General features: G+C 60.2%; 54 protein-coding genes (1 of these 54 cut by a window edge). 20 read left to right on the top strand and 34 right to left on the bottom strand.

The window, feature by feature from the left end; all coding sequences use genetic code 11:
* The 6 genes from BHMPCIPO_RS19180 to BHMPCIPO_RS19205 all read right to left on the bottom strand — a co-directional run.
* Positions 1-570: the 5' portion of a tetratricopeptide repeat protein gene (locus BHMPCIPO_RS19180; protein ID WP_173518434.1), read on the bottom strand. It extends 1,773 nt beyond the left edge of the window; the window shows 570 of its 2,343 coding nt (coding positions 1-570); it begins with the start codon at positions 568-570; its stop codon lies beyond the left edge, outside the window.
* Between the two features lie 23 nt (positions 571-593).
* A complete protein-coding gene (locus tag BHMPCIPO_RS19185) occupies positions 594-2,762 on the bottom strand; it encodes a tetratricopeptide repeat protein (protein WP_173518435.1) in 2,169 nt (722 codons plus the stop codon).
* Positions 2,763-2,917: 155 nt separating this feature from the next.
* Complete coding sequence (locus BHMPCIPO_RS19190; RefSeq protein WP_173518436.1) at positions 2,918-4,870, bottom strand: hypothetical protein; 1,953 nt, start codon at positions 4,868-4,870, stop codon at positions 2,918-2,920.
* A complete protein-coding gene (locus BHMPCIPO_RS19195) occupies positions 4,807-7,170 on the bottom strand; it encodes a phosphotransferase (protein ID WP_173518437.1) in 2,364 nt (787 codons plus the stop codon). The genes BHMPCIPO_RS19190 and BHMPCIPO_RS19195 overlap by 64 nt, the downstream gene beginning before the upstream one ends.
* Before the next feature lie 95 nt (positions 7,171-7,265).
* Positions 7,266-8,108: a glycoside hydrolase family 16 protein gene (locus tag BHMPCIPO_RS19200; RefSeq protein ID WP_173518438.1), complete on the bottom strand. Its 843-nt coding sequence runs from the start codon at positions 8,106-8,108 to the stop codon at positions 7,266-7,268.
* Positions 8,109-8,695: 587 nt separating this feature from the next.
* Entirely contained in the window at positions 8,696-9,745 is a 1,050-nt protein-coding gene (locus BHMPCIPO_RS19205; RefSeq protein ID WP_173518439.1) for a POTRA domain-containing protein, read from the bottom strand.
* Positions 9,746-10,148: 403 nt separating this feature from the next.
* Here BHMPCIPO_RS19205 and BHMPCIPO_RS19210 point away from each other — a divergent pair, with 403 nt between their 5' ends.
* Positions 10,149-10,376: a CopG family transcriptional regulator gene (locus BHMPCIPO_RS19210; protein ID WP_210266674.1), complete on the top strand. Its 228-nt coding sequence runs from the start codon at positions 10,149-10,151 to the stop codon at positions 10,374-10,376.
* Positions 10,373-10,816, top strand: a complete 444-nt coding sequence (locus tag BHMPCIPO_RS19215; RefSeq protein ID WP_173518441.1) for a TA system VapC family ribonuclease toxin — start codon at positions 10,373-10,375, stop codon at positions 10,814-10,816. The genes BHMPCIPO_RS19210 and BHMPCIPO_RS19215 overlap by 4 nt, the downstream gene beginning before the upstream one ends.
* A 70-nt stretch (positions 10,817-10,886) precedes the next feature.
* Here the strand turns inward: BHMPCIPO_RS19215 and BHMPCIPO_RS19220 are convergent, their stop codons facing one another.
* A complete protein-coding gene (locus tag BHMPCIPO_RS19220; RefSeq protein ID WP_173518442.1) occupies positions 10,887-11,363 on the bottom strand; it encodes an Lrp/AsnC family transcriptional regulator in 477 nt (158 codons plus the stop codon).
* Between the two features lie 124 nt (positions 11,364-11,487).
* Here BHMPCIPO_RS19220 and alr point away from each other — a divergent pair, with 124 nt between their 5' ends.
* From alr to BHMPCIPO_RS19235, 3 genes are read left to right on the top strand one after another with little or no spacing between them, the layout of a single operon-like run.
* Positions 11,488-12,621: an alanine racemase gene (alr, locus tag BHMPCIPO_RS19225; protein WP_173518443.1), complete on the top strand. Its 1,134-nt coding sequence runs from the start codon at positions 11,488-11,490 to the stop codon at positions 12,619-12,621.
* A gap of 28 nt (positions 12,622-12,649) precedes the next feature.
* On the top strand, positions 12,650-13,900 hold the full coding sequence (locus BHMPCIPO_RS19230) for a D-amino acid dehydrogenase (protein ID WP_173518444.1): 1,251 nt from the start codon (positions 12,650-12,652) through the stop codon (positions 13,898-13,900).
* Between the two features lie 35 nt (positions 13,901-13,935).
* On the top strand, positions 13,936-14,313 hold the full coding sequence (locus BHMPCIPO_RS19235; protein WP_173518445.1) for a RidA family protein: 378 nt from the start codon (positions 13,936-13,938) through the stop codon (positions 14,311-14,313).
* Between the two features lie 96 nt (positions 14,314-14,409).
* On the opposite strand, the gene BHMPCIPO_RS19240 is transcribed toward BHMPCIPO_RS19235, so the two are convergent.
* The 5 genes from BHMPCIPO_RS19240 to BHMPCIPO_RS19260 all read right to left on the bottom strand — a co-directional run bounded on the left by BHMPCIPO_RS19240 (position 14,410) and on the right by BHMPCIPO_RS19260 (position 18,858).
* Positions 14,410-15,105 carry an alpha/beta fold hydrolase gene (locus BHMPCIPO_RS19240; protein ID WP_173518446.1) on the bottom strand — a complete coding sequence of 232 codons (696 nt, stop codon included), beginning with the start codon at positions 15,103-15,105 and terminating at the stop codon, positions 14,410-14,412.
* Between the two features lie 250 nt (positions 15,106-15,355).
* Positions 15,356-16,429, bottom strand: coding sequence for a phosphatase PAP2 family protein (locus BHMPCIPO_RS19245; RefSeq protein ID WP_173518447.1), 1,074 nt, complete (start codon positions 16,427-16,429; stop codon positions 15,356-15,358).
* Between the two features lie 2 nt (positions 16,430-16,431).
* Positions 16,432-17,496 (bottom strand): phosphatase PAP2 family protein, encoded by a 1,065-nt coding sequence (locus tag BHMPCIPO_RS19250; protein ID WP_173518448.1) that lies wholly within the window; start codon positions 17,494-17,496, stop codon positions 16,432-16,434.
* Between the two features lie 166 nt (positions 17,497-17,662).
* A complete protein-coding gene (locus BHMPCIPO_RS19255) occupies positions 17,663-18,115 on the bottom strand; it encodes a DUF2721 domain-containing protein (RefSeq protein ID WP_173518449.1) in 453 nt (150 codons plus the stop codon).
* Between the two features lie 230 nt (positions 18,116-18,345).
* Entirely contained in the window at positions 18,346-18,858 is a 513-nt protein-coding gene (locus BHMPCIPO_RS19260; RefSeq protein WP_210266608.1) for a hypothetical protein, read from the bottom strand.
* Between the two features lie 333 nt (positions 18,859-19,191).
* On the opposite strand from BHMPCIPO_RS19260, the gene BHMPCIPO_RS19265 reads away from it, so the two are divergent.
* Positions 19,192-19,704 carry a tetratricopeptide repeat protein gene (locus BHMPCIPO_RS19265; RefSeq protein WP_246304480.1) on the top strand — a complete coding sequence of 171 codons (513 nt, stop codon included), beginning with the start codon at positions 19,192-19,194 and terminating at the stop codon, positions 19,702-19,704.
* 187 nt (positions 19,705-19,891) lie between these two features.
* Here the strand turns inward: BHMPCIPO_RS19265 and BHMPCIPO_RS19270 are convergent, their stop codons facing one another.
* From BHMPCIPO_RS19270 to BHMPCIPO_RS19335, 14 genes are all read right to left on the bottom strand, one after another.
* Positions 19,892-20,470 carry a hypothetical protein gene (locus BHMPCIPO_RS19270; protein WP_173518452.1) on the bottom strand — a complete coding sequence of 193 codons (579 nt, stop codon included), beginning with the start codon at positions 20,468-20,470 and terminating at the stop codon, positions 19,892-19,894.
* A 187-nt stretch (positions 20,471-20,657) separates the two neighbouring features.
* On the bottom strand, positions 20,658-21,962 hold the full coding sequence (locus tag BHMPCIPO_RS19275; RefSeq protein ID WP_173518453.1) for a DUF8689 domain-containing protein: 1,305 nt from the start codon (positions 21,960-21,962) through the stop codon (positions 20,658-20,660).
* A 16-nt stretch (positions 21,963-21,978) separates the two neighbouring features.
* Positions 21,979-22,923, bottom strand: a complete 945-nt coding sequence (locus tag BHMPCIPO_RS19280; protein ID WP_173518454.1) for a type II secretion system F family protein — start codon at positions 22,921-22,923, stop codon at positions 21,979-21,981.
* Positions 22,924-22,930: 7 nt separating this feature from the next.
* Entirely contained in the window at positions 22,931-23,884 is a 954-nt protein-coding gene (locus BHMPCIPO_RS19285) for a type II secretion system F family protein (protein WP_173518455.1), read from the bottom strand.
* Complete coding sequence (locus BHMPCIPO_RS19290; protein ID WP_173518456.1) at positions 23,881-25,329, bottom strand: TadA family conjugal transfer-associated ATPase; 1,449 nt, start codon at positions 25,327-25,329, stop codon at positions 23,881-23,883. The genes BHMPCIPO_RS19285 and BHMPCIPO_RS19290 overlap by 4 nt, the downstream gene beginning before the upstream one ends.
* Positions 25,330-25,348: 19 nt before the next feature.
* Positions 25,349-25,960 carry a L,D-transpeptidase gene (locus BHMPCIPO_RS19295; RefSeq protein ID WP_173518457.1) on the bottom strand — a complete coding sequence of 204 codons (612 nt, stop codon included), beginning with the start codon at positions 25,958-25,960 and terminating at the stop codon, positions 25,349-25,351.
* A complete protein-coding gene (locus tag BHMPCIPO_RS19300) occupies positions 25,957-27,099 on the bottom strand; it encodes a pilus assembly protein (RefSeq protein WP_173518458.1) in 1,143 nt (380 codons plus the stop codon). Before BHMPCIPO_RS19300 ends, BHMPCIPO_RS19295 begins: the two co-directional genes overlap by 4 nt.
* A gap of 28 nt (positions 27,100-27,127) precedes the next feature.
* On the bottom strand, positions 27,128-27,751 hold the full coding sequence (locus BHMPCIPO_RS19305) for a TadE/TadG family type IV pilus assembly protein (protein WP_173518459.1): 624 nt from the start codon (positions 27,749-27,751) through the stop codon (positions 27,128-27,130).
* Positions 27,745-28,221 (bottom strand): TadE/TadG family type IV pilus assembly protein, encoded by a 477-nt coding sequence (locus BHMPCIPO_RS19310; protein WP_376741710.1) that lies wholly within the window; start codon positions 28,219-28,221, stop codon positions 27,745-27,747. Before BHMPCIPO_RS19310 ends, BHMPCIPO_RS19305 begins: the two co-directional genes overlap by 7 nt.
* Positions 28,221-29,831 (bottom strand): TadE/TadG family type IV pilus assembly protein, encoded by a 1,611-nt coding sequence (locus tag BHMPCIPO_RS19315; RefSeq protein WP_173518461.1) that lies wholly within the window; start codon positions 29,829-29,831, stop codon positions 28,221-28,223. Before BHMPCIPO_RS19315 ends, BHMPCIPO_RS19310 begins: the two co-directional genes overlap by 1 nt.
* 101 nt (positions 29,832-29,932) lie before the next feature.
* Positions 29,933-30,262, bottom strand: coding sequence for a pilus assembly protein (locus BHMPCIPO_RS19320; RefSeq protein ID WP_173518462.1), 330 nt, complete (start codon positions 30,260-30,262; stop codon positions 29,933-29,935).
* A complete protein-coding gene (locus BHMPCIPO_RS19325; RefSeq protein ID WP_173520098.1) occupies positions 30,243-31,727 on the bottom strand; it encodes a type II and III secretion system protein family protein in 1,485 nt (494 codons plus the stop codon). Before BHMPCIPO_RS19325 ends, BHMPCIPO_RS19320 begins: the two co-directional genes overlap by 20 nt.
* A gap of 64 nt (positions 31,728-31,791) precedes the next feature.
* The gene (gene cpaB, locus BHMPCIPO_RS19330) at positions 31,792-32,793 is read right to left on the bottom strand and encodes a Flp pilus assembly protein CpaB (protein WP_173518463.1); all 1,002 of its coding nucleotides are present in this window, start codon (positions 32,791-32,793) and stop codon (positions 31,792-31,794) included.
* A 104-nt stretch (positions 32,794-32,897) separates the two neighbouring features.
* Entirely contained in the window at positions 32,898-33,092 is a 195-nt protein-coding gene (locus BHMPCIPO_RS19335; protein WP_173518464.1) for a Flp family type IVb pilin, read from the bottom strand.
* A gap of 322 nt (positions 33,093-33,414) precedes the next feature.
* On the opposite strand from BHMPCIPO_RS19335, the gene BHMPCIPO_RS19340 reads away from it, so the two are divergent.
* The gene (locus BHMPCIPO_RS19340) at positions 33,415-33,936 is read left to right on the top strand and encodes a prepilin peptidase (RefSeq protein ID WP_173518465.1); all 522 of its coding nucleotides are present in this window, start codon (positions 33,415-33,417) and stop codon (positions 33,934-33,936) included.
* Between the two features lie 45 nt (positions 33,937-33,981).
* Here BHMPCIPO_RS19340 and BHMPCIPO_RS19345 read toward each other — a convergent pair whose 3' ends face one another.
* Positions 33,982-34,806, bottom strand: coding sequence for a ferritin-like domain-containing protein (locus tag BHMPCIPO_RS19345; protein ID WP_173518466.1), 825 nt, complete (start codon positions 34,804-34,806; stop codon positions 33,982-33,984).
* A gap of 214 nt (positions 34,807-35,020) precedes the next feature.
* On the opposite strand from BHMPCIPO_RS19345, the gene BHMPCIPO_RS19350 reads away from it, so the two are divergent.
* The 11 genes from BHMPCIPO_RS19350 to BHMPCIPO_RS19400 all read left to right on the top strand — a co-directional run bounded on the left by BHMPCIPO_RS19350 (position 35,021) and on the right by BHMPCIPO_RS19400 (position 48,328).
* Positions 35,021-37,297, top strand: a complete 2,277-nt coding sequence (locus tag BHMPCIPO_RS19350; RefSeq protein WP_173518467.1) for a NosR/NirI family protein — start codon at positions 35,021-35,023, stop codon at positions 37,295-37,297.
* A gap of 24 nt (positions 37,298-37,321) precedes the next feature.
* Positions 37,322-39,235: a TAT-dependent nitrous-oxide reductase gene (gene nosZ / locus BHMPCIPO_RS19355; protein WP_173518468.1), complete on the top strand. Its 1,914-nt coding sequence runs from the start codon at positions 37,322-37,324 to the stop codon at positions 39,233-39,235.
* Positions 39,235-40,602 carry a nitrous oxide reductase family maturation protein NosD gene (locus BHMPCIPO_RS19360; RefSeq protein WP_246304608.1) on the top strand — a complete coding sequence of 456 codons (1,368 nt, stop codon included), beginning with the start codon at positions 39,235-39,237 and terminating at the stop codon, positions 40,600-40,602. The genes nosZ and BHMPCIPO_RS19360 overlap by 1 nt, the downstream gene beginning before the upstream one ends.
* 2 nt (positions 40,603-40,604) lie before the next feature.
* Positions 40,605-41,522, top strand: coding sequence for an ABC transporter ATP-binding protein (locus tag BHMPCIPO_RS19365; RefSeq protein WP_173518469.1), 918 nt, complete (start codon positions 40,605-40,607; stop codon positions 41,520-41,522).
* Positions 41,522-42,349: an ABC transporter permease subunit gene (locus BHMPCIPO_RS19370; RefSeq protein ID WP_173518470.1), complete on the top strand. Its 828-nt coding sequence runs from the start codon at positions 41,522-41,524 to the stop codon at positions 42,347-42,349. The genes BHMPCIPO_RS19365 and BHMPCIPO_RS19370 overlap by 1 nt, the downstream gene beginning before the upstream one ends.
* Positions 42,346-42,894: a nitrous oxide reductase accessory protein NosL gene (locus tag BHMPCIPO_RS19375; protein WP_246304481.1), complete on the top strand. Its 549-nt coding sequence runs from the start codon at positions 42,346-42,348 to the stop codon at positions 42,892-42,894. The genes BHMPCIPO_RS19370 and BHMPCIPO_RS19375 overlap by 4 nt, the downstream gene beginning before the upstream one ends.
* Positions 42,895-42,925: 31 nt before the next feature.
* Complete coding sequence (locus tag BHMPCIPO_RS19380; RefSeq protein ID WP_246304482.1) at positions 42,926-43,885, top strand: FAD:protein FMN transferase; 960 nt, start codon at positions 42,926-42,928, stop codon at positions 43,883-43,885.
* A 248-nt stretch (positions 43,886-44,133) separates the two neighbouring features.
* Positions 44,134-44,508 (top strand): VOC family protein, encoded by a 375-nt coding sequence (locus BHMPCIPO_RS19385; protein WP_173518471.1) that lies wholly within the window; start codon positions 44,134-44,136, stop codon positions 44,506-44,508.
* 221 nt (positions 44,509-44,729) lie between these two features.
* The gene (locus tag BHMPCIPO_RS19390; protein ID WP_173518472.1) at positions 44,730-45,758 is read left to right on the top strand and encodes a glycosyltransferase family 2 protein; all 1,029 of its coding nucleotides are present in this window, start codon (positions 44,730-44,732) and stop codon (positions 45,756-45,758) included.
* A complete protein-coding gene (locus BHMPCIPO_RS19395) occupies positions 45,751-46,452 on the top strand; it encodes a class I SAM-dependent methyltransferase (protein ID WP_173518473.1) in 702 nt (233 codons plus the stop codon). Before BHMPCIPO_RS19390 ends, BHMPCIPO_RS19395 begins: the two co-directional genes overlap by 8 nt.
* The gene (locus tag BHMPCIPO_RS19400; RefSeq protein WP_312033072.1) at positions 46,412-48,328 is read left to right on the top strand and encodes a GtrA family protein; all 1,917 of its coding nucleotides are present in this window, start codon (positions 46,412-46,414) and stop codon (positions 48,326-48,328) included. Before BHMPCIPO_RS19395 ends, BHMPCIPO_RS19400 begins: the two co-directional genes overlap by 41 nt.
* Before the next feature lie 141 nt (positions 48,329-48,469).
* Here the strand turns inward: BHMPCIPO_RS19400 and BHMPCIPO_RS19405 are convergent, their stop codons facing one another.
* The 3 genes from BHMPCIPO_RS19405 to BHMPCIPO_RS19415 are packed head-to-tail and all read right to left on the bottom strand — an operon-like array spanning position 48,470 to position 51,374.
* Entirely contained in the window at positions 48,470-49,747 is a 1,278-nt protein-coding gene (locus tag BHMPCIPO_RS19405) for an L-fuconate dehydratase (RefSeq protein WP_173518474.1), read from the bottom strand.
* Positions 49,748-49,768: 21 nt separating this feature from the next.
* Positions 49,769-50,614 (bottom strand): fumarylacetoacetate hydrolase family protein, encoded by an 846-nt coding sequence (locus tag BHMPCIPO_RS19410; RefSeq protein ID WP_173518475.1) that lies wholly within the window; start codon positions 50,612-50,614, stop codon positions 49,769-49,771.
* 25 nt (positions 50,615-50,639) lie between these two features.
* Positions 50,640-51,374, bottom strand: a complete 735-nt coding sequence (locus BHMPCIPO_RS19415; RefSeq protein ID WP_173520103.1) for an SDR family oxidoreductase — start codon at positions 51,372-51,374, stop codon at positions 50,640-50,642.
* 428 nt (positions 51,375-51,802) lie between these two features.
* On the opposite strand from BHMPCIPO_RS19415, the gene BHMPCIPO_RS19425 reads away from it, so the two are divergent.
* Both BHMPCIPO_RS19425 and BHMPCIPO_RS19430 read left to right on the top strand, forming a co-directional pair.
* Positions 51,803-52,591, top strand: a complete 789-nt coding sequence (locus tag BHMPCIPO_RS19425; RefSeq protein WP_173518476.1) for an IclR family transcriptional regulator — start codon at positions 51,803-51,805, stop codon at positions 52,589-52,591.
* Between the two features lie 77 nt (positions 52,592-52,668).
* Positions 52,669-53,526, top strand: coding sequence for an amidohydrolase family protein (locus BHMPCIPO_RS19430; protein WP_173518477.1), 858 nt, complete (start codon positions 52,669-52,671; stop codon positions 53,524-53,526).
* A gap of 394 nt (positions 53,527-53,920) precedes the next feature.
* Here BHMPCIPO_RS19430 and BHMPCIPO_RS19435 read toward each other — a convergent pair whose 3' ends face one another.
* From BHMPCIPO_RS19435 to BHMPCIPO_RS19450, 4 genes are all read right to left on the bottom strand, one after another.
* Positions 53,921-54,232, bottom strand: coding sequence for a type II toxin-antitoxin system RelE/ParE family toxin (locus BHMPCIPO_RS19435; protein ID WP_173518478.1), 312 nt, complete (start codon positions 54,230-54,232; stop codon positions 53,921-53,923).
* A 3-nt stretch (positions 54,233-54,235) separates the two neighbouring features.
* A complete protein-coding gene (locus tag BHMPCIPO_RS19440; protein ID WP_173518479.1) occupies positions 54,236-54,502 on the bottom strand; it encodes a type II toxin-antitoxin system ParD family antitoxin in 267 nt (88 codons plus the stop codon).
* Between the two features lie 168 nt (positions 54,503-54,670).
* Complete coding sequence (locus tag BHMPCIPO_RS19445) at positions 54,671-55,462, bottom strand: GNAT family N-acetyltransferase (RefSeq protein WP_210266609.1); 792 nt, start codon at positions 55,460-55,462, stop codon at positions 54,671-54,673.
* A gap of 350 nt (positions 55,463-55,812) precedes the next feature.
* A complete protein-coding gene (locus BHMPCIPO_RS19450; protein WP_173518481.1) occupies positions 55,813-56,451 on the bottom strand; it encodes a hypothetical protein in 639 nt (212 codons plus the stop codon).
* Positions 56,452-56,495 lie beyond the last annotated feature (44 nt).

Raw genomic sequence — 56,495 nt, forward strand, 5'->3', positions numbered from 1 at the left:
TTGGTCGGCGAGGGAGCGCACCAGTGCGCGTCCAGCCGACACGTCCTTCGCAGTTCCTTCGCCACGCGCCAGCATTTCGCCACTGCGCAAGATGCCGGTTGCGCTGCCCGCCGCCGCGGCGCGCCGGTAATATGCGTAGGCGCGCGGCAGATCGATCGGCAGGGCCGTTGCGTTCGCATGGCTGTAGAACCCTCCCAGCAGAGCAAGCGCCGTGCCGTCGCCTCCGGCAGCAACTTCCTCGATGAGCGAGAGCCCCCCTGTGACATCGGACTGCGTACCTTGGCCAAGAATGCGCATCTCACCCACACGGAGCTTAGCCGCCAGGCTGCCGGCATCGGCCGCCCGCTGGTAATATTCCAAAGCCTTGGCAGGGTCGCGGTCGGCATTATCCTCATCGCTGTAAAGATCGCCTAGCCTCAACAGCGCTTCGGCATTGCCGACGCGTTCGGCGATGCCGGGATTACCGGACGCTGGAGGACTATCCCCATCAGCAGCCGTTTCCGCCGACCAGGCAGCACCCGCCAGGGTCAGAACGACCACCGACAACACGAGATGAGATGTCCGCCACAACGCCAAACTCCCTTACGAGTTACTCAATGCTGAGCGCCGTCATCCAGCGCCACAGCTGAAAGGCCCCCAGCCTCGACCGCCCTCAGATAATATTCAGCCGCCTTCTTACCATCCGCGGGAACGCCCCTGCCGTCGCGATAGAGATCTCCAAGCCGGAGCAAGGCGTCGGCCCTTCCCAGCTTGGCCGCACTCTCATAAGCCGCTACCGCGGCCCGACCATCGACCGGCCCAACGGCGCCCGACAGATGAAGATCGCCAAGCACCACATAGGCATAGGGGTCACCCCCAACGCCAACTTGCGTGACCATGGCAAGGCCTGCCGCAATGTCTTGTGCCGTGCCTTCGCCGCGGGCAGTCATCTCACCCTGCCGCAACCTGCCGGTCGCGTCACCGGCAAGCCCGGCCCTGCGGTAATAGTCGAATGCCTTGCCGGGATCGGCGGGAACCGGTCCACCTTGGCGATAGATATCGCCAATACGCACCAAGGCGTCGTAACGCCCATGCTCGGCCGCTTTCTCATAGACACGCACGGCTTCCGGCACATTGGCGACCCCCACTGAGCCATCGGCCATCAGATCTCCCAGCGAGACGAGTGCATTGCTGTCGCTGGCATCGGCCGCCGCACGCACCAGCGCCAAGCCAGCGGCGACATCCCTGGCGGTGCCCTGGCCACGCACCATCATCATGCCAGCCATCACCTTGCCATTCAGGCTTCCGGCGTCAGCCGCCTTCCTAAAATAGCCGTAGGCGCGGGCAGGATCGGCCGGCAATATCCCGTCGATGCCACGCTGGTAGGTCGCGCCGAGCAGGTTGAGCGCATTGGTGTCCCCGAGATCGGCAAGCGCGTTCATCTGTGCGAGACCCCTGGCGACATCGCGATCGGTACCCCGCCCGAGCAAGGTCATTTCACCGACACGGAGTTTGCCAGCCGGATTTCCCGCCGTCGAAGCCCTGCCGTAGTAGGCGAACGCCTTGGGCAGATCCTGCTTCACCGCACCGCTGCGGCTGTAGAGATCACCGAGCCGGATCAGCGCATCGGAATGGCCGAAGGTCGCGGCCTTTTCGTATGCGGCGACTGCGCCCGGCACGTCCACCGAAGCCACGGTCGCATCGCTCAAGAGGTCACCCAGCGCAATCAGCGCGAAGGCGTCGCCATGATCGGCGAGACCCGCCAGCATTGCGCGCCCGGCCTCATAGGATTGGTCCACACCGCGGCCGCGCGCCAGCATCTCGCCGGCGCGCAAGATGCCGGTCTCATCCCCGCTGTCGGCTGCTCGGCGGAAATAGCCGTAGGCTCTGGCAAAATCGACCGAGATAACGCCACCGTCCGAGCGACTGTAGAGAGAGCCGAGCAAGACGAGCCCAGCGGGATTTCGCGTGCGCGAAACCACGTCTTCGATCATCGCCAGCCCGCCATCGACATCCTGTGTGACGCCTTGGCCCAAGGCGGTCATTTCGCCAATGCGCAGTTTCGCCGGCTCATAGTCCAAGCTCGCGGCCTTTCGGTAAAGGGCCATCGCACGCGCCGGATCCAGGGCCACCATACCTTGGCCGGCCGGACGATAAAGGTCGCCCAACAGCACCAGCGCTTCGGGATTGCCGGCGTTGGCAAGTGCCTCAATCATTGCGAGCCCCCTGCCGACGTCACGGGCAACACCTTGACCGCGCACCAGCATTTCGCCCACGCGCAGCTTGCCATCGTCACTTCCGGCCTTGGCCGCCTGATCATAGAAGCGAAATGCCCGGCGCGGATCGGCTGCAACCACCCTGCCCTGGCTGTAGAGATCCCCCAGCCGCAACAGCGCATCAGCGCTCCCCATCACCGCCGCTTCCATGTAGAGTTTGGTGGCGGCGAAGGGGTCGGCCGTGGCGTCTTTGACAGGGCCGACCAGATCAGAGGGTGGAATGATTGCGTAGAGAGCACCCGGCCGATCCGGGTTGCCGAGCCTGCGATAAAAGGCGAGGGCCGCATCCGCTGCTGCAGCGGTTGTCTTGCCGTCACGGTAGAGATCGCCGAGCGCCACGTAGGATCCGGCCAAGGCCCTGACGAAGCCATCCGGCTGTTTCGGTTGCCCGGTATTCTCGCTCTCAAAGACCAGTGGCGGTACCGTCGGGAGGTTCTCCCCGATGCTGGCTTGCGCCGACATTGCCGACAACACGGCGCTGGCCAACCAAAACCATCCGATACGCATGCGCCCAAGCTCCCGACACGCGCGCTGCATCAAAAACGCAGCACAGCCAAAAACGGCAACATAAAAAACACGCACTGCATTTCCCGGCAGGAACAACTTGATGTGCTCCGCTCTTCAGCCGCTTTAGCCTGTCGCCGAGCCTCTGAACTGCCGATCTATTTGACCCATTCTCCCATTTTGATCCCCGCGCCATCCGGCGCGAAGACCTTGGCGTCCGACGTCGCCTTCACCAGCCGGAACCGCGCCGAAGTGAGCAACGCACTCTCGATCGAATCGAGCGAACCTTTCGGCATGACACGAAGATCGTCGACGTAGGCCTTCTGGCTTCGCGTGATGTAAATGAACGCCGTCCCCGGCGGTCGGCCTTGCAACCAGCGTGACAGTTCTCCGGCCGGATCAGCAAGCACGGCGGCAATGGACTGCTTGCTCTCCATCGAAATAGGCACATAGGCGAAGTGCTCATAGTTCATGAACTGCTCGGGGTAGTTGGGAGCCCCTTCGATCAGCATCGACCCCACCGGCGCATTTGCGTAGAGCCATTGCGAAACCTCTACTTCATCATGCGTGAAGGTGTACTGCCGGTCCTTGCCGTTGTTGGCGAGCACGAACGCCACCGAAAGCAGCGCGCCCAGCGTGCCCAAGAGATAGCGGGCAACAGCGTCCCGCTCCGTGCTTGGCGAAGGAAAGAACAGGGCGGCGGCGAAGAAGGCCAGAAATGGGAGGGCGAAGAGATAGACGCGGAAGGCGATCTCGCCCCCATAAGAGGTCGCAATCAGGAGGAACGCCGGGGCGAGCGTCAACATCACCGCGGGACCGTCACGGTAACCTGCCGCAAGCCGCCGCAAGCCACCAAGCAGCGCCGCCAACGCGATGACGCCCGTGAGCGCACGCGATGCCCAGGACACGACCACCTGCCCAGGACTGACGATCGACGTATCGACCAAGCGGTCGCCGATCTCGGCCGAAGTGTCACCAAATCGGTGAACCAGTTCCGGCAGGACCGACGCCAGATAGCCGTCCGCGTAATACAGGAGCCAACCGGCCTCGACCAGCAATGCGAAGGCGAAGTAACCGAGGCTGATCTGCCCCAGAAGCCACAGGCCGCAGAGGGCGGCAAGCATGATCATCGGCGTGAGCGGGTGCGTGGTCACGATGGCGACGATCAGCACCATGGCCAGGATTGATGCTGCCAGCCTTGCACGCGGCGTGAGCCCCGGCATCGACGGCGGCTGCCCGCGCGAGGCGAAGGCAAGGTAACGACCGAGGACGCCTGCCCAACCGCGACGGCCGGGATCGGCCCAGATATGCTCGACCCGAAGTGGTCCTACGCAAAGCGCGATGAGCATCAGGTAGAAGAGCAAGGCTATTCCCTGCGGCGAGTAATAGTCCTGGCCGATCCAGTTTCCGACCGCGAAGAACCAGACGCCCCCCCATATCAGTCTCAGATCCGTGGTGAAGCGGCGAAAGATGAGGGGGAGCACCAGCACGTAAAACAGGTTGAGAGCCGGTGGCGAAAACCGAACGATGTTGGCAAGCTCGATCGGCTTGATGTCGAACAACGCGGCGAGCTCGGCGCTGGCGACAAAGAAGCCAGGCCAGTTTCTGTAAGCCGCCAGGAACGGCGCGGTCGCGTCTATCTGACCGTGCCGCTGCACATAGTCTACGATGCCGACGTGTTTCCAGGCCCAGGCATAGCGCAGTTCATCGTAAACGATCGCGGGCGTGCCATGCAGCAGCAACACCAGCATGACAATTTGCAACATCGGAATGCGGGTCTCGCGCACGTCGCGCTTCAGGCTGAACGCAAAACCAAGCCCCACCACCGCATAGGCCATCCAAATCGTGGGAGGCAGGACGGAGAACAGGCCGTAGTCGTCCACCTTCGCCGGATCGATGCGGTAGAGGCTCACGATCCAGAGCGCGAACGCAAGCCCCAGGCAGCCAAGTGACAACGTGGCCGAACGAGTCGACGCATCGGCGACCTTCTTCGGCGCCGGCTGTTCAGCGGTCGGCACAATGGCAAGGGCGTCGGTCGCTGCCACATTCACAGCGCACCTCCTTCCCAAGGCACGGCGCGCAGCACGCGATCGACATTGGCCGCGATCCACAGCCGACCGACCCCCTCGGGGCGCCATATCTGCTCGCTGACTTGGTGCAGCCACACCAGGCCGACCAATGCCCGTGTCGCGCCGGCGTCGTCGCTCCAGCCTCGGCCGTCGCTCGTGCTGGCGGCGAGCCAGGCCTTTTCATCGGGCCTCCACTCCGGCAACCAAAACAGATCGGCAACCACAGCGCCGAGAGGCTCCCCCGATGAAATTGCGCGCAGAGCGATCGCCAGCCCGCAGGCGTCATAACCGTCAGGCGCATTCGACCGTGCCCTGCCCCATTCCAGGATGCCGGCAAGCTTGACCGGATCACTCCCGGTTCCGGCAAAACGGAGGTTGCGAGGCTGGAGGTCGCCGTGGCACCAGCCCAAGCCCAGTTCGCGGCCGGACCAATAGCCGCGCTGCCTCTCGACGAACAGATCGAGCACCTGCTCCCGCCGGGCCCGCGACATCAATGAACCGTCCAGGTTCCGCAACTGAGCGGCCGGCCATTCGACCCACTCCCGCAACCAATCCTCATCGATCTTGTGCGGCAACGATGTTCGGCCGTGCAGCAGCGCAATCGCGCCGGCAGTCGCCGCCAGGCCCGACTGCAATTGCGCGGGATGTCGCGTAAAGTCGTCCCAGCCCTCGCCCACAATTGCCGTCTCGATGCAATCGAGGGTACCCTTCGTGCGCCGAACCGCCAACCGGGACGGCAGCAGCGGCAGGAATGCCATCAGCCGCGGCTCCGCCTGCATCAGATCGAGTTTGTCGATCTGCCGCTCGATATAGGTAATGGCATTCAGATCGCGCGCACGGCGAAGAATGGCGCGAGCTTCGCCCCGATGTCCGCAGACATCGGCTACGTGCTCTCCGAGCTGCACAGTGACGGTTCCATCAGGGCCTGGCTCCGCCTCGAACGGTCGCCAGCCGAGCGCATCGGGCCTGGCGATCAGAAGCAGCAACGGCGCCAGATCGGCTTCGGCAGGTAGTTGCGTTCGAGCACGCGGCCTCCAAGGAAAAAGCTGTGACGAGAGCCTCTTCGATGCGGCCGCCAGAGCCAGAGCCCAGTCGTAAGCACTGCCGCGACGGCCGGTGGCAAGAGCCAACACACCGACGCCGAAGGTCACGGTCAGCATCGCCAGAAGCCAGGCCTCGGCCATGCCGATCGGCCCCTCACGGCGCACCAGGAAGGCGCCTAAGACGAGGGCCAGGGCCATCACCGAAAACTCGGCCGCAGCGACCGACCGAATCCACCCCTTGGTGCGGGCAATCGACAGATATATCGACAGCACTGCGGAAACGAGGCTGGCGAGCGCGAGTATCCGCAGAATGGACGCGCCTGCATCCGCGTAGGCCGCACCGAAGACGGACATGATCGGGTGCGCGAACATGACCATGAGCGTAACGAGACCGAGCAGCGGAACCACCGACAATACCGCCGCATCTGCAGCGAGCGAACGGAGGCGGCCGCCGTTGCTCGCCCCCTCGGCAAGCAGCGAAAGCCCCATCGAACTGCCGACGTAATAGAGTGACGTGAAGATCGTCCAGGCAACGAAGAAACTGGCGCTCTCGGCGGCACCGACCAGATTGAGCACCACCAAAGGCGCCGCGGTCCACGCCGCCATCATCGACACGGCTCCGATATAGTCCCAACCGAAATACCGGGCCATGCTCTGCCAATGGATCCGTTGCTCATAACCCGGCGTATCCTCTGTTGCCGGCACAAGACGCTTGAAGATCAACAGATTGACGGCAAGCACGAAGAGAGCGACCGGCGCCGTCCAGGACAGCGCGATCGCCTCCCAGCCGAGGCCGAAAAGCGTGAGCGGAACGAGCAGCAAGATCTTGACGAACTGGTAAGTGGTCTTGGAGAGCGGAACCCAAATGGACTGACGCAGCCCCGATAGGGCGCTGTCCTGAAGCGCGAAAACCGACCATATGGCGACGGTCACGACGAACCATGCCATGACGCCGGCGCTCTCGGTCAAAACGTCGAGTTTCGGCATGAATGCGCCGACCACAAGAAGGAAGATGCCGGCCACCAGGATGGAGGCAGCCACGGAAACCGAGTAGGCAAACAGGATCAGGCGACCGGCACGCTTGCCGATGGTCGGAACAAAACGAACGAGGAAATTGCCGAAATTGAGCTGGGCGGCATTGGAGAGGTTGACGATGGTGGCAGTGATCGCGCCGCCGAGCCCGATCGCCTCCGGGGTGCTGTAACGAGCTGCCAGAAACCAGAACGCCAGGCCAAGCATGGCGGTGAGCCCACTGTTGGCGATAAGGGCGTAGCCATTGCGCAAGAGTGACGAAGCCATCAGGCCCGCTGGCAGCAGCAGTTTCCACCCTCTCCCACGCCCGCTGGCCTGCATCTCTACCGGCCCCGAATGCTGCAGGATTGGTGGGTTCGCGTTCATGAGCCCACGCGCCGCCAGACACGCACATAGTCAACCAGGAAATCGGCTGGGAACTTGGTCTTGGCATTCGGCGAGCCTGGCCAGTTGCCACCCACCGCAAGATTGATCAGCAGATACATGGGCTCCTGGGAAATGCCTTCAGCCTTTGCGTAGCGCCACATCTCCTTGCCATCGAGATACCAGACGACGGCATCCTTGCGCCATTCCAGGCCATAGACACGCCAGCCGTCGGCGAGATCGGCCGTCTTTGCGCTCTTCCCATCGCTCTGCCAGCTCTTCTGCTGGTCGAGGTAATGCAAATGCATCTCATAGGTGTCGGTTGCGTGACCGAGCACCTCGAGGATGTCGATCTCCGGACGCGGCTCCTGCGTCGACGGCAATAGCCAGATGGCCGGCCACAACCCTTTGCCGCGCGGTACCCTCGCCCGGATCTCGAAGTAGCCGTACTTGGTGGCAAACCGATCGGGCTTCGCCCGCTCCGCATAGTTGCGGCCGGTCGTCACCATGCCGGACGTATAATTGAAGGTACGGCCCTCATGGCCGACGACATGTTCAGGCTTCGCGGTCAGGCGCAGATGACCGTTGGCGACACTGACATTGTCGGGCACGTACCACTGCAGTTCATTGTTTGCGAGGTTCGTGCAGCCGTTCTTGTCCCACCAGTAGCATCGGGTCCACTTTCCGCGGTCAAGCCGGCTCCCGTTGAATTCCTCGGTGAATATACGTTCCCACTGCCCGTTTCCCGGCGGTCCGAAGTCTCGAGCCAGGGCGCTGGAATCTGCGACCCACAATGCGCAGGCCAGTCCCGACAGCGCCGCTATCCAATACCCCATAACCATGCAACAACCCGTCCGGTCCAACCACATTGGCCTGCCGCAAGACGTACCAGCCTGCAGTTACCTGCGAGCTTTTGCAAAAGGCGGTTTCGCGCATCTGCCCTGATATCCGGCGGCCTGTCGCTTACGAATAATTCGACGTCATGATCGAGCTTCGCGTCGTCAAGGACGATTTCCTGCCCGGGTACAGCAGCCTACTGTTTCGAAAAAGAATTCTCCGGGAAAGAAAGCAATCACTTCAATTTGAACTCGAAAATTATTCTATGTTCTTGAAATATATTTGACACTTCAGCACCCGCTCAAATATAGATAGCATATTACTTTTTGCAGTAGAAGATAACGATATGTAGCTACGAATTACCGGCCGGCTAGGCCAAAAGCGTTAGAGAACTTGCATTGCGAATTCCCATAAGTCGATTGCACGTCTCGCAGAAAGGCAACGGGATCATCCGCAAGGTTCAAAGCATGACCCCGCCGGTAACCATTCGCACGTGATGGCACGGCTTTTCGCGAAGCGCGGCGCCCCACGTCGAATTCTTCGCTGATGTTTTGCGTGAATGGGATGGTCACGCCGAGCGCGACGAAAGCCGTCAGACGGAGGCGGCCAAGAGCAGCAATCGCTGAGCGCCGAAAAAGAGCGACGTTCCGAGCACAACCATCGTCATGGCATCGAGCCACCAGGGCCAACGCGACCGCAATGGTGGCATGGTGGCAAGCGACATCTGGCGGATCACGAGCACCGCGATGGCGGACAACATGGCAATCAGGCCATATCGATAGCCATTGCCGGTATCGACGATGCCGAGTTGTTTCTCCTCGACCTCCGCCTTGAGCTGGACCTCGCCTTTGCCGTCGACCTGGTCGGAGACGACGACGCGAACGTTTCGTACCAAGGGGTGGGTGGCCAGCGCCTGGCGAAAACGATCGAGAGCCGACGGATCATAGGCATCTCCCTGCTTGAACGGCTGCAGTCGCGCCAATTCCTCCGCCTTCAGGCTGATGAGCCCATTGTAGGTAACCGTACCGAAATTCGCCGTAACGCCGGGATTGATGACCACGCGAACCTTTGCAAGCGCCGTGCCTGGCATTCGCGACAGATCACGCCCGGTCACGGTCGCGTGTGGATACGAGGCGCTCCGAACGCGCCAGAGCACCTCGTCTTCCAAGTTCGCCAGAGCTTCGCCGCTGACAGGTTTGCCGGCGGCGACGGCCATCTGCCGCGTGATGTCGTCGCGAGACGCTTGAGGGAGACCGCCAAGGCCGTCAACTTCAACCAGACCCACGCGATAAAGCGCTTCAGGTCGGGGCGTAAACACGATTTCCGCCGGCGTGGCACTTTCGGCATAGTCCGGAACGTCGATATGCGCGTCGAGATACCCCATCCCGCGCATCATTTCTTCCAGGCGACGCCGCTGAGCTTCGACAACAGACTTTGCTGATACTCCAGTTTCGGCGCCAGCGTGCGAACGTTTCAGCTCTGTCGCATTCAGGGCCGCACGCAAGGTACTGTCGAGAACGGCATCCGAGGTCGGCTCAAGCATGATGATCGGAACGTCTGCGGCAAAGCCTGTTCCGATAAGACAGGACAATATCGCAGCGGATGCCATTGTCAGAACAACAGCGGTCAGGACCTTGCGCATGGTGCCTCTCGCGTTACGACGCACGACCAAGGAACCGCGTCCTTGCGGTTCGCGAACGCATAGAAATGATGACGCCGCTATCGCTCTTCGGAATCGTTATTGCTTCCCCCAAGAAACCGCGGCAGCGACGATAATATTGCCCACAGGCCCCACCCTTCGCGGCTACCACCGACAGAGCCAACCCGGCCAATAAATTATCATGCCGTTATATAGTCGTCATGCAACTTTTACACGACGTCCATACCTCTGAACATCTGGCCTTCGTCTCCGGTCGAGGCAATCGACTTTTGCCGCTGCAAGGCAGCGAAAGTCGACTCCCCAGCCAGTTATCGCCTCGATACCTTGAGAAGGCCGGTCTCCTGCTCTATATGATGCGTGATGATTGATGCTGGATGAGATAGATATGAGGACGACGTTGGCAATCGACGACGATGTGCTAATCGCCGCGAAGGCGATAGCGGCTCAGCAGCACCGAAGCATCGGCGAGGTGATTTCTGAACTGGCGAGACGGTCTCTGCGCCGGCCGCGCAGTGGCGGTGAACGCAACGGTATCCCTCTCCTCTCACCCCTGCCGGACGCACCGCCAGTGACGCTCGAAATCGTTAATGCATTGCGTGACGAACTGCCGTGACTTTTCTACTCGACGTCAATGTTTTGATCGCCTTAATTGATCCGGGCCATGTAGCCCATGACGATGCGCACGAATGGTTTGCGGCGATTGGTCAATTCGCCTGGGCGACCTGCCCCATTACTGAAAATGGTGTCATCCGGATTGTCGGCAACCCCAAATATCCCAACTCTCCCGGTTCTCCGTCCCTCGTAATGGAGATCGTGGGAAAACTGCGGTCACTCCCCGGCCATAATTTTTGGCCCGACGTCGTGAGCCTTGTTGGGGCGGGTGATATCAATCCCAGAAAAATTCTGACTGCTGGCCAAGTCACTGATACCTACCTCCTTGCGCTGGCCAAAGCGCAGGGGGGCCAGTTGGCAACATTCGATCGCAAGCTGTCAACTGCGGCGGTCAATGGTGGCAATTCGACCTTGCACCTAATCACTTCAAAGAGGACGTGAATCACGGGTTCCCGTTGATACATTATCCGGTCATTCAGGGCACCGAGTGAGAACGCTTCGGCTTGCCTCTCTACTGTCGCAGCGAACGCTTGGTCCCGGTCCGGGTTGCGAGCACATTACGGATCGCAAAGCTCGAATGTATTCGTGAGACTCCAGGAAGAGCCGAAAGGATTTCCTTGTGAATACGTTCGAACTCGCCGGCATTGGCGACTTCGACGCGCAAAAGATAGTCCGATCCGCCGGTCATCAGGAAGCACTCCTTTATTTCGGGGTGCTTGCGTATCGCGGCCTCGAAACGGTCGAGATAGTCCTCGGTCTGACGATCGAGGGTGATGTTGATGATCACCGCAATGGTGGCTTCGACGTTGGATGTATCCACCAGCGCGGTGTAGCCCCGGATGACGCCGGCCTGCTCCATCAGCTTTATGCGCCTGAGACAAGCCGATGGCGACAAGCCAACTTCGGCGGCTAGGCTCGCATTGCTCCGTCGGGCATCGAGTCGAAGCAACCGAAGGATATTGCGGTCTATCGCGTCAAGTGCGGCCATGGCGGATCATTCCAATTTGCCTTCGTTTCTTTCAATGATCATGGTTTTGCGCAACATTCAATCACTGATTCCTCGGAAATTTCACGATCGTTTCACTAGTCTCCCCCCAACGTGGGGAGCTGGGATGGACGGGACGATACAGGCAAAAAGACAGGTTGGGCCAACCGCCACGGGCGGCGCATCGGGCTACCTGACAATCGATCTTGCGGCCCTTGCTCGCAACTATGAACGGCTGGCGGCCGAGTTAGCGCCTGCACGCGCAGCGGCGGTGGTCAAGGCGGACGCCTACGGCCTCGGCGCCGACCGGGTCACCGCCAGGCTTTACGAGCATGGTTGCCGCCACTTCTTCGTCGCGCAGTTCGTCGAAGCCCTGCGTCTGCAGCCAACGCTTGCCCCCGATGCCGAGGTCTATGTGTTGAATGGCCTCCAGCCCGGCAATGAGACTGCCTGTGCTGAGCACGGCATCGTGCCCGTCATCAATTCAATGGAGCAGTTGCAGCGCTGGGGCGAGACGGCGAAGGCGCTCGAGCGCAAGCTGGCGGCGGCGCTGCAATTCGATACCGGCATGTCGCGTCTCGGTGTTCCTCCGGCAGAGCGCGCAGCCGTTGCCAGCATGCTGAAGGCGGGCACTAACATCGACGTCCAGTTAATCATGAGCCACCTCGCCTCCGCCGATGAGCCGGAGAGCGATCAGAACGGAAGACAGCTTGCCGAGATGAACCGCATCACGGCTGAGTTCCCCGAGTACGACCTGTGTTTCGCCAATTCGGGCGGCATCTTCCTCGGCAAGCCCTATCACGGGGTGCTTGCCCGCCCCGGCATCGCTCTCTACGGCGGCGCACCGACCGCCGACAGACCGAACCCGATGGAAGCAGTCGTGCGCCTCGACGTTGCGGTGGTACAGACGCGCACCGTGGCTGCCGGCGCGCGCGTCGGCTACAGCGGCACCCATATTGCCGCGGCAGAAACCCGCCTGGCCACCATTGCCGCCGGCTATGCCGACGGCCTGCCGCGAAGCCTGAGCGACCGGGGCGCGGTCTATTGTGACGGCATTCGCCTGCCGATCGTCGGCCGCGTGTCGATGGACTGCATCACCATCGACATCTCCGCCCTGCCGCAAGATCGCCTGCAACTCGGGGCCCTCGTGGAAGTGCTCGGCCCCAGTCAGGCGCTTGAAGACATTGCCCGCGACGCGGGCACCATCGCCTATGAAATCCTGACCGGCCTCGGCCAACGCTACGTGCGGCAATACCGCTGACTCCTTCTTCTTCTCCCATGAGGACATCATGAAAGTTATCGTTCTCGGCTCCGGCATCATCGGCGTGACGTCGGCCTACCAGCTTGCCAAGGCAGGACATGAGGTGACGGTCATCGACCGTCAGCCTGGCCCCGCCCTGGAGACGAGCTTCGCCAACGCCGGCGAAATCTCTTTCGGCTACTGCTCGCCCTGGGCTGCGCCCGGGATTCCGGTGAAGGCTATGAAGTGGCTGTTCATGGAGCATGCGCCACTGATCCTACGCCCGAAGGTCGACGCCGCGATGTTGTGCTGGATGGTGAAGATGCTCTCCAACTGCACCTCCAAGCGCTATGCGATCAACAAGAGCCGCATGTTGCGCCTGGCGGATTACAGCCGCATCGAGCTGGCCACACTACGCGCTGAAACCGGCATCGCCTATGACGAACGCATGCAGGGAACCCTGCAATTGTTCCGCACGCAGCAGCAGCTCGATGCCTCCGGCAAGGACGTCAAGGCGCTCGCCGCCGATGGCATTCCCTACGAAGTTCTCGACCGCGACGGCTGCATCCGCGTCGAGCCGGCGCTGAAGCATGTGCGTGACAAAATCGTCGGCGGCCTGCTGACGCCGAAAGACGAGACCGGCGACTGCTTCAAGTTCACAAACGCACTCGCGAAAAAGGCGGAAGAGCTCGGCGTTCGCTTCAACTATGGCAGCATCATCCGCAGCCTCGACGTCGAGGGTGGCCACGTACGTGGCGTCGTCACGGCGCACGGCACGCTGCAGGCCGAGGCCGTCGTCGTGGCACTTGGCAGCTTCTCGCCGCTCCTCGTCAGACCGCACGGTATCCGTCTGCCGGTCTATCCAGTCAAAGGCTATTCGCTGACGATCCCGATCACCGACGCCTCGCGCGCGCCGGAATCAACTGTCATGGACGAGACCTTCAAGATCGCCATTACCCGGCTCGGAGATCGCATCCGCGTCGGCGGCATGGCCGAAATCTCCGGCTACACCAACGATCTCGGCGAGCCCCGCCGCCTCACGCTCCAACATTCCGTCACCGACCTCTTCCCGGGCGGCGACGTGTCGAAGGCCAGCTTTTGGTCGGGCCTTCGCCCGATGACGCCGGACGGTACGCCCGTCATCGGTGCGACGAAGGTCGCGGGTCTCTATCTCAACACCGGTCACGGTACGCTCGGCTGGACGATGAGCTCCGGTTCGGCCCGGGTGATCGCCGATCTCGTCAGTGGTCGCAAGCCCGAGATCGACGCAACCGATCTCGCAATCGCCCGCTACGCTTAAGCGGCGCCGTTCAACCACTTTCGAGGAACCAGATCATGATCCAGGAAATCCACACGAACAACGCTCCGGGCGCCGTCGGCCCCTTCTCGCAGGCGATCAAGGTTGGCAACCTGCTGTTCGTTTCCGGCCAACTGCCGATCGATCCGGCGACAGGAGAATTCAACTCCGACGACGCGATCGCGCAGGCCGAACAATGCCTCAGGAACCTTGCAGCAATTGCGGCCGCCGCTGGCACGAGCCTCGCCAACACCGCCAAGACGACGGTCCTTCTGACCGATCTCCGCCATTTCGCCGAAATCAACAAGGTCTACGCCGGCTTCTTCTCCAAGCCGTACCCCGCACGGGCCTGCTACGAAGTCAGCGCGCTTCCTAAGGGTGCAAAGGTCGAGATCGAGGCGGTCATCGCGCTTTAAGCATCTCGAGCAAAAGAGGCAGTCAAACAAATAGGCGGCCAACACCGTCCAACCTCTCCGAGCAGTGCGCGAGCGATGCCGCGCCACCAGCGATCATCATCCGTAGCGCCGTTGACCGAGCCATTCACGGATGGAGGCGCCGAGCCGCTGCGGCGCCTCCATGGGGACCATGTGCGCTGTATTCTCGATAATTTCGAAACTTGAACCGACGATGCCTTGGTGAAGCTCGAGCGCCTCGGTTCGTGACCTCAATCGGTCCTGCTCTCCCGCGATGACGAGACTTGGACACCGGATCGCCTTCAGATTATCCCGTTCGTCTCGTCGATCGATGAGCGATTGTCTGCGAAAGACGTCGCCGCCCAATCGCTGCCCTGCGGCTAGGATGCGCGCAATGATGTCCGTGCGTTCTGCATTAGCGGGATGCAGTGACGACGCCACGGCCGCCCTGCTCAGCCCCCTGAAGACGGCACCGCCTGACTGTCCAGCGATTGCGGCCTTCCGCTGAAGCTCAACGTTGCTATCGCCGCGTGCGGAGGTGGCGATAAGGACGAGGGCGGTGACCCGATCGCCAGCCTGCCGGACGATTTCGCGAGCGACGTATCCTCCCATAGAAAAGCCCACGAGCACGAACTCCGACGGTGCTTCCGAGAGAGCCCGGCGGGCCATCGCCGCTATCGAGCCGTCCTGCGAAAGATCGGCACACGTCGCCGGGCCATATGCGGCCAACGCGGGGACCACGTCGCGCCAGAGATCGGCATCGAGCATGAAACCCGGAACCAGAAGCATTGCCATGTTTCGCCACCTCGTCGTGCACGTCGACGATATCGGAAGAAGGAAGGCAAGTCGTCAAGCCACGCACTGCCACCGGAGCGCGAAGACGGGAATGTCTTTATCATTCGGGCCGAAGCGCCATGCTTGAACAGCGGAGATGTCGCGCGCTGGAGACGAATGGATAAACAAACTCCATATGGATGTCTGCAAGGCTCAACTTCGAGCGACTCAACTCCAGTTCATCAAGCCTGTTGTAATCCTTCTCAAACCCTCACGACAGTGGAGGTTTCGCAGCCCGGGCCAGCGGTTCGGGCGCAGCTAATGCGACTTGCGGTATCAGCGTTCTGGATTGGAATCGCGAGGCAATCCCGAACCAGATCATTAGTGTTGCCGCATAGGAGACGTAGGCATCCACGGCATAGTGCCAGCCCAGATGTATCGACCCCAAAAATATTAGAACAAAATGGACCTTGAGCGCCCATTGTATGACGGAGTGAAAGCCTCTTGAGGCCAGGACCATCAAGAGCGCCGTGGCGTTGTGAAGGCTAGGCATGGCAGAAATACCCATCTCGGTGCCTGAACCTGCGTACCCCAGCCAGAGCATGTCCTGGACATCAAGAGCAAATATCGGTGCGTTTTGGTCAGCAGCATTGAGATAGGACATCAGATCGGCATACGGATTTTCCCCAAGCCCGAGGTTGCCGAAAAAACACGGACCGGCGGATGCGAACGCGGTCGCCAGGACGCTACCGAGAAAGATCCACAGCAACACAAAAGTGACGAGAAACTGAGTGCGTTGAGGTCGCCCGCTGAATGCAAGGGCCATCCAAAAGGTCCACATCACCATGAACCAGATACTGTAGTTCATGCTGAGCAGGAACGTCACCGGCCAATAGCCCAGAATCGGCTGAAGCCACTGCCAGGGGAGCCAACCAAAGTGAAGTGTTCGATCAAGATCGCTCAGCGCCTCGTCCCAGGAGAACGCAGGCAAGCGAGCTTTCCACGGCCAGAATACGCTTATAAGAATCACGTGTGCGAGGGCGACAGGAAGATAGGACGTAGCCGTTGCGAATGATACGCCGCGGATGTCGCGGATGGTCGCGGTAATCGGCCGGTCCACGCGATTGACCAGAACATGGTAGGCCCCCCTCACGCCTGCAGCGAATAGGGCAGTTATCGAGACCAGGCCCATCAAGGAAGCGAAGAAATACCCGATCCAGGTGCTAGGCGCCATTTCAAGAACGACGAATGCTAGAAGTAAATAAGCAATCGACAAAAATACGACCGCAGCATCTCGGCGTGCACCTGCAATCAACGCGCTGACAAATGCCTGAGGACTAAACATAGTCAGATCCCTCTGACTTCAGCCGGCTCGAGCCGTCGGGACAGAGACCAGTCAGTCAAATATGCAGACGCTTTCCAAAACAGGAGCGCTATGACGCCCCCAATGATCCCGTCGGTCGCGTAGTGCCAGCCGAGCTGGATCGAGCCGATGTAGATCGTGACGGCATAGGCCAAACCAATCTTGCGACACACGCCACCTCGCTGCCAGGCCACACATGCGATGATCACAGCAACCGCGACGTGAAGGCTGGGCATTGCTGAAATACCGGAGATCGCTCCGGTATCGCGCATGTAGGACTCCCAAAGAATATCTTGCGCGATCAGCGCCCACACCATCCCGGTTTCGGCGTCGACGTTCCTGAGCAGCGCCATCAAGGGCGCGTATGTGTCGTCACCGTAAAGAAGTTCCACAAAGCAAGGCCCGGACGACGATAGCAGGAGTGCCAAGATGTTACCGCCTACGAACCAGGTCAGCAGGGTCGTCAAGATGTACCGCAACCGCAACTCATGATTACCGATCCACGGAACCACGATCATCGATAAGGTAAAAATTACCATCCAAAGATTGTAGACAAAATTCAAGGCAATAAGAGCATATGCATTCCCGAACACCGTGCTGGTCAGGACATACGGATCCACGCCACCGAACAACGCCCGATCCAGCCGGATCAGGCCCTCATCCCACGAGAATGGAACGATTGCCGGAATCGTCGACTTGATGGTGCTAAACACAACGATCATCGCGAAAAAGATAGCAGTTGAATGCGTTGCGTGCGCCAGCCTGTCGTTCCCGAGCAAAACTTTTTCCATGTGCGCTTTCAGCGCCGCCGTTGGGTGCTCTTCCCTTCTTGCGATCATTTTGAGCACTGTCCACAGCATGTAAAGCGAAGCCATGCCTGTAATCGCCGAAAAGGACCAGTCCGCGTAGAGCGATGCTGTTTGATAGTGCGGCTCAACACCAAGATACCAGACCAGGCTCGCCATAGCCGCAGCGTGTGCCAATAGGATCACATAGGCCAGCCGATAGTCAGCGGCAGTCCTGCTGAACGAGGAAAGAAGCATCGTCATTGAGCACAACCGTTACGGATTCTCCCCACCACCATTCAATCGCAATTTCTAATTTAGTCAATCGCCGATTGCTGTAATAGAGGCTCAGAACCTTCCAACGACGCTTCGGCGAGCGGAAGCCCTGGCGCCGCAGAGCGCTCTCCATGTCTAGACGATCTTGCGAACTTCAGTCGCACTCGAGTCTCGACTGATCCATCCGCATTTGCCGCAGCATGTTTCGCCCGGCGATGAGCATTTCAAACAGGAATGCCATAAGCGAACCAATGAGCGAGACGATCGCACAGCCAAAGAACCAGAACAGATTTTCTTCGCGGAACCCGAATTCTAGGGCACCTGCAAGCAGGTTAAGGATTGCACAGCCGGTGCAGATCGCGGCCAAGGTTCCCAAGGCGACCGCGATCTCAAGAGCAAGCGTTCGCCGGCGCAGGTAGTCAAGTTGTATGCGCCGTGCTTCACCCTCCCCGTCTTTCTCCCCCACCTCGTTAACCCGATCCGAGACCCTGCCGAGACGAGTCGCATAGACACTGACAAATCCGGCCGTGCCGGCAAGAAGAAAAACCGGCGCCAGAGACGTCTGGATGATCGAGGCAAAACCGTTGATGATTGATGGTGAGTCCATGTGTGCTCTTAATAGGTCTTGCGTAAATATCCCGACTGAAGTCGCGGGAGAGACTTAATCAACCTACAGCAGCTATAAAAATAGACAATTTTCCGGCCGGCAGATCAGATGACGCACCGAAGCCCCTTGCCGAGAACCGCCTGCTTGATTGGGCCAAGCAAGATCCTCAATGCAGAATGGGAAGTCCGCGAACTCTCTTTAAAGAAGGACCATCCTGGAGGTTCGCCACTTCACTTGGCGTAATGACGAGCGAAGCGAATGCTCTTGATGATCGCCACATGAGTACTGACGCATGCCAGCAATATCAGGACGAATAGGGCGAGCGCCGCAGATGGACCATCGACAAGCGACCAAACCACCGGCGGAAGTTGAGCAAACGAAATACTGGCGAGGCCCGCGCTGTTTTGTGAGATCTGGTGCAGCGCGAATCCCGAGGTTATGAGCGCAACGTGCGCATGAACGAAGCGCAGCCGCAGGTATCGTTCTGGCCGAACCGCCAGATAACCGCCAGCCGCGGCGGCGACAAACAGCACCACGGTCGCGCCCCAGAAGACTATATCGGAAGCAGTCACGAGCGCGAGTATGAGCATGCGCGTCATTGGCAGCATAGCTGTGTACACAGCCCACGCGAATGGGCTGGACGGAGTGCTGCATAGTAGCGCGACACTGAGAAGGGAGACGGCGGCCGCCATGTAGGCTCCGCAGGGCCCAAGGCGAATGACGGTCAAAACTAAGGCGCGCATGATCTATTCCTTCAGCCCCGGCCCCATCTGGGCGTATCAGACGACAATATAAGATGATGCTTAATCGAGGCTTACGCGATTCGCCGACCGAATCGGAACATCGTGCTGCTCGACGGGCCCTTCCTCGCCGGTGTCTCTCAGTTCCACCGCTTGAATATCTTGGCGGCAAGGCGGATTTTCGGGGGGCCGATGCCGCCAGCCGGCTGGCATGTGTCTCTTTATTGCGACTCCCAAATTCAATTCTATCTTTATTAGTTATTTTTCTGGAAGATTTCCGGTGAGCTCATTTCTAGGCGAGGTTAGGATGCCCGCAATTGGGGGAATGTAATGGAAATGTCTCGGAGCCAAATAGGCCGCGTTACGCTGCTCGCAGGGGTGCTGTTGCTGGCAGGGTGCCAAACGGATGCACTCGACGATGTCGCCGCCTACGGCGATAGCGCGAAAACTCTCAACGATGATTCGGCGGTTGCCTTCTACAAGGACGACGAGCTGGTGACTACGGGCAAGCTCCAGTTCCAGGAGAAGAACTACGGAAAGTCCTACGCGATCTACAAGCGGGCGGTCGAGGTCTTTCCGCGAGACCCTGCCGCATGGCTGGGCTTTGCGGCCTCGTCCGACATGATCGGCCGGTTTGATACTTCCGATCGCGCCTATGCGCAGCTGTCCAAGATGATCGGCGGCACAGCCGTCTACTATAACAATATCGGCTATTCCCATCTGCTGCGCGGTGACCTGCCCGGGGCTCGAACCTACTTCCTGAAAGCATATGAGATCGACCCATCGAATGAGACGACGGCGAGGAATCTCGAATTGATGAAGAACAGCGTCAAATACGCACAGCGGTAACTGGCTGTCGCCACTTGCTCAGACCCGTCAGTGCCCGCCTGGGAGCGAGCGCACTTACGTGAGATTCTACTGAGAACGTGCTGGCAATTCTTCTGCGTGTGAAGGTTGTCGAGCGTCGAGACAACCATTACTTCTCGATGGCTCACCGAATTAGTTACAAGTGAGACCCCGCATTAAGGGGCGCAAGCTAGCGCACCTTTCTTAGAACGAGCTTGCCATCCGCCGAGACCGTTCGCTCGTAGCGCGGCAAGTTGGCGATGGAGCCGCCCTGGGGATCGGCTGCGGCTAGGACATCGTCAACAGCGGATTGCGGAGCGGAAACCGAATAGGATGACGGTGATAGGCGCTGGGGCACTTCTTTCCCGGGCGCGCTGATGATCATGCTTCCGCCGGATGCGAACATGCTCGGGGTCACACGGCTATCGAGGTCGGCGACATCCTTCTGCAACTCTTCAACGGATTTGCGAACGGCCGCCATATCATCGGCCTTGGCCCCACTGGCGATGTTCACGGCTTGTCTGCTAATTTGCTGCTTCAGGCCGTCGATCGAGCGTTTGAGAGCAGAAAGGGTTTCTCGGCTTTCGCGCACGTCCGCGGCATTCTTTGCGGTATAAAGCAAGATGCCGGCGTTGAGCGGCAGCAACATCAGGCCCAGTGCGATGATCGGCATGCTTCTAGAACGGCTTGGCTCCTTCGCACCGTGCTCCCTGCGCCGCAACTCGGCGTCAGGCTCGATTTCGACATCGACATTCGAAATATGCGTCATCGATTTTCTCCGTCAGCAATCTGGGCCGCGGCCCTGACTTTACCTATCCCCTAGACCGCACGTGGTGGCGCTGGACCGCACTCGCTTTAGATGCCTTGCACATTTCCGCCGATGGCCGGCCTGCACGAATATTTCACACATTCCTTAAAAAGGCGGCGCCCTGCCGATAGCGACTCAGTCTCCCGCCTCAATCCAAAGTGAACACCCCTCCCCAAGCCCGTTCAAGCATCTCCAGCGACGCGACCTTGGGCAGGTCGTTAAACTCGCAATAGGAGGAGATAAAATCTAGGAGGTATTTAGGATGGTAACAGGACGCCAGCGTATCCCCTCGGTAATTCCGTTCATAGAAAACGTGCAAATCATCGCGCGCCAAATCTACCGCGACCGCGCGGGCATAGGACTCGAAGATGCGAATATATTCATCCCGCGATGGGTTATTCACATATATCTTATATTTGAGGCGTCGCAGGCCGGCTTCGTCGGAAAGCTCCCGGGGTGGAATGTTGGTCGAAAAGACGACGAGCTCGTCGAAGGGAACCTTGAACTTCTTGCCGGTATGCAATGTCAGAAAGTCGTAGCCACGCTCGAGCGGCACGATCCAGCGGTTGATGAGCGCTTGCGGCCGGTCCTGCTGACGCCCGAAATCATCGATGATGAAGACCCCACCCGAGGCCTTCAGGTGCACCGGCGCTTCGTAGACGTTGGATCCCGGGTTGTGGGTCAGGTCAAGCAACTCGAGCGTGAGTTCGCCACCGGTCTTGATGACCGGCCGCCGGCATTCCACCCACCGCTGATCGGCCTTCGGATGCGGTCTGACCGTCGGCTCCCGCACGGCCTGATGCGTCGCCTCGTCATAGAAACTGATGACGTAGCCACCGACCTCGATAGCGTAGGGCACCCAGATCGTCTGGATGAAAAGCTCGGAGGTCCGCTCCGCAATGCTAGTCTTGCCGTTGCCCGGCGGACCGTAGAAAAGGATGGAACGGCCCGAATTGACCGCCGGTCCCAGCTTCTCGACCAATGTCGGCGACAACACCAACCCGTCCAGGCTTCGGACAAGCCGCTCGGAAGTGACACGTTCGTGATGGATCGACTGTACGCCGATCTGGCGGCAGAAGGCGTCGAGGGACACGGGAGCCGGACCGACATACTCCGACTGCCGCTGGGCCGCCTGCGCATATTCCAAGCCCTTTGCCGAAAGGGCATAGCGGATGTCGGACTTGACGTCGTCCCCTGCCAATCCCCGCGCTTCGAGATAGGACAGCTTCACCAATTCCTTGATGAGAAGGTTCGTCAGCACCTTCGAAAGCTTCATTCGGTCGGAAAGATGCGAAGCGGTAACCGTGTCCTGCTCGGTTGCGCATTTCGCGGCAAGCCGCAACAGGAAGGACAGTTCCAGTCCGGTCTCTTCGATGCTCAACGGCACCACCGGCATTCGTGGATCGAGCGCGAGTGCAAAGTCGTCACGATCCTGGCTGGGCGAATATTGCATGGAGTCTCACTCCTACCTATCCACCGGCGCGGAGCCCGGAGAGAAGGTTGATGACGCGAATGACGATGGGGACGAGTACGATGATGAGACTGACGGGAAAGAGGAAGGCGCCGAGCGGTAACAGCATCTTGATCGGCAGGGCATTGGCCTTCTCTTCTGCCCGCACGATCCTGAGGTCACGCATTTCCTTGCTGTAGACACGCAACGCCTGGGTAACGCTCGTTCCAAGCTCCTCCGATTGGCGGAAGAGCACGGCGAGCGCGCGCGCCTCGTCAATCCGCAAACGCGTCGCGAGATTCGCCAGAGCTTCGCGCAAGCGTCGGCCGCCGCGGACCTCCAGCATCATGATTGAAAGGTGCAGACCAAAATCCTGCCGCTTCTGGACGAACTCCCGCGCGACGCGGTTCGCTGCCGCCTCCAGGCTCATGCCTGCGTCCAGACAGACGATCAACATGTCCATGAAGTCGGGGAACATCCGCCGGTATTCCCGCTCCTTGGCGTCACCGCGCCGGTCGATGTAGATGTTCACCAGCACGAAGGCGGCGCCGGTCGCGATCATCGCGATCAGCAGAATTGCCGGCCTGGACATCTGTGGGAGGAAGCGGTCTAAGGACCAGGCCGCAGCGACCATGACCGCGCCGCAAACAACCGCGCGCACGACCTGAAACACGGTGACGGCGTTTGCGCCGAAATATCCGGCTCGGATCAGCCGGTTCTGGGTGGAGTTGGCATTCTGATCCCGCCGCGTGATTTCGAAGTAGCGGCGGATCAGTCGGTTCTCCGCCTCGCCGAGATCAACAAGCGTACCGTCGCCGAGTTGAAGATCGTCGGCGCTTGGCTTTGCGGTCGTCTCCGACAACCGGACACCAACCTCGCGTCTGCGAAACATCAGCTCCGACGTAACGGCGGAAAAAATCAGAACCGCGAAAAAGACGACGATGTAAATTCCGTACTCGCCCATGGCGACCTCAGTATTCGAAATTGACCATCTTGTAGAGAATGATATTGCCGACTGCCATGATCGAGATGAGCACGATGACAATGGTCGCGCCGTGACCGCTCGCCCAGACCGTGTCGAAGTAAGTCGGCGAAAGCGCTTTGATCATCGCGTAGAGAAGAAACGGATAGACCGACATGAAAATCGCGGTGATACGCCCTTCCGACGAAATCGCTTTGACCTTGGCTTTCAGCATCGTGCGATCACGCAGGGTCTTCGAGAGATTTTGAAGGATTTCGACCAGGTTCCCCCCCGTGCCCGCCTGCACGCTCAACGCAATTGCCAGCAGGTTCAGGTCTTCCGCCCCGACACGGTGACTGAGATTGACGAGGGCATCGTCCAAGGTGGTGCCATAAGTCAACTCATCCGAGAGAAGACCAAATTCCGTTCCGACCGGATCGGGCATTTCACGCGCGACAAGAGAAATTGCGGCCGGTAGCGGATGTCCTGCAGAAAGGCTGCGATTGGCAACGTCGAGCGCCTCCGGAAGCTTGAGGATAAACTTGCGAATCCGGTTGGCCCGAATGCGCCAGACGGCGATGATGGGGACGAGCAGGCAGGTGAGCACGAAGACGGGAATCCGGACCAGGATGCTCGGAATGAGGAATTGAGCGGCCAACCAGACCAATACCGCGCCGACGATTCCGTAGAGCGCAAAACGCCGCGCGTCGAACTTGATACCAGACTGAGCATAGAATTGCCGGGCACGCTGAATCAGCGGCGTGGATCGCCAATCTTCGTCGGCGCCGCGCTCCTTCAGCATCGCGCGGTAGGTTTTGAGGCGGTCCTCGCTCGCATCGAGCAGGCTTAGCCGATGATTGACGGCGCGTTGCCGCTCGGACTTCCGGAAGTAGCTGCGCAGCAGCGCCTCGACGGAAACCAGTGCAGCGACGAAGACCGCAGCGTAGAGGAGCAGCAAGGTCATGGTTCAATCGCCCCCGTTTGCAATGGTTTCCCCGGATCGAAGATCGCCGCGGGGATCACGATCCCAAGCTCCGCGAACTCCTCGACGAAGCGGGGTCGAAGACCGGTCGCCCGAAATTCGCCGTGGATGCGGCCGTTATCGTCGGTAGCCGTTCGCCTGAACCGCATGATTTCCTGCATCTGCACGACTTCGCCCTCCATGCCGGTGATCTCGGAAATCGACACCACTTTGCGGCTGCCGTCGCTCAGGCGCTGGACCTGAACAATGATGGTGATCGCCGAGGCGATCTGCGAGCGGATGCTGAGCTGTGACATGGGCATGCCCGCCATGCCGACCATCTGCTCCAGTCGGCCGACTGCGTCGCGCGGTGTGTTGGCGTGAATGGTCGTCATCGAGCCTTCGTGGCCCGTGTTCATCGCCTGCAGCATGTCGAAGGCCTCTTCGCCGCGCACTTCGCCGACGATGATGCGATCGGGCCGCATGCGCAGGGCATTCTTGAGGAGCTCACGCTGACGCACTTCGTTACGGCCATCGAGCGTCGGCGGTCTCGTCTCCAGCCGTCCGACATGCGGTTGCTGCAGCTGCAGTTCGGCCGCGTCTTCGATGGTGATCAGGCGCTCCTTGGCCGAGATCTGTGACGACAAGGCGTTGAGCAGAGTCGTCTTGCCCGAGCCGGTGCCGCCGGAGACGACCATCGACACCCGGCCCTTGACGGCAGCGCTCAACAGAATGCGCATCGCGTTCGCCATGGCGCCATTCTCGACCAGGCGCTCCAGCGTCAGCGGCTTGCGCGTGAACTTGCGGATCGAGACGAGCGGCCCGTCGACCGAGATCGGCCTGATGGCGACGTTGACGCGTGATCCGTCCTTCAACCGCGCATCGACCAGCGGCGTCGATTCATCGACACGTCGCCCAACCGCGGAGACGATCTTGTTGATCACCCGCAGCAGGTGATCTTCGTCCTTGAAACGCACCGCCGTGCTTTCGAGCTTGCCACGCCTTTCGACATAAACGCTGTTGTAACCGTTGATCAGGATATCGGCGATCGAGTCATCGGCAAGCAGCGGCTCGATCGGTCCCAGCCCGAGCATCTCGTCGGTGATATCGCGGATCAGGTCGTTGATTTCCTTGGCATTAAGCGGGAAATTGTTGCGCCGGATGTAGTCCTTGACGAGTGGCCTGATCTCGGTGGCGATTTCCTCATCGTCCATCGTGTCGAGAATGCCGAGGTTGATACGATCGAGAAGATGCCGGTGCAGATTGACCCGCTCCGCAACCATGTCGAGCCCGAGCGATTCCTCCAGGCTGGCGCTTGCCGCGGCGCCGGCAGCCGCGGGATCGGGCACGACGGCAGCTTCGGCAACCGGCATCTCAGAGGGTTCAGCGGCTTCCTTCAGCTCCCCATCCCGCTGCTTGTAGAAACGTCCAATGAACCCGGTTGCCATTGCTTCCTACCTTCTTCAACTATTTGACGATCACCGTTGCTCCGACCGTCACCCGCTCGTAGAGATCGATGATGTCGGCATTGCTCATGCGGAAACAGCCTGAGGACGCGAACTGCCCGACGGTGGACTGCTCGTTCGTTCCGTGAATGCGATAAAGCGTGTCGGCGCTCCCCCGGTAGAGATAGATGCCGCGGGCGCCCAATGGGTTGAACGGACCAGGAGGCACGAGCGCCGGCAGTTCCGGTGCGCGCGCCTTCATCTCGGCCGGCGGCCGCCAATCGGGCCATTCGGCTTTTCGCCCCACCTTCACCACGCCGCTCCAACGGAAGCCGTCGCGGCCGACGCCGATCCGGTAGCGGATCGCGCGATTGGCTGAAATGACCAGATCGAGCGTCCGCTCCTGACTCCCGACCACGATCGTGCCAGTAGGATATTTGTTCTCGATCGTTACGATCGTGCTCGTTTTCGGACCGAGACTGCGCGGCACCGTCCCGCCTGCCGATGCTCCGGTCGCAGCCGCCGTAAGCGCCAGCGCACTCACGAGCAATACCGCCCGCGTCGACCGGTCGCGACCGAAGCCGGCGCTGCTTGGCTCCACCGATCCGCTGCTGTCGTGGAGGAGTTCCCTCATCTGACGAGAGCTCCGAGCTTGCCGACGGCACCGCAGAAGGGCGAGCGCGAATTGACCTCGTTGGGAAGAACGCCGCGGTTCACTGCCTCGCTCAGCGTGTCCCAGTCATAGGGGATGATCTGCGCATGCGTGTCCTTGAACACCTTGTCCACCTGCTCGCGACGCACCCCGAGGCTGAAGAGCCTGGTATGATACTTGTTGATGACCACCTGGATCGAGTCGGCACTGCCGCGCTGCCGCACGAGGTCGACGAACAGATCCTTGGCCTGATGAAGCGCCGGGATCGTCATTTCGGTGACAATGGAAACGCTGTTGACCGAGGCCAGCACATCGCTCTTCCAGGGCGTTTCGTAGTAGGGCACATCGATCACCAGATGATCGCTCTCGAAGGCTGCAACATCCAGCATGCGCAGCACCAGCTCGGTCCCTTTCGCCTCCAACAGCACCGATGGCTGCTTGAACGACAGCAGTGTGAACCCTCCGGCGTGGCGCTTGCGCACGAGATCGATGAATTCGAGATCGACACGCGCCGGATTGGCGATGACGGCCTTCAAATCGTAGTCGTTGAGAAGGTTGAGGTAGTAGCCGAGCGATCCGGACGAGAAATCCAGATCGAACAGACCGACACGCGGCGTGACGCCTTTCGTTGGCTGCGCCAACAGATGGGCAAGCGACGAGGAGATGACGCTCGCCCCGGCACCGCCCACCGCAGCAACGACGGCATGAACGCGGCTCTCATTTCCGCCGACGCCTGGCGCATGAGTCGAGATCATCTCGATCAGAGCACGGCGCTCGAGCGGCTTCTTCAGCCAGTCGTCGCCGTTCAGCCGAAACAGCGGCCGCATCAATTCATCCGACAGAAGCTCGGAAACGATCACCATCGGAATGTTGCGATGGCTGGCACGAAAGGCAAAAATCTCCGGGCGGCAGAGCATGTCGCCATTGTCGACGTCGAGCACGATCAGGTTGAACTGCGTCGGATCTATTCTTCCTGCCTCGCCAAGCGCGCTCAGCGCCATGTGGCGCGCTTCGTAACGCGACAACGACCCGAACGTATCGAGCATGAGACTCGCCGCGGCCGCATCGTCGGAAAGAACGAGGATCTTGGTAGTCGTTGCAAAGTTCATATGTGCGGTCATCTCGCACCCCCACGCAATATTGAAGGGCTCAGCAGCTTGAACATGTCTCGAGGTCTTCCGTCGTCAGTGTCACCGGATGAGCGGGTACTTCGATCTGATCCAATCCCAGCAGAGCGCCAAGAAGCGGCAGGTCGAACGTGACATCGCGCACTTCCAGGCGCATGGTCAGCACCGGCCCGTTCGGCCGCCCCCAGTAACCGAGCCCCGAACGCTGATAGGTCACCACGAGGTTTGCCGGCTGGATGCGCCAGTTGAGATCGCAGATGCCCGGATTCGGGTCTCCCGCCACCCCGCAGACGCCGTCGCTTCCCATGACAATCCGGGTCAACGTGTCGCTGCAATTGGCAAGGTTCGGGCCGCAAGTGGATGATATCGTCGCGTCGTTCGGGGTCGCGTCACCGTTGTCCAGCGGATTGACTGCATCGGTCGGGAAAACATCGGCGAAGTCACTGGTCAGAGGATCGGAGACTGCGGCCAGTCGGGCGCCAAGTTGCAGCGCCTTGACCGTCTGGTTCCATTGCGACATGGCGTAGCCAAACTCGACGAAGGCCGCGAACACCAAAAGGACGAGCGGCAGCGTTATCAACCCTTCGGTGAGCGTCACGCCGCGCTGGTCCTGCCAGAAGGAAACGGGTGATCGAAGGCTTACCATCCGATGTACCTCTCTTCGTGAGAGGAACTGATGGTGATCGCATCGATACCAAGCCACGAAAAGATTGGCGAACTCCGATAGAGATGCGAGGTCTGCACCGTGATTGTGCCATTCGCATCGACGGGAACGATAGTGATATCGGTCAGGTTGTCGCCCCAGCCGGGAACACGCAAGGCGGCGCCTGAAGCCTGCGTTCCGTAAAACGCGATCCGCTTCGCCGTTTCCTCCGTACAGGTGGGGTCATAGCTTCCCGTACCTGCCGGCCGGCAACGCGCCATGTAGCGACCGGCATCTCGCAGGCCAGCATCGATCTGCATCCGCTGCCAGAAAATGTTGCCGAACTCGAGGATGCCGGCGGCAAACAGGGTGACGAAGGGCACTGCGACCAACGCTTCGGTCAGCACTGCTCCGTCCTCCCCCGACCGGAAGTGATGGAACGGGCCGCGGACAAGATTTCGCAGCGCGATGATCATCTGACCAACTCCGCTTCCTCGCGCAGGAACTCGTCGAGCGTGCCTCGGCCCCCCCTGCCGGTGATGTCGATCATCTCAAGCGAAAGATAGCGCTCGCTGCTTGCCTTGATCGCCGGCTTCGTCAGAAACATGCGCGCGAAGGCAACCGCCTGCGTGGCCTTATGGCCGTTCAGATGGCCGACCGACGCCTCGTAGCCGCAGTTGACGATCGCGGAAAAGATCTCGCGGCGATCGCCCTCCTCCACCGTGGGATATGAGCCGGCATAGCATCCCTTGCCGGTCGTGGGCGTGCCGACTTCGCCGTTGGGCGAGGCGTCACTGATCCGCGAAGGGTTGGCAAGTTCGTGACGATAGACGTCGTAGGCGGAGGGTTGGCTGGGCGCGGAGGCGCCGTTGCCCGGATAACTCGAAGGGACGTCCGTGACAGACGGCCTGCTTATCCCGGGGTGTGCGACGTTCCAGTAGCTTACGTAGTCCCAGTTGTTACTGCCGCTGATCTTGCCGCCACCCATCGCGGTCATGGCCGCGCCGTAACCCAGTGGGACCGCCTTAGCGGGATCCCCCACCTGGGTTCCGTCACTACTCATGACTGGGGTATAGGCGCTGCAGCTTTTGTTGCCACCGCCCTTGCCGGAAATCTCTTGCGCAGAACGAACGTTTCTAGCCGGCCGGTAATTCGGATCGGTTGGGCTCCCGATCGACCCGTAAAAGCCAAACCGCGTGTTGACACCGTCTTCGACCGGACCCGCCTTTGCGCCTGTTTCGGTATCAAGGTTGTCCTGGGTGTAGCAGGTGCCCGGATTGCCTGTAGCGAGCGCCTCCGCCAACACGTTTGCACCATTGCCCAGGGGTGTCCTGAGAAAACCGAAATTGCCCGGCCCGGGATTGGACGAAGACGTACTGTGAAGCTCAATCTGCACGCCATAGAGGTCACCGGCCGCAAACCTGTCGTGCAATTCCTCCGCCGCCTGTTCGCTTACGGTCGCACTGGTGTTGCCGGCAGGCTCGTAAGGGTTGCAGATGAAAATCGGCGTCACGTCGCACGCGCTGACCCTATAGGCTGCCACCGCGTCAGCGGACACATTAATGGTATCGCGATTGAGGCCAACAGGCAGCGGGAAGATGGTCTGCATCGCCTGGTCCTTGGCCCTTACCCATGCATAGCCGGCCTCGTTCGGGTCTGTGGTTATCATCGCCGCAGTAATCGGGTCGTCATCGTCCCCCGCGAAAGTTCCATCGCCGGGAATGCCCTTTAGGAATTGGACCGTTACCGTACTGGCTGCTTCGTTCCCTGCATCGTAGGAGACGGTGATGTACGACCCCATCGACATCCCGGTGCCGCCGTCACCGAAGGCTGCGGTGTTGGCAAGCTTTTCGATCGCCGCCTCGGCGCGCGTAATCGCATCGTCGCGGCCGTCGAGCTCGCGCGCTCCTGTCAGCGCCATGGCATCGACTGCATTCTGAAGGTCGGTATGAAGATTGGCGCTGCGGCCGACATCAATCACGAAAAGAGAGACACCAAGCAGCAGCGGCATGGCAATAAGCGTCAACGCGATGACGTAGCCTCGATGATCATTCCAGAAGCGTTTGATACCCCTGTTCAACATTGGCATGCCCCTCTGATCGCGGCGGCTTACCGTCGTGACGCGTTGTTTCTATTGCATTCCTTTCAGGGGCCCTCGCCGCCTACCTGCTGCCAAGATCACGTTCACTTTCCAGCGCTGCTATTTCCGTTCGCCCCCATGGGCGGTGTCGCGGTCGGCAGGATCACCGCAGTCGGCATCGCTGCACTAGCGCTCGGGCCGGAGCCGTTATAGCTCCGCATGACCTTGTTGATCGTCTTGCCGTCCGTGGCGATGTGCGTGTTCTGCGCCACTCGCGGGAAGGGATCCTGGGTGTGGATCCCTTTATTGGCTTCAACGGCATTGCCGAGCCCAAAGGTGATCGTGTCCCTGTGGTTCAAATAGTCGGCGCAGCCGGAAATGAGGCTCGTTGCGGCAAGAGCCAAGAATACGCGCTTACTTCTTCGCAACTGCAAGTGCGCCTCCCGTATCGAGGTCAAGCCTGTGGCCATAGGGCCCGGTGATGCCTTCGCCATTGCGGAAGCGACGGAGCATGTCCTTGTCCACCTCCATGACGCCGAGCGCGAAAAGCTCGACATCATTGGATGAACGCGTCTGGTCCAGCGGGCTATAGAGCGCCTCACCGGGCGCCGCCGGCCGCACGATGTGCGGCGTCACGACAATGACAAGATCGGATTCGCGCTTCAGGAAGCTGGTCGAGCGGAAGAGAGCACCGATCACCGGAAGCTTCCCCAACCCGGGCAGTTGCTGGATATCTTTGGAATTGACCGACTGCAGCAAGCCGGCCATAGCGAAGCTCTGACCATCGCGCAGCGCCACAGTTGTCTTTGCCGCGCGCGAGATGAAGCCGGGGTTGCCGTTGACGTTGATCGAGGTATCGAGCTCGGAGACCTCTGGCTCGACTCTCAAGCTTATAAGCCCACCGTCAAGGACGACGGGTGTAAACGTCAACCGGACGCCGAAAGGACGATAGTCGGTCTGTGTCGCTACCGTCGCGCCGTTGGCCACCGTCGTCTGGATCGGCACTTCACCACCAGCATGGAAGCTGGCGGTTTCGCCGCTCATGGCAATCAGGTTCGGCTGGGCGAGCCGGCGCACGAGTCCCTTCTGCTCCAGCGCGTTGATGACGACGTCGATCTGCCCCCCGGAGATTTCGAGGACTTTGGCGATTAGCTGACCGAAGGGTTGCATTCCGGTTGCCGCACCGGCCGCGTCTTCCAGAGTACGAACCAGTGAGCCATCCTTGACGCTGATGCCCTGGCTGGTCGTCGCCTTGCCGATGCCGTTCCTGCCCTGGCCTGACCAACCGATACCGAGGTCACGTCCGGTTTGACGGGAGGCCTCTATCACCCGAACTTCCAGCATAACCTGCTGCGAGTCGTTGACGCGCAGCTGGTTAAGAACGGGCTCATCCGAATAAGACTGGGCAATTTCGAGCACTCGCTGCAACTCGGTAGCGTCGCGCACCATGCCCGTCAGGCGGATACGATCATTGGAATTGATCACCCGGACCTGTGACCCCGGCGAGGCGGAGCGGATCGCCGATGCTACCTCGCTGAAATCGCTGGCAACACGAATGTCGATGACACCGAGAAGCTTCTTGTCGTCACCATAGACAGAGATGTTAGTCGCCCCGGTCTTCTTGCCGCGGATAAAAAGCGACTTGTCGGAGAGTGGCACCACATCGATGAGTTCCGCGCTGCCAATCACGAGGTCTCCAAAAGCCTTGCCCGTCGCGATCGTTATCGTGTCGTTCGGCGGCAGCACGACCTGCTGAACCGACCCGCCGAGATTGATGAACTTCTCCTGCGCGTCCGCCGGCCCGACCAGGCCAGGTCCCCAAAGAGCGCAGGCCGAAAAAATCGCGACCGACGCCACCAGGGCTCTGCGCCTTGCAGCGCGTCTTATGCTTCCCCTCATTCCTGCCAAAGCCCCTCTCCTCGAAGCCGGCCCTGCTCCGAAACGGAACAGGTTAAATCCCATATCACTGGATCTGCCCCACCCGGTATTCTTCCCGTTTGATCGCGCTCCAGACGCCGACCGTCGCCCACTTCGGCTCCGCCGGCAAGACCGGCGCGACATCCCGCTCGATAATTTGCACCTGTTTTTCACGTACAGGTGCATTCATCTTGCTTTCGACCGAGTTCAGCCGACCACCGAGGTCGTCGCCGACCTTGCGAACCATGCGCTCGATCGACTCGAATCGCCCATCGTCAGAACCTTGTACGAGTTCGGTGGCTACGGGGCCACCCCCCAAATCTGCGATGGTCACCGGTCGGGTCTGTTCGACAGAGGCCGAAGCGATATTCCTAAGGGCGAGCGAGAGTGTCCCGATATGGGCGCCGAGCGTCAGCCGCTGCGCCTCGTCGGTCGTCACCTCGAAGGTGACGGTCTTCACGACCGAGGGTTCGTCCTTGCGTTCGTCGGCCGTCTGGTCGACGGCGAGCACCTTCACCCCCTGCAAAAGGACGTCCACAGATGTCTGCTCGTTGCCGCTCTTCGGATTGCGGATAACACGGGTCAGGAGTACGTCGACGCGATCCGAAGGACGCACGAAGCCGGCGACGCCGAGCACATCGTTGACGCGGATGGAAACGGCCTTCATCCCTTGGTCGAGAGCGGCCGAGAGGGTGGCGCGTTCACCTGCGCCGGTAATCTTCGAGGCCAACACGGGCTCGCCTGGATCGATTGCCTCCATGGCATAACGCGCTTCTTCCTTGTCTCCAAGAACCGCTTGGATCGCGTCAAAGGAGCCCTCCGGTCTCTCATCTGACGGCCAGGGAATGGTCTTCAAGTTGTCTGCCCGGACCCGGTCGCCAAAGCGCATGGGCTTCGCCGCAACGACGAGCGTTTTTTCCGTTTGTTTTACGCCACCACTCGCCGCAAGGCGGGCGCGCTCACCAGCAAGATAGGTGCGGGTAGCATAGACCGCCGCGAAAGCAAGGAAGAGGGCAACTACAAGGCTGATGATCGTTGAAGAGCGCATCGCCAATGCTCGCAAAGTTGAAAAGTACAACTATCCTGAAATTCTAATTTAGGGGGAGAGGAGTTAACAAACTCCCCTCCTCCTCGATAATTATGTTAAGTAGCTCAAGCTGGAGGAGACAGGCTCGTGGTCCACCAGTTGCCCCAGGCTTCCCAGGCGTTACTAAGATTCGAGCCGGCTGCAGTTACTGCGGTAATCACTCCGCCGACCAGCAGCGCGAGCAGAATAAGGTATTCAGTCAGCGCTACGCCGTCTTCTTCCCGCGAGAAAGCGCGGACTTTTGTCAAAAATGCTTTCATCGAGAATTACCTCCAACGCAATATTACTCTTGCGTGGCCGCCAACTTCCCCGGCCCTCGCACGTCATTGAGACCACCTCTCTGACTGACATTATTAATAATCCCTTAATTATTATATCGTCAACTTCTAATGCGAAGCAGTATGGAGCATTCCTGCCTTATGGTTAAAATCAGAACCCCTGGTTTTTTAGGGTTAATACCGGCGTGACGCACCAAAGTGTGAACTCACGTAATATTTCTTGAGATCTTCTGACGCCACGAATGTTGCGAAGTCTTTGGAAGAACTGCACAAAGGACCATCTGTCGTGCGAACCGGGTAAAACATGATGGAAACGATCAACATAATTACTTTGGTAGCAGCCCTACTCCTTCTCTATGCCGCTTGGAGCGACTTCCAGCGCTGGCGCATTCCAAACGGCGTAGTGCTCGCGCTCGTCGCCGTCTATGCACTCGCCGCCACGGCCAGGCTCATGACAACGCAGGACATCGGCGCCGTACTCTTCTCGCTCGACGGCATAGGTGGTGATGTCGGTGCGGGTCTGCTGCTCTTTGCGCTTGGTGTCACGCTTTGGGCTTTCCGGCTATTTGGCGCCGGCGACGCCAAGCTTTTCCTGCCGATCGGCCTCTTCGTCGGCTGGCACGGCATGCTCCCCTTCGCTCTTTTCTTGCTGCTTGGCGGCATCGTGACCATGCTGGCCCTGAGGTTGCCCATGCCATTGGCGTTCGCGCACTATGCGGTCGTCATGCGCCTCGAGGAGATCCGCGCAAGCCGCAAGATCCCCTACGGCGTCATCATGGTCTTCGCCACGCTCATCACGATGGCACTCAGGCACCGCCAGGCTTAGACACGCATGCCCGTCATCGCCTTTCGGGGGTAATTCGATCTGGTATCATCGCAACGCAAGATCACGGTTGCGGCGGCAACCCCGCAGGAACAGAAGACACCGCACCAGTTGGGAGGCAGCGTCCTGGGCGAAGACAAGGATATTTTCGTCCTTTTCGCGCGCCATGAGATCGAGATAACAGTCGAGCACGATGCCGCAAAGGACGGCTGGACGCTCGAACGCTGCCGGAGAAAACCCGTCGATATTGGGCCTGCAGACCACGCCAAGCTCGTAGCATCTCGCGAGACGCCCTCTCGCGTCATGCGCGAAGCGGGATAGTTCCCCCGAGTCCGCAATATCTCCCAGGCCCAGTAACTGTCGATGAAGACGCCGTTCGAGATCTTCAAGCGTCAGGCCGCCAGCCGGCGAAGCAGCCTGGCGCGCACGATGAAAGGCCAACCGCCGTTCGCGCCGCAAGGTTGCGATGTGGCCCAATTCCTCCCGGGCCATCCTTTCGGCTGCCTGCCGGATCTCTGGCGAGGGAGCTCTCCCGGCAACGTAGCTCCAGAACTCGAAGGCGCGCTCTTCGTTTCTGACGGCGATCGAAAAAGCGCGGTAAGCGCTTAAGGCCTCAGCCGGGATCAAATCGGCACCTTCAGGGTCGAAGAGATCAGGCGGCGATGAAAACCCGGTCGTTCCGGCAGGTTCAATGCCGCTTGCCCTGGACCAGTTTGCGACCTCGGACAAGTGCGATCTTTCCTCAGCAATCAGCCGTTCGAAGACCGGGATCAGTTCAGGTCGTCCCTCGGCGCTCATCCTGTCTCGCAGCGCCTCATACCCTTTGATCGCCTCCTGCTCCATACGCGCGGCCGTTTGCATCAGGCCCTCCATGGTGTCCAGAACAGGCGGCTCTTCTGTCAATTTGGGCATGAAGTCTCTCCGAAACTAACGCCCGCATTCTACGGAAGCAAAAATACCGTTGGTTGATCTGGCTCAACGATCAGGCCGGCTGCGGCGCTAACTTCCGCTCGAATTTCCTGGGTCGAAGATCGCGGCGCGGCGCAGGATCGGTGTGAGAATGGCCGCTGCGCCAGATGGAATGCGTATGCTGAAGAACGTCCCCATCCGAAAACACGGTCTGGCCGTTTTTCTCGCGTTTTTCATCGCGCTCCTTGCCGTTGGGGGCCAGGCGTTCGCCGCCGGCGGCCTTTCCGAATACATTGCCAAGGTTCAGCCGGCGGAGCTTTTTGCCGGCGCCGACCGCTTCGGTGACCCCATTGGCGAACCCGCAATCGCACCCGTCTACAAGGGTGCCGACATTGCCGGCTACGCCTATCTCAATTCCGATTTCACCAACTCGACCGGCTATTCGGGCAAGCCAATCCATATCGTCGTCGGGATCGACAAGACCGGTCTGGTGCGGGGGCTGAAGTTGGTGGACCACAAAGAGCCGATCGTGTTGATCGGCATACCGGAAGCCCGCGTCGTCGAGGCGCTAAACTCGATCATCGGCCGCGATCTCTCACGCGTCGCCTCGGGCGCCGAGCGGCCGCCTCAAGTCGACATCGTCAGCGGCGCGACCGTTACCGTGCTGGTAATGGGCGATAGCGTGGTGCGCTCCGCCGTCAAGCTGGTGCGGAGCGGCCGGCTCGGCGATAAGGTCGCAGCGACAGCTGCCAGCGCTGCACCGGTTCGAAAGCTCGATCCCTCGCAGCAGGAGGTCCGCGACTGGCAAACCCTTCTCGGCGACGGCTCGATCCGCAGCCTTCGGCTCGATGTCGGCGAGGTGTCGGAAGCTTTCCTTCGGGGTAATCACAAGGATGCGGCCGAGAAGCCCGAAACGGCCGATCCCAAGGACCGCTTCATCGACCTCTATCTTGCACCCGTCAGTGTGCCCGCCGTCGGCAAGAGTCTTCTTGGCGAAGAGGGGTATGGGCGCCTCGCCAAGCGGCTGAAGCCCAGCCAGGCGGCCATTCTGGTTGCCGGTGACGGCGCCTATTCGTTCAAGGGCTCAGGCTACGTGCGCGGCGGCATCTTCGACCGCATCGAACTGTTGCAGGACGGGCAAGGTCTGCGCTTTCGCGACCGCGATCACACGCGGCTGACACAGATCGCCGCCCAAGGCGCGCCTCGATTGCGCGAGATCGCCCTTTACATCATTCCCGACAGCTTCACCTTCGACGTCACGGAGCCGTGGGAACTGCAACTTCTGGTCCAGCGCAGCACCGGCGTGCGCGACAAGGCCACCCTGCCCTACGATCTCGGATACACACTTCCCGAACGCTACGTGATCGTCGAGGCGGCGCCTGCCCAAGCGGCAGCCCAGCCCGCCGCAAGGCCCCCCGCGCAAGCCGCGGCGGAGGTTGATCAGGTCGACGAAGAACAGGTGCCGTTGTGGGTCGGCATCTGGGCAATGAGCCGCGTCTCCATCGTCGTCACCTTTGCCGGACTGCTGGTACTGACCGCCATCTTCTTCTTCCAGAACTGGCTGGTCAGCAGGCCGAAACTCTTCGGCTGGATACGACGCGGCTATCTGCTCTTCGCCCTGGTTTGGCTCGGCTGGTATGCCAATGCACAGCTTTCCGTGGTCAATGTCCTGACCTTCGTCAATTCGCTGATCACCGGCTTTCATTGGGAGTTTTTCCTCTCTGCGCCGCTGATCTTCATTCTCTGGGCGGCGGTGGCGGCAGCGCTGCTCTTCTGGGGGCGCGGCCCGTTTTGCGGCTGGCTCTGCCCGTTTGGCGCCCTGCAAGAACTTACCAGCGGCATAGCCAAATGGTTGAAGGTGCCGCAGGTGAAGCTGCCTTGGGGACTGCACGAGCGCCTCTGGCCGGTGAAATACATCATCTTCCTCGGATTGTTTGGGCTGTCGCTCTATTCGGTGGCGCTGGCAGAGACCTTTGCCGAGATCGAGCCCTTCAAGACGGCGATCATCCTGAAGTTCGCGCGCGAATGGCCCTTCGTCCTCTTCGCTTTGACGCTGCTGGCTGCGGGTCTCTTCATCGAGCGCTTCTACTGCCGCTATCTTTGCCCGCTCGGCGCCGCACTCGCCATTCCCGGACGCATCCGCATGTTCGAATGGCTGAAGCGCTGGCCTGAATGCGGCTCGCCCTGCCAGCGCTGCGCCAAGGAATGTCCGGTGCAGTCGATCCACCCGGAGGGGCAGATCAACGTCAACGAATGCATCTACTGCATGCACTGCCAGGAACTCTACCAGGACGACCAACGCTGCCCGCACATGATCCAGGTGCGGCTGAAGCGAGAGAAATTCATGGCGCTTTCAACCCCTGCATCACGGGGACAGGCGCCGGCGAAAACCGTGGTTACCCACAAGGGAAAACCGATCGGCGGCAATGAAGAAGCCAAAGGCGAGCTGGCCTGAAGCCATCATCAAAGGAGCGAAGACATGTCAGATCCCAATACCCCAACCGCCCTCAGCAGGCGCCAGCTTCTCGGCTCCACCGCCGCGGCAGCCGTTGCCGGCGCCGCAGCAGTCGGCGGCGCGGTTTCCATTTCCACCGTAACCGCAGCGCCGGCGCTTGCGGCCGGTCGCCAGTCCACCGAAGTGAAGCCCGGCGAACTCGATGAATACTACGTCTTCTTCTCCGGCGGCCACAGCGGCGAGGTCCGCATCCTCGGCCTGCCGTCGATGCGCGAGTTGATGCGAATTCCGGTTTTCAACCGCGACAGCGCGACCGGCTGGGGCCAGACGAACGAGAGCCGCAAGATTCTGACGGAGGGGCTGCTGCCGGAAACCAAGGAATATCTGAAGGACAAAGGCGGCATCTATCTCAACGGCGACCTGCACCACCCGCACCCGTCCTTCACGGAAGGCACCTATGACGGGCGCTACCTGTTCGCAAACGACAAGGCGAACACCCGCGTCTGCCGCATCCGCCTCGACGTGATGAAGTGCGACAAGATCATTCAGCTGCCCAACCAGCACACCGTTCACGGTCTGCGCGTGCAGAAATACCCACGTACCGGCTACGTCTTCGCCAATGGCGAAGACCGCGTGCCGATCCCGAACGACGGCTCGGTTCTCGACGACCACAAGCAGTATCACGCGATCTTCTCGGCGATCGACGGCGATACGATGAAGGTCGCATGGCAGGTCATGGTCGACGGCAACCTCGACAACGTCGACGCCGATTATCAGGGCAAATACGCCTTTGCCACCTGCTACAACTCCGAAGAGGGCGTGAACCTCGCGGAGATGATGGCGAAGGACCAGGACTGGATCGTCGTTTTCAACCTCAAGCGCATCGAGGAAGCGGTCGCGAAGGGCGACTTCAAGGAAATGGGCGGCGTTCCGGTTCTGGACGGCCGCAAGGGTTCCCCCTACACCCGCTATATCCCGGTTTCCAACGGCCCGCACGGCATGAATACGGCGCCGGACGGCATTCATATCGTCGCCAACGGCAAGCTGTCGCCAACCGTCACCGTCATGGACGTGCGTCTGTTCGACGACCTGTTCGACGACAAGATCAAGCCGCGTGACACGGTCGTCGCGGAACCGGAACTCGGGCTCGGACCGCTGCACACCGCCTATGACGGCCGGGGCAATTGCTACACGACGCTCTTCATCGACAGCCAGATCTGCAAGTGGAACCTTGAGGATGCAAGGCGCGCCTACAAGGGGGAAAAGGTCAATCCGATCCGCCAGAAGCTCGATGTGCAGTATCAGCCCGGTCACAACCACACGTCAATGGGGCAAACGAAGGAAGCCGATGGCAAGTGGCTGATTTCTCTGAATAAGTTCTCGAAGGACCGCTACCTGAACGTCGGCCCGCTGAAGCCCGAAAACGATCAGCTCATCGATATCTCAGGCGATGAAATGGTGCTGGTTCACGACAACCCGACCTTTGCCGAGCCACATGACGCGACGATCGTTCACAACTCGAAGATCAACCCGGTCAGCGTCTGGAGCCGTGACGACAGCTTCTTTGCCGATGCGGTCGCCCAGGCAAAGGCCGACAACATCGACCTGCTCGTCGATTCCGAGGTGATCCGCGACGGCAACAAGGTTCGCGTCTACATGACGTCCGCCGCGCCTGCCTTCGGGCTCGAGAGCTTCACAGTGAAGCAGGGCGACGAGGTAACCGTCTACGTCACCAATATCGACGAGGTGGAAGACCTCACGCACGGCTTCTCGATCATCAACTACGGCATCAACATGGAAGTCGCGCCGCAGGCGACGGCCTCTGTGACCTTTGCCGCCGATAAGCCCGGCGTGTGGTGGTACTATTGCTCCTGGTTCTGCCACGCCATGCACATGGAGATGAAGGGCCGGATGTTCGTGGAGCCGAAGAAGGCATGATGCGTCTCCACGAGACGGCAATGCTCGGGATGGTGGCGGCAATGGCCGCCATCCCGGCAACGGCTGAGGCGGAAACGATCCGCCTCTCGCCTGCCGCCGTATCGTCCCTCCAGCAAGCGATTGATGCTGCCAAGCCCGGCGATGAACTGGTGCTGGAGAGCGGAGAGTTTTACGGCCCGATCACGATCGCAACACCTGTGACGCTCAGCGGCGAGCCCGGCGCTGCAATCACAGGCAACGGCAAGGGTAGCGTCGTCACCATCACCGCCGAAGACGTGGTCTTCAGCGGCATTACCGTCTCGGGATCGGGCAGCTCTCTCGAAGACATGAACTCGGGCGTGTTCGTTGCGCAAACCGCCAAGCGGGCAATCGTCGAGAAGAGCTGGATCGAGGGCAATCTCTACGGTATCTACCTGCACGGCGCCGAGAACTCCATTGCCCGTGACAACGTCATCATCGGCACGGGCGAAGGCCGGTTGAGCGAAACCGGAAACGGCGTGACGCTGTGGAATGCGCCGGGCGCACGGGTGACCGGAAACGATATCAGCTTCGGGCGCGATGGCATCGCCACCAATGCCAGCAAGCGCAACGTCTTCAGCGGCAATCGCTTCAGCAACCTGCGTTTTGCTATCCACTACATGTATACCAACGACAGCGAGATCAGCGACAATATCTCCACCGGCAACTCGGTCGGCTATGCCATCATGTTCTCCAGCCGGCTGAAAATCACCGGCAACGTCTCCGACGGCGACCGCGACCACGGTTTGCTTCTGAACTATGCCAACAGTTCAACCATCACCGGCAATATCGTCAAAGGACGCCTGCAGCCGGTCTCGCGCTGGGACGAGCGCGGCGTCCGATCTCAGGAGCACGGCATGCCGGCAGCCGACGGCGATGCCGTCGAAGACCGGACGGGCATGCGCCCCGGTCCGGACAAGTGCGTCTTCATCTACAACGCCAACAAGAATCGCCTGCGGGACAACCTGTTCGAGGGCTGCGCGATCGGTATCCATTTCACCGCCGGTTCTGAGAGCAACAAACTGAGCGGCAACGCCTTCGTCGGCAACCGCAACCAGGTGAAGTATGTCGGCGCCCGCTATCTCGACTGGTCCGAGGACGGACGTGGCAATTATTGGAGCGACAACCCGGCCTTCGATCTTGATGGCGACGGCATCTCCGACAACGCCTACCGGCCCAACGATCTGATCGATCGGGTGCTCTGGACGGCACCGCAGGCGCGCGTGCTGACCAGCAGCCCTGCCGTTCAGGTCGTGCGTTGGGCCCAGGCGCGGTTTCCCGCACTTCTGCCCGGCGGCGTCACCGACAACCATCCGTTGATGGCGATGCCACCACGAAAGGAACAATGACCATGCCCTCTACCGTTAGCGTCAAAGGGGTTTCGAAAAGATACGGCGGCAAGGTAGATGCCCTGCGTGCGCTTTCCTTCACCCTCGACGAAGGCGAGACCGTTGCGCTCGTCGGCCACAATGGCGCCGGCAAGACGACGCTGATCAAGCTGCTGCTCGGGCTAATCCGACCGACATCCGGTGAGGTGCGTGTCCTCGGCGAAGATCCGGCAAAGGGTGATTTCGCCGTCCGCCGGGCGCTTGGCTATCTTCCGGAAAGCGTATCCTTCCATATGGCGCTGACGGGGCGCGAAACGCTCTCCTTCTACGCGCGCCTGAAACGGGTGGATATCCGATGCGCAGACGAACTCTTCGAGCGTGTCGGGCTCGCGATCAGCGCCGCCGACCGCCCCATCCGCACCTATTCCAAGGGCATGCGGCAAAGGCTTGGTCTTGCGCAGGCGCTGTTGGGCGCACCAAAGGTACTGTTCCTCGACGAGCCGACGAGCGGTCTCGATCCGGCGCTGCGGCGCAATTTCTATAGCCTCATCGATGAGTTGCGCTCAGGAGGAACGACGATCCTCCTGTCCTCGCATGCTCTTGGGGAACTTGAGGATCGCGCCGGGCGGGTAATCATCGTCAACCGCGGCTCGCAGATCGCGGATGGAACGATCGACGACCTCAGGCGGATCGCCAGCCTGCCGTCCCGGATCCGGGTCCGACCGATCTCCGGCGAAACGCCCGGCCTTCTCAAAGAGCCCGGCGTTCGATGGACGGAAGCAGGCGACGGCAGCCTAGAGGCCGAAGTGGCCCATTCTGAAAGACTTCCTTTGTTGCACCGCCTCAGCAATGCGGCCTCCGGGATCGACACGCTGACGATGATGGAGCCAACACTCGACGACCTCTACGCGCATTTCCTGAATAGCCAGGAGGCGGCGTAATGCGCAACATCCTCATTATCGCGACCAAGGAAGTTCGCGAGGGCATGCGCAATCGTTGGGTGCTTGCGACGACGTTGGTCCTCGCCGCCCTTGCGCTGACCCTGACCTTCCTTGGAAGTGCACCCACCGGCAATGTCGGCGCAAGCCGCCTCGACGTGGTGATCGTCAGTCTTTCGAGCCTCACGATCTTCCTGGTGCCACTGATCGCCCTTCTGATCTCGCACGATGCCATCGTCGGCGAAATCGAACGCGGCACCATGCTGCTGCTGCTCGGCTATCCCATTGGACGCGGCCAGATCGTACTCGGCAAATTCCTCGGCCATATCGCCATACTGTGCTTCGCAACCATTTGCGGCTATGGCGCCGCCGCCATTGCGCTGGCCTTGATGGGCGGGGCAACGGACGTACAAAGCTGGCTCGCTTTCGTTTCCATGACCGGATCGTCCGTCCTGCTGGGCGCTGTCTTCGTCGCAATCGGATATTTCGTGAGTGCGAGTGCTGGCGAGCGCAGCACTGCGGGCGGCATTGCCATCGGCCTCTGGCTTTTCTTCGTGCTGATCTACGACATGGCACTGCTGGGTGGCCTCGTGGCAGCGCAAGGCCGTTCACTGCCGGATGGCCTGCTCGACCTCTTACTGCTTGCCAATCCGACCGATGCCTATCGGCTTCTCAATCTCGGCAGCGGCGGCGCCGCCGCGCTCTCCGGCATGGGCGGTGTCGCGAAGAACTCGATCCTCACCGGCGAGGTCCTGCTCGCAGCACTCTCCGTCTGGACAGCCGCGCCGCTCGCTCTTGCCACCCTGCTTTTCTCCAGGAGGGACATTTGAAACCCGTCCGCTTCGCCCTCATCGTCGCAGCATCGCTGGTGCTCATTGCCTGCGAAAACAAGGAGCAGGCCGGTATGCCTGCGCCCTATACCCTCACCCAGGATGCCATGGGCCGCTATTGTGGCATGAACGTCCTGGAACACGCCGGCCCCAAAGGCCAGATCATCCTTGAGAAGATACCGGAAGCGATATGGTTCTCGTCGGCGCGCGACACCGTCGCCTTCACCATGTTGCCGGACGAGCCCAAAGAAATCGCCGCCATCTATGTATCCGACATGGGCAAGGCGCCGAGCTGGGAAGAACCCGGCGCCGATAACTGGGTCGACGCGCGCAAGGCGGTTTTTGTCATCGACAGCCGGCTTCGCGGTGGCATGGGCGCAGAAGAAGCGGTTCCTTTCTCCTCAGAGGAAGCTGCAAAGGCCTTCGTTGCCAAGAATGGCGGGCGCATCGTCCGTTTCACCGATCTTCCCGAAAGCTACATCCTGGGCACGGGTGAAGAGAGCGACGACAATGCCGCAGCATCCGGAGAACACGACCATGGATAAGCCCGTCGGCCGCCGGCGTTTCATCACGATCATGGCCGCTTTCGCCGGCTTGCCGCTGCTGCAGGGAAAAGCGTGGGCGGCGCTGCCGGCAGAGCCCGTCATCTGGCACGGTCGGGCTCTGGGTGCGCCCGCCACACTGGTTCTCAATCATGAAGACCGAGCGCAGGCCCAGGCGCTGATTACCCGGGTGGTGGCAGAGGTTCGGCGCCTGGAGGATATCTTCAGCCTTTACCGTGACGATTCGGCCCTTAGCCAACTGAATCGCCTTGGCGCCTTTGCAGCCCCGCCGAGGGAGCTTGTGGAACTCCTTGAAATATCCCAGCGTTTTCACGATCTCACCGCTGGCCGCTTCGAGCCCGCGATACAGCCACTCTGGGCGCTTTACGCCCGGCACTTCGCGAAGCCTGATGCCGATCCTGCCGGTCCATCGTATGGCGAGGTGCGCGAAGCGCTGGCCTTGGCCGATTTTGCGCAAGTGCGCATCGACCGCAATCGCATCGCTTTCTCCCGACGAGGCATGGCATTGACACTCAACGGTATCGCCCAAGGCTACGTCACCGATCGCGTCGTCGGTCTGTTGCGTGAGGCCGGCGTTACCAGCAGCCTCATCGACATGGGCGAGAACCGCGCCATCGGTTCAAGGGCCGACGGGCAACCTTGGCGCATCGGCCTTGCCGAATTTGAGGATGCGCATGATGTCGACGCGACCCTGGACATCACCGACCGCGCGGTCGCGACGTCCGCCGGGCGAGGCTTCCAATTCGACGCAGAGGGCCGTTTCAGCCACATTCTGGACCCGCGAAGCGGCGCCACCGCTCAGCGCTATGCGCGGGTTTCGGTCGTTGCGCCGGAGGCTTCGACCGCTGATGCCCTTTCGACGGCGTTTTCGCTGATGGCGCCTGATGAGATCGATGCAGTGGCAAAGCAGCAGGCCTCGGTCGATGTACATCTCAAAGCCGCTGATGCCGCCTCACCGACGGTCGGGAACTGACTGGAGCGAAGTCTCGTGCCGGAGCCCCATCTGATAGAGGAAATCCGGCGCTTATCCGCCAACGACCGGCAGCTTGAATGGCCGGTCGTCGACCTGCGGCCTTGAACTCTCCGCCTCCGTTCCTTGCCATTGATCGCTGAGACATGCCATTTAGGGCCTGTGCAGATCGGCCGCGAAGGACTGGTTTGCAGCATAAGCAGCACTGCAGACCTCTCCGTCCGGCAGGCTCATAGATTCTGGGGGAACTCATGTTTGACCACGTGAAATTCGGCGTCAGGGACTTTGCAGTGAGCAAGGCCTTCTACCTTAGGGCACTCGAGCCGCTCGGTGTGACTATCATTGCGGAAGGCGAACCCTCCTATGGCGTCGAGCTCAGTTCAAGGGGCAAGGCTTCGTTGTGCCTGCACCAGACCGAGGAGAAGCCGGCCCACCTTCACATCGCTTTCGCGGCCGACAGCCGACAGCAAGTCGACGCCTTTTATCGGGCGGCTCTGGAAGCGGGTGGCAAGGACAACGGTGCGCCTGGTCTGCGGCCGCGCTACCACGCGAACTACTATGCGGCTTTCGTGCTTTGTCCGGACGGGCACAACATCGAAGCGGTTTGCCACGAACCCGAGGCCTGACGGAGGCGGTCGAAGGTCTCTGCAGGCGCCAGGCCCTCCGTCGACGCGAAGGGCCGTCTCATCTACTGAACCGCAGTGCTTCCATAGACGAGGTTGGAAGCCACAGCGAGAACTGCGGAAATAGGCTGAGCATGGCCAGAAGTCTGCATTCTTTATTCTTGACTACTTCTTAAGTTGTGGGAGTTTATATTTTCTCGGTCCTATTACGTCCAGGGGGTGGCATGGTAGGGGTGCGCGAAGAACTCGATAATCTGGTGAGATTACGGCACGATATCGCAGATGGCCCGAGTATAGCGCTTTCTGTGGTGGTGCCCTGCTACAACGAAGATGCCGGTATCGATGAGCTTTATCGCCGTGTATCGGCGGCGTGCGAGCCGTACGGCGAAACCTACGAGATCGTACTGGTCAACGATGGTTCCTCCGATGCCACGCGAGAGAAGATTTTTGCACTGGCCGAGCGCGACCATCATATCGTAGGAATCGATCTCGCCCGAAACTACGGCCACCAGATCGCGCTGAGCGCCGGGCTCGAGTTTTGCCGCGGCCAAAGGATCTTCATACTCGACGCCGATCTCCAGGACCCGCCGGAACTATTGGGCCCGATGATGGCGAAAATGAATGAAGGCTACGATGTGGTCTATGGGTTGCGCGAGGAACGGGAAGGAGAAAGCTGGTTTAAGCTGGCGAGCGCATCGTTGTTCTACCGCATCCTCGGCAAGCTTTCCAACGTCGGCATTCCGGCAAATACCGGGGATTTTCGCCTGATTAGTCGGCGTACCCTCGATCATCTCAATGCCATGCCGGAGCGCTACCGGTTCATTCGCGGCATGGTTAGTTGGATCGGGCTTCGGCAGTGTGCGTTTCCTTATCGGCGCCATAGCCGATTTGCCGGGGAGACCCATTACCCGTTGCGGAAGATGATACTCTTCGCAATCGATGCAGTGACCAGCTTTTCTGTCGCCCCGTTGAGGCTCGCGTCTCACTTAGGGCTCGCCTTCGGATTGCTTGGCATGGCCACCCTGGCCTACACGATATTCGCATGGGCGCTCGGCGATGTGCTGCCCGGGTGGACCAGTCTTGCTTCGATCACGCTCATTTTAGGCAGTATACAATTGCTCATGCTGGGCATCTTCGGTGAATACCTCGGCCGGATGTACATGGAAGCCAAGCGGCGGCCACTGTTCATTGTCAACGAAGTCGTGTCCCGGGCGGCGATCGAAGGAACGCAGAAAGAGCCTGCGCATGGATGAGGCGGAGTTCGATCGATTCGCCGACGAATACTACCAGCAGCATGCGGCCAGCATACGCTTGAGTGGCGAGGCACCTGAGTTCTTTCACCGATACAAGGTTGAGGACGTAGCTGCAGCACTAAAGGCGGCAGGGACGACGCCTCGGCGCATTTTGGACTTCGGAGCAGGGGTCGGAAATTCGCTGGGGCCGATGAAGGAGACGTTTCCGGCAGCGGAGATCGTTCTTCTGGATCCCTCAGCGAAGTCGCTCGACGTAGCGCGCACGCGCCACCCTGGGAAGGCGCGTTTTCAGCATTTCGACGGCAGCGAGATTCCATTCGAGGATGGCGCATTCGATCTCGTATTCGCCGCTTGTGTCTTCCACCATATCCCAGGCTTGCTCCATGTACCCTTGCTCAAGGAGATCCGCCGCGTAATGGGCCAAGGAGCCAGTCTCTTTGTGTTCGAACACAATCCGCTCAATCCGTTGACGAGAAAGGCTGTTCGCGACTGCCCATTCGATGAAAACGCTGTTCTGCTATCGGCTGGCGACCTGAAGGCGCGCCTGCGCGATGCCGGGCTGCCAGACTGCTCGGTTGCTTACCGCATCTTCTTTCCGAGGTTCCTGGGCGCCTTGAGAGCACTGGAGCCTATGCTTCGGGGGATTCCTCTTGGTGCACAGTACTACGTCCACGCAATCAAGCGCGACAGTTGATCGCTTGCAGGCATTTCGCTTCGTCGTCGTCGGGCTGGCCAACACAGGTCTGGGCTACGCAATTATTTTAGCCGGCCTCTTTGCCGGACTCGGCGACATCCTGGCGAACACTCTTGGCTATGCCGGAGGGCTTGTGATCAGCTTCGCCCTGAACAGCCGCTGGACCTTTCGGACGTCTCCGTCGTACGCCAACTTTGCGCGCTACCTTGCTGTGTTCTTGGTCTGCTTCAGCGCGAACCTCGCGATCGTACTCGCCGCCCGGGAGATGGGTTTCGTCGACGACCCGCTGGTGCACCTTGTCGGTATTTCGGCCTATACCATTCTGTTCTACGTGGGAGCGGCCCGTTTTGTTTTCGGGCATGGCCGGCCCTTCGGCCTGTCGTGGGGGGAGAATTGGCCCGAACTATCCGTGCTCGTCGCGGTCATCGCTACGTACGTGTTGCTGCGGAATATTCCGGTGTCGCACGACGTGGTTTGGCAAATGTGGATAGCCCGTCAGATGCTCGGCGGCGCCAGTCTCTACAAGGACATTCTGGAGCTGAACCCCCCTCTTTGGTTCTGGATGGCGTTACCCGTCGAGTGGGTCGCCTTGAAGCTCACCATAAGCGCGAAGACGGCAATTGTAAGCGCCGCCTTCGGATACCTGACTCTATCCATCGCACTTCTCGCCAGCTTATTGAGAGACCTGGCGCCCGCCCGCCGTGCAATCCTATTAGTTGCCGCATTTCTCGCCGTAATACTGATCGGACTGCCGGATTTCGCACAGCGCGAGCATCTAGCACTGATTGCAGCAATCCCATACACAGCCCTGATTGCCCGCCGAACGGATGGTCGTGAGCCCCATTGGGCTCTGGCTCTTCTGATAGGATGCTTCGCCGCGACAGGGCTGGCTCTGAAGCACTACTTTGCACTCGTTCCGGTTCTTCTTGAGCTGTGGTTGTTAGCAAAAAGGGGAAGAAAATGGCGGCCGCTGAGACCGGAGGTTGTCGCTATGGGCACCGCGGCGGTCCTCTACGGAATAGCTTTGGTAACGTTAACGCCAGACTACCTAAGTACCATCGTTCCGATCTTGGCGAGCGCATACTTCGGCTACGAATCTTCCTGGCCTGCAGTGTTGTTGAACCCACTGGTTTTATGGTGGGCACTTGCATTGGGTTTGGTTTCGGTCCGTTGGCGGCACCGGAGCTCGTTCACTGTGGCCGCGCTGCTAACCGCCGTAGGGTTTGCACTGTCCTATTTCGCACAGCAGAAGGGCTGGCGGTATCACGCCATTCCAACAACCGGCATGCTCGTCATAGCCCTCGGATCGGTGTTGGAGTTTCGTCGTTACCAGGTAAGGCTTCTCCAGAAGGTTGTTCTCGTTGTTGCTGCGTCTATATCATTGGCGCTATACGCCGCTTTCGGTCCATATAGGAACCCCAATGAAGGTGTGGTCGCCCAGCTGCTGCAACATGTACGTCGTGGAAGCGCGGTGATGATGGTCACCGCCAACCCGAGCAGAATCTGGCCCATGGTCGATAATTGGGGTTATGTGTGGCCTTCGCGCCATTTCGCACTCTGGATGCTGACGGCATTCAGCCAGGACCTCCAAAAGAGGGGCGAGCTATCACCTGACCTGGCAGAGATGGCCAACTTGGTGCGCAGACAGACAGTCATCGACCTAACCTGCAATCCTCCCGACGTACTCATCGTGGATAACCTGGAGCGTTCCAAAGCAGCCGGTCTCGATCCAATCAGTTTCCTCTCCGTAGATCCGACGTTTGCTAGTGTCTTCACCAACTACACAAAGGCCGAGACGATCGGGAGGTTCACCTCCTACGTCAAGATGGCGGGATGGCAACCATCCCGACCAACGGATTGCAGAACGATCTTCTAGGAAATGATCGGCGCTCGCTCTGCTCCTGGCGCCGAGCGGCGCTCGTGCCACTCATGACCCTTCGTTCACAGAAGCCGGGGCGATTTGTCACCACTCCGGCTTCGACAATTTGAATGATGTATTCTTATATAAACCTTCCCATCATCCACGGAATGTGTAGTCCGCGATCGATTGCGGCTTCATCTCGATCGAAAAGCCGGGCCGTTGCGGCGGCATATAGGCCGCGTTCTCGATCACGCAGGGATCGACGAAGTGTTCGTGGAGATGGTCGACATACTCGATGACGCGGTTTTCTTTCGTGCCGGAGACGGCAACGTAATCGATCATCGACAGATGCTGGACATATTCGCAGAGCCCAACTCCGCCGGCATGCGGCCAGACCGGCAGACCGTACTTTGCGGCGACCAGCAGCACCGCCAAAACCTCGTTCAACCCACCCATGCGGCAACTATCGATCTGGACGATATCGATCGCACCCTCGGCGATGAATTGCTTGAACATGATGCGGTTCTGGCACATCTCGCCGGTCGCGACCTTCACCGGCCCGATCGCCTCGCGGATCTTGCGATGACCGGCGACATCGTCGGGGCTTGTCGGCTCCTCGATGAAGAACGGCTTGGCGAAGGAAAGACGTTTCACCCAATCGATCGCCTCACTGACCTCCCAGACCTGGTTGGCATCGATCATCAGATAGCGGTCCGGGCCGATCACTTCGCGCGCGATGGTGAGCCGCCGGATATCGTCGGCAAGATCACGGCCGACCTTCATCTTGATATGGCGGAAACCCTGGTCGATTGCTTCCTGGGCGAGCCGCCTGAGCTTGTCGTCACCATAACCAAGCCAGCCGGCCGAGGTCGTGTAACAGGCATATCCTTCCCTCTCGAGCGTCGCGACGCGCTCGGCCTTGCCGGGCTCGGTATTGCGTAGGATGTTGATCGCCTCGTCGCGGGTCAGCACATCCGTCATGTAGCGATAATCGACTATATCGGCGATCTCTTCCGGCGACATGTCGGAAACCATGCGCCAGACGGGCTTGCCAGCCTCCTTGGCAAGCAGGTCCCAGACTGCGTTGACCACTGCGCCGGTCGCGAGATGGATCGCCCCCTTTTCAGGGCCGATCCAGCGCAACTGGCTGTCGCTCGTGAGGTGCCGCCAGAAGCGGCCCGGATTGGCGAGGATCTGCGCCGTGTCCTGGCCGACGATCAGGTGCTGCATAGCCTTGATTGCCATGCAGCAGATGTCGTTGCCCCGCCCGATCGTAAAGGTGAGACCATGGCCCGCAACGCCTTCCTTGTCGGTATCGAGGATGACATAGGCCGCGGAATAGTCCGGGTCCGGGTTCATCGCATCGGATCCGTCGAGCCCCTGCGAGGTTGGAAAGCGCAGGTCGAAGACGCGCAGATTGGTGATGCGGGTCATGGTTGCTCCAGTCGGTAGAACTTAATCGTCCGCGCGCACGGACTGCTTCTGGCTGCCGAGGCCCTCGATGCCGAGCTCGACGACATCGCCGGCCTTGAGGTAGCGCGGCGGCTTCATGCCCATGCCGACGCCGGGCGGCGTGCCAGTCGAGATGATGTCGCCGGGCTGCAGCGACATGAACTGCGACAGGTAGGAGACCAGATAGGCGACGCCATAGACCATCGTCTTGGACGAGCCGTTCTGCATGGTCTCACCATTGACCTTCAACCACATCGGCAGGTTCTGGGGATCGGGAACCTCGTCCTTGGTTACCAACCAGGGGCCGGTCGGACCGAAGGTGTCGCAGGACTTGCCCTTGGTCCATTGACCCTGGCGCTCGACCTGGAAGGCGCGTTCGGACACATCATGTACGATGCAGTAGCCGGCGACATAGTCGAGCGCTTCGGCTTCGCTCACGTATTTCGCCGTTCGACCGATGACGACGCCGAGTTCCACTTCCCAGTCGGTCTTGGTCGAACCGCGCGGGATCAGGAGATCGTCATCGGGCCCGACGATGGCCGACGTGGCCTTCATGAAGATGATCGGCTCCGAGGGAACCGTGGCGCCGGTCTCGGCGGCATGGTCGGAATAGTTGAGGCCGATGCAGATGAACTTGCCGGTGCCGGCAACACACGGGCCGAGCCGCTGCTTGCCGTCGACCACGGGCAGGCCGGCAAGATCGAGCGCCTTGAGTTCAGCAAGTTTATCCGGGTCAAGCGCCGCGCCGGAGAGATCGGCGATGTGGCCAGAGAGATCACGCAAGGTGCCGCTGGCATCGAGGATGCCCGGTTTTTCCTGACCCGGAAGGCCGTAACGAAGAAGTTTCATGTGTCTGCTTCCTGCTTGTGTGTTGTCAGATGGTCCAGCCGCCATCGATGGCATAGGCTTGGCCGGTCGTATAGGTCGCCCCAGCGAGATGAACCGCAAGATCTGCAATTTCCTCGGGCGTGCCGAGGCGTCCCATCGGCTGGCGGGCGATGAAGGCAGCGCGCGCCGTCTCATAATCGCCCTGCGCCCGCATGCGATCCTGGAGCGACGGGCTCTCGACGGTACCGGGGCAAATGGCGTTGCAGCGAATGCCCTGAGAGACGTAATCGGCGGCGACGGCCTTTGTGAGGCCGATGACGGCTGCCTTGGTGACGCCGTAGGCGAAGCGGTTCGGTACGCCCTTGATGCTGGATGCAACCGAGGCCATGTTGATGATCGCGCCGTCCTTGCGCGCAAGCATGCCCGGAAGCACCGCACGGATGGTGCGAATCATCGCCTTGACGTTGAGGTCGAAAGCGAATTCGAGATCGGCATCCTTCATCTCCAGGATCGAGCCGGCATGCACGAAGCCGGCGCAGTTGAAGAGGACGTCGACAGGGCCGATCTCAGCGACGAGGGCATCGACCGCCTGCGTATCGAGCACGTCCAACCGATGCGGCTTGACATCCGCTTCCTTGGCGAGCGCGGCAAGCGCATCGGTGTTGATATCGGTCGCGTGCACCTTCGCGCCGGCCTTTGCAAAGGCCAAAGCCGACGCGCGGCCGATGCCTTGAGCTGCAGCCGTAATCAGGACGACCTTGCCTTGAAGATCCGCTGTCATTTCCGATCCCTCATGCTTTTTGCGTTCGACGACCAGGATATGGTCGGCGGCAAGGACGGCCTCGCCACGCTGGTTGATAGCTTCGCACCGTTCCACGACGCGCCCCGCCTTCGGTCGCTTCGGATCGTCCTCCTTGGCGGATATCGCCACGCGGGTGCGGATCGTATCGCCGATATGAACAGGACGCACGAAACGCAGACGATCATAGCCGTAGGAAAAGACAACCGGATTGATCAGCGATGCCGTGAGACCGACGCCGATCGGCCCACTCCTCCCTGGTTCACGCCCGCATTCCGCCGCGATGTTCTTAGTGGTGAGAACCCAATTCATATACAAACAACAAGCTTGTCCATCGTCAAGGGGAACTTTCCTTTGTCGGCACCTTTGTCTGCGTATATGGATATGAATATTCACCAAGGAGGGATCTTATGGACACCGAAGAGTCTGACCGCTATCGCGCGCCCGCCCTCGACAAGGGGCTCGACATTCTCGAGCTGCTGGCCAGCGTCGACGGCGGCCTCACACAGGCAGAGATTTCCAAGCGCCTGAACCGCAGCCCCAACGAGTTTTACCGGATGCTCGACCGGCTGGTGCGGCGCGGCTACGTCACCCGCATCGACGGCGACCGCTATTCCCTGACCTTGAAACTGTTCGGGCTTTCGCAACTGCATGCGCCGGTGCGCAGGCTCGCGTCCTATGCAACGCCGCTGATGCGGGATCTGGCGCAGCGCTCCAGGCAGGCGAACCACCTCGCCGTCTTCGACCGCGGCTCGGCCGTGGTGATTGCCCAGCAGGAGGCGCCTGATTACTGGGGCATCTCGATCCGGGTCGGCTCGCACATGAGCCTGTTCGACACCGGCTCCGGCCATATCCTGCTTGCCTTCCGCTCGACCGAAGAGCGCGAGATGATGATCGCCGAACACGCCAAGAGCAAAGACGAGGTCCCACGCGGACCGGAGTTCTACGCACGCCTCGATCAGATTCGCGAACGCGGCTACGAGATGATGGCAAGCGCGCAGACGGCGGGCGTCTATAACCTGTCGGCGCCGATCCTGGGCCCCGATGGCCGCGGCATCGCCGCACTGACAGTACCCTATATCGCTCTGGTCAATGCGCCTTCGGCTCCCGACATCACCGAAACGATCGCCTTGCTCCTGAAGGCCGCCGAACAATTGTCGACGCTTGCCGGTTCGGACGTGGTTCCGGCAGCCGATTGACGGCGACAGCCGACGGCTCTAATTCTTATTTGAATAGCTAATTCTTATGTAAGAGTTCTATCCGGAGGAGAAGCGCCTTGATCATCGACACCCATCTTCACCTCATCGACAGGTCGAAGCTCACCTATCCCTGGCTCTCCGGCGTGCCGGCGCTCGACCACGACTTCCTTTACGCGACCTATGAGCGCGAGGCGCGGCGGCTGGGCATCGAGGCAAGCCTGCACATGGAGGTCGATGTCGACCCTTCGGAAATCGAGAAGGAAACGACAGAAATCGAACGGCTCGCGCGAGAGCCGGAAAGTCTGCTCAAGGGCGCCATTGCCGCCTGCCGGCCCGAAGACGATGGGTTCGCGGCCTATCTCGAGCGGCAGGAGGCAAACGAATTCGTCAAGGGCTTCCGCCGGGTGCTGCACGTCATGCCGGATAACCTTTCCGAAGTGTCGCGCTTTCGCGATAACATCCGCAGGCTCGGCGGGCGCCGCTTCACCTTCGACCTCTGCGTCTTGCCGCACCAGATCCCAAAGGCCATCGCACTCGTCGATCTGGCGCCCGACGTTCAATTCATCCTCGACCATTGCGGCGTTCCCGACATTCGCGCCGGCGCCGAGCATCCCTGGCGCGATCAGATGAGCGAGATTGCGCGACGACCAAATGTCACGGCGAAGATCTCGGGCGTCGTCGCTTATGCGGACGAGGCTTGGCAGGTCGAGACGCTGCGCCCCTATGTCGAACATACGATCCGCGTCTTCGGTTGGGATCGGGTGGTGTGGGGAAGCGACTGGCCGGTCTGCACGCTCGGTGGCAACCTTTCAACCTGGGTCGGTGCGACCCACGCTCTCCTCGAAGGCTGCAGCGCGGATGAGAAACGCAAGCTGCTCGCCGGCAATGCACGCCGGATCTGGAGGCTCGCTGAGACCAATTCCAAGAAAGTGTGAACGGTTTCCGTCCGGAATTGCGCGGACGAAATTGACCACGGCAGATCATGGCAAGCTGCATCCAGGACTACATCATGGCGACCGACCTCGGTCGCATCACGCACAATCTGCAGGCCTATTTCATGGAGACGATCGCGTCCAGTTCGAACGCGCGATCGTTGGGTTTTCCCAGGCCGTCGACTGCATGCCCGCCGGCGAAGATCCGAATCTCATCGCGCTTGCTTGGAGCAGGATGCAAACATACCTGTGGTCGGTCTCGTCCTTCACAACCTCCTCGACCAGACCCGCCCGCGCGACATTCTCCTGCTTGGAGCTGCCGCCATCACAATCCTCCTCGTTTGGGGCTGACAGGAGGAAGTAGCTCGGGCGGGTGCGGCTCGGCGCAAGCAGAGGTCTATAACCGTTCCTCCAGCAGATCCTGCGTTATGTCCTGCCCGCGGTGAAAAACGCCAAGGATCACGACATCGCGGCCATGCACAACAAAGGCCACGCTGACGCTGCGTCGGTAACCGATGATCCGCAAACCCGGAATTCGCCCTTCGCGTACGGATCCCCGCTCCGGGAACGTCTCCAGATTCTCGATGAACGTGATAACCCCGTCGACGAAGTTGCCTGCGGTCAGGCTGCCTGCCACCAAGGCAATGTCGGCATAGAGTTTGTCGAGTTCGGCTTCGGCCTTGGGATGGTAGACAATGCGATAGTCCATGCCCTACTTGGCTGCCGCCGTATGAGCTTTGCGTTTTGCCTCAAAGCGGGCACGCACCGTCGACGCCGACACAGCCTGCGACGGGTCGGACAGGACTTCCTGGTAGCGGGTCGGAAGCTCTTCATTCAGCCACCGCTCACGGGCTTCTTCGTAGTCCTCAAGCATACGCAGGCCCGCTCGGACAACCTCGCTGGCGTTGTTGTAACGGCCAGATTCGAGCTGCTTGCGGACAAATTCCTCGTAGTGGGTGCCAAGTGCGACATTCGGCATGGGCTTCACCTTTCGTTGCCATCATTGTGGGGCATTCCCCGCTTTATGTAAATAGATGTCAGACTTTGCTGACCTGATGGACGGGAGTCGAAAATCGCATAAGATAGGCTATGGGGCTAAGTTATTGATATTGTTCTAATAATCGTGATTATGTTAAATTGCGCATTTTTACCCGGATAAAGTACGCCATTTCGATATCGGCACGTTGGTGGACGCCAAATCAAACCGTTTGGCAATCCGGGTACCGTATTTGTCCGTACCAAACCCGAAGGCGTTGGCTTCGTCGGAGTCAAACAAGTTTCCGAATATGACCTGCCTGTCGAGTAGGACCTGAACATAATGGTCGCCACTGCCCTTGGAGCTAATGACCTCGTCATGGCAGATCTCGGAAAGCAGGATCTGTGCCCCTTCTACGAGGCAAGGAATTTCAACCCGCTTGTAAGGGCTACCGCCGTACCATCCGCTTTCACCGAAGAAATTCACGGTGACGGTCGTGTCCGGGTGCCGGGGAAGCGGCAGAGGATGACGAAGGACCAGGTAGAACTCCTCTTCATATTTCTCCGCCGGGGCAAACCCAAACTTGGACCAGAACGCCAGCGATACATCGGAAATGCACTGGACATGGAGCATACAGACTTGGTTCGCGCGGGCCTGCTGCAGAACGTATCTCATGATCGCCGTACCAATGCCCTGCCCGCGAAAATCGGGGTGAACCTCGGTGATGCCCGGCGAAATAAAGCGCCCGAAGTGAAACGCTACGGCTGCGCCGCCAACGCGGACGACCTCGAGCTCTCGCCTCTCGAACGCCCCGCGTATCTGTTTCCAGTTACACCAGAACCCCTTGCCGAGGTTCCCGGAATACGGATCGGCTGCACGGCGGGCCTGATAGGCTTCGTCCTCGGACTGCAGCCACTTGGCGATAAAATCCAAGTCATTCTGCTCTGCTATTGCAAAGTCCATCTCGCGCCCTGACTTCAGACATTCTTTTGACTGCTAAGGGACTGAAGATGCTTGGCGGTTTTCGCGCGAAGGCGTAGCCCAGCTTCCAAGGCGTGCTCCGTCCGCGCCGACAGGTCGTGCTGCATTTTGCGGATTTGATTGGGACTATACCCACGATGGAGCAAAAGTGCGGTCAGGTAGAGTTCGATCGCGTGGATTGCCGACAATCTGAACGGGGCCCGAGTAAGCGGCTTGCCGGGTCGGCCGAGTTGAAGGAGCAGTGTTGCCGCCTTGCGATATTCTTCCGCCAGCTCGTGAAGCTGCCGTGGGGAAGCGAACTCTCCCGGGTATTTCCGTTCTTCGATTACCATCTAGGCAATATAAAATACTACCGGAAGATTTCGTAAAGGGGACACGATGGTATTCACTGACGCAACCGGCTGAGGGCCACATGCTCGACGGGTACGGCCACGGCGGTAGACATTCGGCGCTTGCGCGTAGCGTTGGGGGAAATTCACGGTGATCGTGCGGGTGCTGTAGTTTGCGGCATCGGTCACCGTGCCGACTTGGGTAAGCTTGTCACCTAAGTCAACGCAACCAGAGCCATTCCAGCTCTTCTTCTGGGCGCCACACGCAGCAATAGCGGCCAGCTTGGCATTGATGGCGCTCAGATCGGTGGTGGTCGCCACGCAGATCGAGCCCTTCCAAAGCTTACCCTGCCGGTTGCAGGCAAGCATATGGTTGACGGCCGCCACGCTTGCTTCAATGCACCCGTGAGCGTCTTTGCCGGAGGCGGCGGGCGCACAGACTTTGCCCTTGTTACCGCATATCGCAATCTGATCGACGCGGGTACTGATGCCCTGAGCCTTGCTGTCCACAGTGGAAATCTTGCTGGAGAGGGCGCTCCACGTCATCTGCGTGTCCAACGTGCTGCCTGCGGTACGTTCCTGCGCCGGGGCGGCGCTTGCGATGATGAAGGCAGCGATCAGGGCGAGGGCGGCGTCTTTCACATGGGGAGCTTTCCTTGGGTTTTGTCTTATAGGGGACGGCACTA

It is taken from the genome of Ensifer sesbaniae (assembly GCF_013283665.1).
Taxonomy (GTDB): domain Bacteria; phylum Pseudomonadota; class Alphaproteobacteria; order Rhizobiales; family Rhizobiaceae; genus Ensifer; species Ensifer sesbaniae.

Coding starts and splice junctions, on each gene's coding strand:
- BHMPCIPO_RS19285 (WP_173518455.1), bottom strand. CDS start 23,884: ATGACCTTGCTGCTCCTCTACGCTGCGGTCTTCGTCGCTGCACTGGTT.
- BHMPCIPO_RS19325 (WP_173520098.1), bottom strand. CDS start 31,727: ATGAGGGGAAGCATAAGACGCGCTGCAAGGCGCAGAGCCCTGGTGGCG.
- BHMPCIPO_RS19240 (WP_173518446.1), bottom strand. CDS start 15,105: ATGGCAATGCTTCTGGTTCCGGGTTTCATGCTCGATGCCGATCTCTGG.
- BHMPCIPO_RS19230 (WP_173518444.1), top strand. CDS start 12,650: ATGAAAGTTATCGTTCTCGGCTCCGGCATCATCGGCGTGACGTCGGCC.
- BHMPCIPO_RS19255 (WP_173518449.1), bottom strand. CDS start 18,115: ATGGACTCACCATCAATCATCAACGGTTTTGCCTCGATCATCCAGACG.
- BHMPCIPO_RS19415 (WP_173520103.1), bottom strand. CDS start 51,374: ATGACAGCGGATCTTCAAGGCAAGGTCGTCCTGATTACGGCTGCAGCT.
- BHMPCIPO_RS19405 (WP_173518474.1), bottom strand. CDS start 49,747: ATGACCCGCATCACCAATCTGCGCGTCTTCGACCTGCGCTTTCCAACC.
- BHMPCIPO_RS19410 (WP_173518475.1), bottom strand. CDS start 50,614: ATGAAACTTCTTCGTTACGGCCTTCCGGGTCAGGAAAAACCGGGCATC.
- BHMPCIPO_RS19275 (WP_173518453.1), bottom strand. CDS start 21,962: ATGCAATATTCGCCCAGCCAGGATCGTGACGACTTTGCACTCGCGCTC.
- BHMPCIPO_RS19220 (WP_173518442.1), bottom strand. CDS start 11,363: ATGGCCGCACTTGACGCGATAGACCGCAATATCCTTCGGTTGCTTCGA.
- BHMPCIPO_RS19380 (WP_246304482.1), top strand. CDS start 42,926: ATGGCCGCTTTCGCCGGCTTGCCGCTGCTGCAGGGAAAAGCGTGGGCG.
- BHMPCIPO_RS19260 (WP_210266608.1), bottom strand. CDS start 18,858: ATGCGCGCCTTAGTTTTGACCGTCATTCGCCTTGGGCCCTGCGGAGCC.
- alr (WP_173518443.1), top strand. CDS start 11,488: ATGGACGGGACGATACAGGCAAAAAGACAGGTTGGGCCAACCGCCACG.
- BHMPCIPO_RS19370 (WP_173518470.1), top strand. CDS start 41,522: ATGCGCAACATCCTCATTATCGCGACCAAGGAAGTTCGCGAGGGCATG.
- BHMPCIPO_RS19390 (WP_173518472.1), top strand. CDS start 44,730: ATGGTAGGGGTGCGCGAAGAACTCGATAATCTGGTGAGATTACGGCAC.
- BHMPCIPO_RS19305 (WP_173518459.1), bottom strand. CDS start 27,751: ATGGTAAGCCTTCGATCACCCGTTTCCTTCTGGCAGGACCAGCGCGGC.
- BHMPCIPO_RS19245 (WP_173518447.1), bottom strand. CDS start 16,429: ATGTTTAGTCCTCAGGCATTTGTCAGCGCGTTGATTGCAGGTGCACGC.
- BHMPCIPO_RS19395 (WP_173518473.1), top strand. CDS start 45,751: ATGGATGAGGCGGAGTTCGATCGATTCGCCGACGAATACTACCAGCAG.
- nosZ (WP_173518468.1), top strand. CDS start 37,322: ATGTCAGATCCCAATACCCCAACCGCCCTCAGCAGGCGCCAGCTTCTC.
- BHMPCIPO_RS19200 (WP_173518438.1), bottom strand. CDS start 8,108: ATGGTTATGGGGTATTGGATAGCGGCGCTGTCGGGACTGGCCTGCGCA.
- BHMPCIPO_RS19185 (WP_173518435.1), bottom strand. CDS start 2,762: ATGCGTATCGGATGGTTTTGGTTGGCCAGCGCCGTGTTGTCGGCAATG.
- BHMPCIPO_RS19445 (WP_210266609.1), bottom strand. CDS start 55,462: ATGGACTTTGCAATAGCAGAGCAGAATGACTTGGATTTTATCGCCAAG.
- BHMPCIPO_RS19250 (WP_173518448.1), bottom strand. CDS start 17,496: ATGACGATGCTTCTTTCCTCGTTCAGCAGGACTGCCGCTGACTATCGG.
- BHMPCIPO_RS19365 (WP_173518469.1), top strand. CDS start 40,605: ATGCCCTCTACCGTTAGCGTCAAAGGGGTTTCGAAAAGATACGGCGGC.
- BHMPCIPO_RS19295 (WP_173518457.1), bottom strand. CDS start 25,960: ATGAGGGAACTCCTCCACGACAGCAGCGGATCGGTGGAGCCAAGCAGC.
- BHMPCIPO_RS19195 (WP_173518437.1), bottom strand. CDS start 7,170: ATGGCTTCGTCACTCTTGCGCAATGGCTACGCCCTTATCGCCAACAGT.
- BHMPCIPO_RS19340 (WP_173518465.1), top strand. CDS start 33,415: ATGATGGAAACGATCAACATAATTACTTTGGTAGCAGCCCTACTCCTT.
- BHMPCIPO_RS19425 (WP_173518476.1), top strand. CDS start 51,803: ATGGACACCGAAGAGTCTGACCGCTATCGCGCGCCCGCCCTCGACAAG.
- BHMPCIPO_RS19360 (WP_246304608.1), top strand. CDS start 39,235: ATGCGTCTCCACGAGACGGCAATGCTCGGGATGGTGGCGGCAATGGCC.
- BHMPCIPO_RS19265 (WP_246304480.1), top strand. CDS start 19,192: ATGTCTCGGAGCCAAATAGGCCGCGTTACGCTGCTCGCAGGGGTGCTG.
- BHMPCIPO_RS19210 (WP_210266674.1), top strand. CDS start 10,149: ATGAGGACGACGTTGGCAATCGACGACGATGTGCTAATCGCCGCGAAG.
- BHMPCIPO_RS19315 (WP_173518461.1), bottom strand. CDS start 29,831: ATGTTGAACAGGGGTATCAAACGCTTCTGGAATGATCATCGAGGCTAC.
- BHMPCIPO_RS19385 (WP_173518471.1), top strand. CDS start 44,134: ATGTTTGACCACGTGAAATTCGGCGTCAGGGACTTTGCAGTGAGCAAG.
- BHMPCIPO_RS19205 (WP_173518439.1), bottom strand. CDS start 9,745: ATGCGCAAGGTCCTGACCGCTGTTGTTCTGACAATGGCATCCGCTGCG.
- BHMPCIPO_RS19270 (WP_173518452.1), bottom strand. CDS start 20,470: ATGACGCATATTTCGAATGTCGATGTCGAAATCGAGCCTGACGCCGAG.
- BHMPCIPO_RS19335 (WP_173518464.1), bottom strand. CDS start 33,092: ATGAAAGCATTTTTGACAAAAGTCCGCGCTTTCTCGCGGGAAGAAGAC.
- BHMPCIPO_RS19345 (WP_173518466.1), bottom strand. CDS start 34,806: ATGGAGGGCCTGATGCAAACGGCCGCGCGTATGGAGCAGGAGGCGATC.
- BHMPCIPO_RS19440 (WP_173518479.1), bottom strand. CDS start 54,502: ATGCCGAATGTCGCACTTGGCACCCACTACGAGGAATTTGTCCGCAAG.
- BHMPCIPO_RS19235 (WP_173518445.1), top strand. CDS start 13,936: ATGATCCAGGAAATCCACACGAACAACGCTCCGGGCGCCGTCGGCCCC.
- BHMPCIPO_RS19280 (WP_173518454.1), bottom strand. CDS start 22,923: ATGGGCGAGTACGGAATTTACATCGTCGTCTTTTTCGCGGTTCTGATT.
- BHMPCIPO_RS19290 (WP_173518456.1), bottom strand. CDS start 25,329: ATGGCAACCGGGTTCATTGGACGTTTCTACAAGCAGCGGGATGGGGAG.
- BHMPCIPO_RS19435 (WP_173518478.1), bottom strand. CDS start 54,232: ATGGACTATCGCATTGTCTACCATCCCAAGGCCGAAGCCGAACTCGAC.
- cpaB (WP_173518463.1), bottom strand. CDS start 32,793: ATGCGCTCTTCAACGATCATCAGCCTTGTAGTTGCCCTCTTCCTTGCT.
- BHMPCIPO_RS19300 (WP_173518458.1), bottom strand. CDS start 27,099: ATGACCGCACATATGAACTTTGCAACGACTACCAAGATCCTCGTTCTT.
- BHMPCIPO_RS19350 (WP_173518467.1), top strand. CDS start 35,021: ATGCTGAAGAACGTCCCCATCCGAAAACACGGTCTGGCCGTTTTTCTC.